54 protein-coding genes and 1 tRNA gene (1 of these 55 running past the window's edge) are annotated in these 57671 nt (G+C 53.4%); 10 read left to right on the forward strand and 45 right to left on the reverse strand.

Annotation, left to right across the window (positions count from 1 at the left end; all coding sequences use genetic code 11):
• Positions 1-490: 490 nt before the first annotated feature.
• The 5 genes from ACTQ1N_RS03010 to ACTQ1N_RS03030 form a co-directional block, all read right to left on the reverse strand.
• Positions 491-2182 (reverse strand): recombinase family protein, encoded by a 1692-nt coding sequence (locus ACTQ1N_RS03010; RefSeq protein WP_441954499.1) that lies wholly within the window; start codon positions 2180-2182, stop codon positions 491-493.
• Between the two features lie 120 nt (positions 2183-2302).
• On the reverse strand, positions 2303-2485 hold the full coding sequence (locus tag ACTQ1N_RS03015) for a hypothetical protein (RefSeq protein WP_441954501.1): 183 nt from the start codon (positions 2483-2485) through the stop codon (positions 2303-2305).
• Positions 2472-3470 carry a MobV family relaxase gene (gene mobV / locus ACTQ1N_RS03020; protein WP_441954503.1) on the reverse strand — a complete coding sequence of 333 codons (999 nt, stop codon included), beginning with the start codon at positions 3468-3470 and terminating at the stop codon, positions 2472-2474. The genes ACTQ1N_RS03015 and mobV overlap by 14 nt, the downstream gene beginning before the upstream one ends.
• A 135-nt stretch (positions 3471-3605) precedes the next feature.
• Positions 3606-4928 (reverse strand): DNA primase family protein, encoded by a 1323-nt coding sequence (locus ACTQ1N_RS03025; RefSeq protein ID WP_441954505.1) that lies wholly within the window; start codon positions 4926-4928, stop codon positions 3606-3608.
• Positions 4900-5532, reverse strand: coding sequence for a CHC2 zinc finger domain-containing protein (locus ACTQ1N_RS03030; protein WP_441954507.1), 633 nt, complete (start codon positions 5530-5532; stop codon positions 4900-4902). Before ACTQ1N_RS03030 ends, ACTQ1N_RS03025 begins: the two co-directional genes overlap by 29 nt.
• A 238-nt stretch (positions 5533-5770) precedes the next feature.
• Here ACTQ1N_RS03030 and ACTQ1N_RS03035 point away from each other — a divergent pair, with 238 nt between their 5' ends.
• The 4 genes from ACTQ1N_RS03035 to ACTQ1N_RS03050 are packed head-to-tail and all read left to right on the forward strand — an operon-like array spanning position 5771 to position 7965.
• Positions 5771-6049 carry a type II toxin-antitoxin system RelB/DinJ family antitoxin gene (locus ACTQ1N_RS03035; RefSeq protein WP_441954509.1) on the forward strand — a complete coding sequence of 93 codons (279 nt, stop codon included), beginning with the start codon at positions 5771-5773 and terminating at the stop codon, positions 6047-6049.
• 6 nt (positions 6050-6055) lie between these two features.
• Positions 6056-6478, forward strand: coding sequence for a putative toxin-antitoxin system toxin component, PIN family (locus tag ACTQ1N_RS03040; RefSeq protein WP_441954511.1), 423 nt, complete (start codon positions 6056-6058; stop codon positions 6476-6478).
• 43 nt (positions 6479-6521) lie between these two features.
• A complete protein-coding gene (locus ACTQ1N_RS03045; protein ID WP_441954513.1) occupies positions 6522-7355 on the forward strand; it encodes a helix-turn-helix domain-containing protein in 834 nt (277 codons plus the stop codon).
• Positions 7345-7965, forward strand: coding sequence for a sigma-70 family RNA polymerase sigma factor (locus ACTQ1N_RS03050; RefSeq protein WP_441954515.1), 621 nt, complete (start codon positions 7345-7347; stop codon positions 7963-7965). Before ACTQ1N_RS03045 ends, ACTQ1N_RS03050 begins: the two co-directional genes overlap by 11 nt.
• Positions 7966-8246: 281 nt before the next feature.
• Here ACTQ1N_RS03050 and ACTQ1N_RS03055 read toward each other — a convergent pair whose 3' ends face one another.
• The 13 genes from ACTQ1N_RS03055 to ACTQ1N_RS03115 form a co-directional block, all read right to left on the reverse strand.
• Entirely contained in the window at positions 8247-8573 is a 327-nt protein-coding gene (locus ACTQ1N_RS03055; protein WP_441954517.1) for a TfoX/Sxy family protein, read from the reverse strand.
• A gap of 9 nt (positions 8574-8582) precedes the next feature.
• The gene (locus tag ACTQ1N_RS03060) at positions 8583-9329 is read right to left on the reverse strand and encodes a GNAT family N-acetyltransferase (protein WP_441954519.1); all 747 of its coding nucleotides are present in this window, start codon (positions 9327-9329) and stop codon (positions 8583-8585) included.
• Between the two features lie 17 nt (positions 9330-9346).
• Complete coding sequence (locus tag ACTQ1N_RS03065; RefSeq protein WP_441954521.1) at positions 9347-10225, reverse strand: SPL family radical SAM protein; 879 nt, start codon at positions 10223-10225, stop codon at positions 9347-9349.
• 78 nt (positions 10226-10303) lie between these two features.
• Positions 10304-10723 (reverse strand): VOC family protein, encoded by a 420-nt coding sequence (locus ACTQ1N_RS03070; protein WP_154525226.1) that lies wholly within the window; start codon positions 10721-10723, stop codon positions 10304-10306.
• The gene (locus ACTQ1N_RS03075; RefSeq protein ID WP_441954523.1) at positions 10723-11637 is read right to left on the reverse strand and encodes a helix-turn-helix transcriptional regulator; all 915 of its coding nucleotides are present in this window, start codon (positions 11635-11637) and stop codon (positions 10723-10725) included. Before ACTQ1N_RS03075 ends, ACTQ1N_RS03070 begins: the two co-directional genes overlap by 1 nt.
• A gap of 154 nt (positions 11638-11791) precedes the next feature.
• Positions 11792-13540 (reverse strand): 23S rRNA (uracil(1939)-C(5))-methyltransferase RlmD, encoded by a 1749-nt coding sequence (gene rlmD / locus ACTQ1N_RS03080; RefSeq protein ID WP_441954525.1) that lies wholly within the window; start codon positions 13538-13540, stop codon positions 11792-11794.
• A 78-nt stretch (positions 13541-13618) separates the two neighbouring features.
• Entirely contained in the window at positions 13619-17203 is a 3585-nt protein-coding gene (locus ACTQ1N_RS03085) for a DNA polymerase III subunit alpha (RefSeq protein ID WP_441954527.1), read from the reverse strand.
• 36 nt (positions 17204-17239) lie between these two features.
• Positions 17240-18175, reverse strand: a complete 936-nt coding sequence (locus ACTQ1N_RS03090) for a CPBP family intramembrane glutamic endopeptidase (RefSeq protein ID WP_441954529.1) — start codon at positions 18173-18175, stop codon at positions 17240-17242.
• Positions 18176-18384: 209 nt separating this feature from the next.
• Complete coding sequence (locus ACTQ1N_RS03095; protein WP_441954531.1) at positions 18385-18624, reverse strand: polya polymerase; 240 nt, start codon at positions 18622-18624, stop codon at positions 18385-18387.
• Positions 18625-18861: 237 nt separating this feature from the next.
• A complete protein-coding gene (locus ACTQ1N_RS03100; protein ID WP_441954533.1) occupies positions 18862-19686 on the reverse strand; it encodes a CvfB family protein in 825 nt (274 codons plus the stop codon).
• A gap of 248 nt (positions 19687-19934) precedes the next feature.
• Positions 19935-20645: an acyl-[acyl-carrier-protein] thioesterase gene (locus ACTQ1N_RS03105; protein ID WP_441954535.1), complete on the reverse strand. Its 711-nt coding sequence runs from the start codon at positions 20643-20645 to the stop codon at positions 19935-19937.
• Positions 20642-22108: a nicotinate phosphoribosyltransferase gene (locus ACTQ1N_RS03110; RefSeq protein WP_441954537.1), complete on the reverse strand. Its 1467-nt coding sequence runs from the start codon at positions 22106-22108 to the stop codon at positions 20642-20644. Before ACTQ1N_RS03110 ends, ACTQ1N_RS03105 begins: the two co-directional genes overlap by 4 nt.
• A gap of 156 nt (positions 22109-22264) precedes the next feature.
• The gene (locus ACTQ1N_RS03115) at positions 22265-23650 is read right to left on the reverse strand and encodes a citrate/2-methylcitrate synthase (protein WP_441954539.1); all 1386 of its coding nucleotides are present in this window, start codon (positions 23648-23650) and stop codon (positions 22265-22267) included.
• Positions 23651-23854: 204 nt separating this feature from the next.
• On the opposite strand from ACTQ1N_RS03115, the gene ACTQ1N_RS03120 reads away from it, so the two are divergent.
• Positions 23855-23926: transfer RNA gene (locus ACTQ1N_RS03120), tRNA-Gln, on the forward strand.
• Between the two features lie 38 nt (positions 23927-23964).
• On the opposite strand, the gene ACTQ1N_RS03125 is transcribed toward ACTQ1N_RS03120, so the two are convergent.
• The gene (locus tag ACTQ1N_RS03125) at positions 23965-25335 is read right to left on the reverse strand and encodes a M28 family peptidase (protein ID WP_441954541.1); all 1371 of its coding nucleotides are present in this window, start codon (positions 25333-25335) and stop codon (positions 23965-23967) included.
• 425 nt (positions 25336-25760) lie between these two features.
• On the opposite strand from ACTQ1N_RS03125, the gene ACTQ1N_RS03130 reads away from it, so the two are divergent.
• From ACTQ1N_RS03130 to ACTQ1N_RS03140, 3 genes are all read left to right on the forward strand, one after another.
• Entirely contained in the window at positions 25761-26798 is a 1038-nt protein-coding gene (locus ACTQ1N_RS03130) for a branched-chain amino acid aminotransferase (protein WP_441954543.1), read from the forward strand.
• A gap of 117 nt (positions 26799-26915) precedes the next feature.
• Positions 26916-27593, forward strand: a complete 678-nt coding sequence (locus ACTQ1N_RS03135) for a transposase (protein ID WP_441954545.1) — start codon at positions 26916-26918, stop codon at positions 27591-27593.
• A gap of 2 nt (positions 27594-27595) precedes the next feature.
• Positions 27596-28492 carry an IS3 family transposase gene (locus ACTQ1N_RS03140; RefSeq protein WP_441954799.1) on the forward strand — a complete coding sequence of 299 codons (897 nt, stop codon included), beginning with the start codon at positions 27596-27598 and terminating at the stop codon, positions 28490-28492.
• Positions 28493-28608: 116 nt separating this feature from the next.
• On the opposite strand, the gene ACTQ1N_RS03145 is transcribed toward ACTQ1N_RS03140, so the two are convergent.
• The 18 genes from ACTQ1N_RS03145 to ACTQ1N_RS03230 all read right to left on the reverse strand — a co-directional run bounded on the left by ACTQ1N_RS03145 (position 28609) and on the right by ACTQ1N_RS03230 (position 47011).
• Complete coding sequence (locus ACTQ1N_RS03145; protein WP_441954547.1) at positions 28609-29946, reverse strand: aspartate kinase; 1338 nt, start codon at positions 29944-29946, stop codon at positions 28609-28611.
• 113 nt (positions 29947-30059) lie between these two features.
• Positions 30060-30827 carry a 4-hydroxy-tetrahydrodipicolinate reductase gene (gene dapB, locus ACTQ1N_RS03150; RefSeq protein WP_441954549.1) on the reverse strand — a complete coding sequence of 256 codons (768 nt, stop codon included), beginning with the start codon at positions 30825-30827 and terminating at the stop codon, positions 30060-30062.
• Between the two features lie 100 nt (positions 30828-30927).
• Positions 30928-31812 carry a 4-hydroxy-tetrahydrodipicolinate synthase gene (gene dapA, locus ACTQ1N_RS03155; RefSeq protein WP_441954551.1) on the reverse strand — a complete coding sequence of 295 codons (885 nt, stop codon included), beginning with the start codon at positions 31810-31812 and terminating at the stop codon, positions 30928-30930.
• A 353-nt stretch (positions 31813-32165) separates the two neighbouring features.
• Positions 32166-32576 carry an ATP synthase F1 subunit epsilon gene (gene atpC, locus ACTQ1N_RS03160; protein WP_441954553.1) on the reverse strand — a complete coding sequence of 137 codons (411 nt, stop codon included), beginning with the start codon at positions 32574-32576 and terminating at the stop codon, positions 32166-32168.
• Between the two features lie 14 nt (positions 32577-32590).
• The gene (gene atpD, locus ACTQ1N_RS03165) at positions 32591-33985 is read right to left on the reverse strand and encodes a F0F1 ATP synthase subunit beta (RefSeq protein ID WP_441954555.1); all 1395 of its coding nucleotides are present in this window, start codon (positions 33983-33985) and stop codon (positions 32591-32593) included.
• 54 nt (positions 33986-34039) lie between these two features.
• On the reverse strand, positions 34040-34885 hold the full coding sequence (gene atpG, locus ACTQ1N_RS03170; protein ID WP_441954557.1) for an ATP synthase F1 subunit gamma: 846 nt from the start codon (positions 34883-34885) through the stop codon (positions 34040-34042).
• A gap of 22 nt (positions 34886-34907) precedes the next feature.
• Positions 34908-36422, reverse strand: a complete 1515-nt coding sequence (atpA, locus tag ACTQ1N_RS03175; protein WP_441954559.1) for a F0F1 ATP synthase subunit alpha — start codon at positions 36420-36422, stop codon at positions 34908-34910.
• A gap of 13 nt (positions 36423-36435) precedes the next feature.
• Complete coding sequence (atpH, locus tag ACTQ1N_RS03180) at positions 36436-36978, reverse strand: ATP synthase F1 subunit delta (protein WP_441954561.1); 543 nt, start codon at positions 36976-36978, stop codon at positions 36436-36438.
• Positions 36975-37487, reverse strand: coding sequence for a F0F1 ATP synthase subunit B (gene atpF / locus ACTQ1N_RS03185; protein ID WP_441954562.1), 513 nt, complete (start codon positions 37485-37487; stop codon positions 36975-36977). The genes atpH and atpF overlap by 4 nt, the downstream gene beginning before the upstream one ends.
• Before the next feature lie 55 nt (positions 37488-37542).
• Complete coding sequence (gene atpE, locus ACTQ1N_RS03190) at positions 37543-37821, reverse strand: ATP synthase F0 subunit C (protein WP_277067026.1); 279 nt, start codon at positions 37819-37821, stop codon at positions 37543-37545.
• Between the two features lie 107 nt (positions 37822-37928).
• Positions 37929-38684, reverse strand: a complete 756-nt coding sequence (locus ACTQ1N_RS03195; RefSeq protein WP_441954564.1) for a F0F1 ATP synthase subunit A — start codon at positions 38682-38684, stop codon at positions 37929-37931.
• A 4-nt stretch (positions 38685-38688) separates the two neighbouring features.
• Positions 38689-39150, reverse strand: coding sequence for a hypothetical protein (locus tag ACTQ1N_RS03200; protein ID WP_441954566.1), 462 nt, complete (start codon positions 39148-39150; stop codon positions 38689-38691).
• 82 nt (positions 39151-39232) lie between these two features.
• On the reverse strand, positions 39233-39505 hold the full coding sequence (locus ACTQ1N_RS03205) for an AtpZ/AtpI family protein (RefSeq protein WP_441954568.1): 273 nt from the start codon (positions 39503-39505) through the stop codon (positions 39233-39235).
• Between the two features lie 69 nt (positions 39506-39574).
• Positions 39575-39778 carry a hypothetical protein gene (locus ACTQ1N_RS03210; RefSeq protein WP_441954570.1) on the reverse strand — a complete coding sequence of 68 codons (204 nt, stop codon included), beginning with the start codon at positions 39776-39778 and terminating at the stop codon, positions 39575-39577.
• Positions 39779-39810: 32 nt separating this feature from the next.
• Positions 39811-41019, reverse strand: coding sequence for an OmpA family protein (locus tag ACTQ1N_RS03215; RefSeq protein ID WP_441954572.1), 1209 nt, complete (start codon positions 41017-41019; stop codon positions 39811-39813).
• The gene (locus tag ACTQ1N_RS03220) at positions 41016-42803 is read right to left on the reverse strand and encodes a MotA/TolQ/ExbB proton channel family protein (protein WP_441954574.1); all 1788 of its coding nucleotides are present in this window, start codon (positions 42801-42803) and stop codon (positions 41016-41018) included. The genes ACTQ1N_RS03215 and ACTQ1N_RS03220 overlap by 4 nt, the downstream gene beginning before the upstream one ends.
• 77 nt (positions 42804-42880) lie before the next feature.
• Entirely contained in the window at positions 42881-45304 is a 2424-nt protein-coding gene (locus ACTQ1N_RS03225) for a transglutaminase domain-containing protein (protein WP_441954576.1), read from the reverse strand.
• Positions 45305-45433: 129 nt separating this feature from the next.
• Positions 45434-47011 carry an NlpC/P60 family protein gene (locus tag ACTQ1N_RS03230; protein ID WP_441954578.1) on the reverse strand — a complete coding sequence of 526 codons (1578 nt, stop codon included), beginning with the start codon at positions 47009-47011 and terminating at the stop codon, positions 45434-45436.
• A 262-nt stretch (positions 47012-47273) separates the two neighbouring features.
• Here ACTQ1N_RS03230 and proC point away from each other — a divergent pair, with 262 nt between their 5' ends.
• A complete protein-coding gene (gene proC / locus ACTQ1N_RS03235; protein WP_441954580.1) occupies positions 47274-48065 on the forward strand; it encodes a pyrroline-5-carboxylate reductase in 792 nt (263 codons plus the stop codon).
• Positions 48066-48090: 25 nt separating this feature from the next.
• On the opposite strand, the gene upp is transcribed toward proC, so the two are convergent.
• From upp to ACTQ1N_RS03250, 3 genes are all read right to left on the reverse strand, one after another.
• Positions 48091-48720 (reverse strand): uracil phosphoribosyltransferase, encoded by a 630-nt coding sequence (gene upp, locus ACTQ1N_RS03240; protein WP_441954582.1) that lies wholly within the window; start codon positions 48718-48720, stop codon positions 48091-48093.
• A 75-nt stretch (positions 48721-48795) separates the two neighbouring features.
• Entirely contained in the window at positions 48796-49254 is a 459-nt protein-coding gene (locus tag ACTQ1N_RS03245; protein WP_441954584.1) for an arsenate reductase/protein-tyrosine-phosphatase family protein, read from the reverse strand.
• 34 nt (positions 49255-49288) lie between these two features.
• Entirely contained in the window at positions 49289-50335 is a 1047-nt protein-coding gene (locus ACTQ1N_RS03250; protein WP_441954586.1) for an L-threonylcarbamoyladenylate synthase, read from the reverse strand.
• A 235-nt stretch (positions 50336-50570) separates the two neighbouring features.
• Between ACTQ1N_RS03250 and ACTQ1N_RS03255 the strand changes: the two genes are divergently transcribed.
• Positions 50571-51659, forward strand: coding sequence for a S1 RNA-binding domain-containing protein (locus ACTQ1N_RS03255; protein WP_441954588.1), 1089 nt, complete (start codon positions 50571-50573; stop codon positions 51657-51659).
• A 64-nt stretch (positions 51660-51723) separates the two neighbouring features.
• Here ACTQ1N_RS03255 and ACTQ1N_RS03260 read toward each other — a convergent pair whose 3' ends face one another.
• From ACTQ1N_RS03260 to ACTQ1N_RS03280, 5 genes are all read right to left on the reverse strand, one after another.
• Positions 51724-53967 (reverse strand): LTA synthase family protein, encoded by a 2244-nt coding sequence (locus tag ACTQ1N_RS03260; protein ID WP_441954590.1) that lies wholly within the window; start codon positions 53965-53967, stop codon positions 51724-51726.
• A 195-nt stretch (positions 53968-54162) separates the two neighbouring features.
• A complete protein-coding gene (locus tag ACTQ1N_RS03265) occupies positions 54163-55077 on the reverse strand; it encodes a glycosyltransferase family 2 protein (protein WP_441954592.1) in 915 nt (304 codons plus the stop codon).
• 76 nt (positions 55078-55153) lie between these two features.
• Positions 55154-55642 (reverse strand): GtrA family protein, encoded by a 489-nt coding sequence (locus ACTQ1N_RS03270; RefSeq protein ID WP_441954594.1) that lies wholly within the window; start codon positions 55640-55642, stop codon positions 55154-55156.
• A 197-nt stretch (positions 55643-55839) separates the two neighbouring features.
• Positions 55840-56610, reverse strand: coding sequence for a YkgJ family cysteine cluster protein (locus tag ACTQ1N_RS03275; RefSeq protein ID WP_441954596.1), 771 nt, complete (start codon positions 56608-56610; stop codon positions 55840-55842).
• Positions 56600-57671 carry the 3' portion of an alpha/beta hydrolase gene (locus ACTQ1N_RS03280; RefSeq protein ID WP_441954598.1) on the reverse strand. The gene runs 83 nt beyond the window's last position, so 1072 of the gene's 1155 nt are visible here — the last part of the coding sequence; its start codon lies off the right edge, out of view — the gene reads right to left on this strand; it ends in the stop codon at positions 56600-56602. Before ACTQ1N_RS03280 ends, ACTQ1N_RS03275 begins: the two co-directional genes overlap by 11 nt.

Here is a 57671-nt window from a genome sequence, read left to right on the forward strand (position 1 = left end):
CCTTCTCGGCTTACGATAACTAACGTACTGTTTAGGCATGGAATAGGTCTTATCGATATCTGTTTCACCTATGCACTTGTATACCTCTGGGAACTCGTTAACTAACGAGTCAAGTTTTCTTATAACGAACTTATCTCTGGTGAATACTAAACTATTCTCATCGTTAAATTGTAATGTCTTCCTTAACGCCTGACGGACAGAATGATTCGTTATTACAAGAGCAAAATTGATGAGCTGCACAAGCAGTTCGCAGCGGAATAACAGCCAGAGAGCGGTTTAGGATTATCTGCACCGCTCTCTTTTCTTACTCCTTCATAATGATTCTCCTAAGAATGATGGGTACTGATCTGCCGCAGGCTCAAATAGTATTCCCACAGTCTCGCCAGAGCGATATTCACATTTTTTTCAAAAGGAAAAGCGGCACCCGCCTCTCTTTTCAGAAAGACGGATGCCGCGGAAATGGCTTAATACGGGCTTTTCCGACCCTTTTCTAGTTCTGTCGAATTAGCAGAGCGACTGTCTCGGCATGCCTATTACTGTCCAAACCTTTCCCAATCGGCATACTCATATCACTGTCGATGATCGGAAGGCGGAACGTGATCGACTTCAGCCACTGTCCGCTGGGCTGCCGCTCTTCGTGAATCTGGATCTCTTCAATGAGGGTTTCCATCAACTTCCGCTGTTCTTCCTCGTTCATCAGCTTATAAAACTTATCGAAGTAGATCAGAATCTTGTAGATGTTATCCCCGGTAACCTTTTCGGACTCGATGGACTGCTTCTTCGCCCTTGCCTCTATGAGTCTCTGCTCCTGATCGTCGATCTTGTCGTACATCCGGTACAAACGGTCATCCAGGTCGGCCTTGCGGCGATTATAGTGACGGTCATCCGAATCTAGCTGTTCGATCTCTTCCAAAGTCTTCCGTTTCATGGCGTAGGACTGCTTCAGCTGCTTCTCCAACGCCTTGATCTCCTGATCGATAGCCGTGGTGTCCACCTTCATATTGATCTTTTCCTGCATGAGCGAGGCAAAGCGCGGATTTGAGACCAGTTTCGTAATGATCTCAACTACGGAAGCATCTAGGATCTCTTCCTGGATCTGCTTCTTATAATCACACTTATGACCGCGGGTCATGGTCCTGTGCTTGCAGCCGTAATAGTAAAAATCCTTATATTTTGAACCGTCCTTCTTGTGCTTGATACTTTTATTGCCGTACATGCCGGAGCCGCATACAGGGCATTTTACAAGGCCTGACAGGAGATGCGTCTTCGTATCCTTCGCCTTGTTCACATGCTCGTATTTCTTTGCCTGGGCGATCATCTTAACCTGAGCCTGGTTCCACAGCTCTTCCGAGACGATGCCTTCATGCAGACCGTCCACCACCAGGTAGTCATCCTGCTCAACCAGTCTATATTCGTTGCGGGTGCCATGCACCTTTTCCGTTTTTCGGCGGCCATAAGCGATCTTTCCGCAGTATACCGGGTTCTTGATGATGCGGCGGATGAGTGCGGAATCAAACAGCGGATTCTTTCCATTATGACGGGCAATCTTGTGGATCCCGTGATTTTCCAGATACTTGGCAAGACCATTGGCGCCGATATCTGTGGAGACCCACTGTTCAAAAATAATGCGAATCGCTGGAGCTTCCTCCTCATTGATCTCCAGTACACCATCCTTCAGGCTGTAGCCATAAGGCGGAAAACCACCATTCCACTTGCCGTCCCTGGCTTTTTGGATACGGCCTTCCATGGTTTGGACACGGATATTCTCGCGCTCAATCTCCGCGACAGCTGACAGGACGGAGATCATCAGCTTTCCGGCATCCTTGGAGGAATCAATCCCATCTTCCACGCAGATCAAATTGACGCCAAAGTCCTGCATGGTCTGCAGCGTGGAAAGGACATCTGCAGCGTTCCTTCCAAAGCGCGACAGTTTGAAGACCAGAACAAAGGAAACTTCATCTTTGCCGGTCTTGATGTCTTCCATCATGCGGTTGAACTCGTCGCGACCCTCTATGGACTTTCCGGATTTACCGGCGTCCTCATACTCCCCGGCAACCTCATAATCGTTGAATTCTGCAAAGGCCCGCATGCGGGTCCGTTGGGCATCCAGAGAATAGCCATCGATCTGCATCGCGGTTGAGACACGGGTATAAATATAAACCTTGGTTTTCTTCTTTTCCATCAAGGACTCCTTTTAAGTTTGGACATTATTTCCACGTGTATCCTATCATATACTCCTCCGTTTTTCAAATAAAAAAGAAGGCCGACTCCATGGAAACGCCCCACAGAATCGACCTGATTGTCACGCAGCCTGTCTCGCCTCTGCACTGAGCCGCATATACCTTCGATACATTTCTTCGATGCATTTCAGTCTGCTTTTCTGTCTGGGATCCGGCAGTGTGTCCAGATCCATCTGCCCGGCATATTTCTCTATCATATTGGCGAGGAAATCCGCCAGGCCACTCCATACATCAGTCTCGTACATCCGCACCCCTCCCTTTCGTTTTGTTCTTTTCATTTCGGTCATCATGAGCGTAAGCCTCCAACACCTCCGGCGGGATCCTCTCCAGAAGAGCTACCGCAGCGTCAAAGTCACGGCGAAGCTGTAGGTCTGCCATTCTCTTTAAAACGCTCTCCTGGCGGCTCTCCTTCAGTTCTGTCGTAAGAGTTTTGTTTGCCAGCTCAAGAGCTGTGTTTTCTGCCTTCATGGAACCGAAAGCCTTGCTGTACTTCCGAACCTGGGTGCTCATCTTTTCGACGTTCGGGATATACTTATCCAGCACCTTACCGATCTCGGCAGCCTTAGCCCTCGCATTGAATGCATTGACCTCTGAGAGCAGCCCTTCCAGCTTCTCGCGCTGTTTGTTTAGCCGAGTCATCTCCTTAAAGACCCTCGGCGGGATATAGTCCCTTCCGGTCTCGCTGGCGCTTAATCCTCGTTCCAGTTCCGGGAATCGTTTGACCATGTGTTCCCAGTAAGCATCCTGCCATTTCGTGAGCTTCTTCTTGTTACCGATAATCTCCTTGGCACAAAGCCTGCCGTCTTCTGTCAGCGGGACAAAAGAAAGGTGCATATGGGACGTTTTCTCGTCCATATGCACCACGGCTGAAATAATCGTATTCGGATTCTGTTTCTGTTCCAGGAACTCAAGTGCCTCCCGGAAAAAGGCTCTGATCTCTTTCAAGCTCTTGTTCTGGAAAAACTCCGGGCTGGCGGTGATCATCGTTTCCACCAGCCGCACACTGTCCGTCCTGGTACGGCATCCAGTTTCTTTAATCTGTCGTTCTGCCTCTGCCCGGTACCGGCCCTTTGGTTCAACCAGATGGAAATTCAGATGTGTCCTGCTCGGATCAATGTCAGGATTGCTGGCATAACTCTCTTTTGTTCTTTCGTCATGAGCCTCGATCCTTCCGATCTCCGGCCCCTTGTATTTCATAAATCGCATGATCGCATACTGCGGTGCTGCCATAATGTCTACTCCTCCTTCAAATGCTATAACTGTAAAAGCTTTAATATTTTTTCGTTCGTACGTACATGCGTACAGCCGATATCCGAAGCAGATATCGTACGCTTGTACGCACGTACGCATGTTTTGATGACCTTATTAAAGAAATGGATTGTCATGATCGATGACCTCGATGCCGAGGTATCCCCGGCAGCGTTTCCCCTTCCCGCGATAGATGTTGTTATCCGGGATCAGGTGATACACTTCGGCATACTGGGCAAGGAAGTTGGCAAAGCTCTTCATGGATAAGGCGTTTTCCGCATTGTCATCGCACCATTCTTTATATGCCGCATACAGATCACAGGTCGCTGCCTTGCTGTCTTCATGAAAGGCGAGATACCCTTCAGAGGTCAGAAAACCCAGGATGTTGTTCGCATCCTTCACAATGGCTGCGATATTGTCCATTGACCGGTCACTGATGGTAAAGCGGTAGTTATTGGCGACAAGCCGCTTAAGTCCCTCCAGGCACCATAGAAAGATGCCTTCCTTTTCTGCAATCATCTTTTCGACAAGATAGGGATCGTCAACGCGGCCATCCGGCTTGTCCTTCGTGGTGATCACGATCTGCCGCCGAAAGAAGCCGTCAGACCGATCGTGAAGTGCAGTAAGGGCGCCATTCCCGAAGCACAGGAAGCGGACATACAGAAGGCTCTGATAACTCTGGATACCTTTCCGCTCAACATCCATCTGGCACTCGGAGGTGACAATCGATTTGATATAATTTGTTTTAGTAAGTGCGCTCATATCTATATCGTCATCCACCATGAGCAACTTATCCTCCAGGTCTGCCCTGGCAAAACGATTTGTCTCGACCTTCTGGATGCTGGTGGTATTCATATTGATCCCAAAGATAGATCTCATCGCCAGCCCGATCCGGGATTTTCCTTCGCCGCCTTTCCCGATCAGCAGAAGCATCTTTTGGGCCTTGGTCGTAGGAAGCAGGCAATACCCAAGGTACTCCTGCAGTGTTGGAATATCTCCCGGAATCAGAAGCTCCGAAAGGAAGTTTAGCCAGACGTTCGGCGTGCCTGCTGCTGGGTTGTATGCGACCTCCAGCCGGTTCCGGCAGTATTCCTTCTCTTCGCTGAAATGACCATCGAAATACCATGTGCCGTTGGCCACATGGATGCGGTCCTGGTGAAGTGGGATCTCATCAGCGAAGGCCATCATTTTGACCGCCTTCATAAGGTCTTCAACTTTTCTCGCTGTTCCGGTCTTGATCCAGTCGCAGATCTCCATAAAAATCTCCCGTTTCAGGGCCGCTTCATCATGGACAAGCCCCTCGACGGTATACAGCTTGCCGTGAACGCATTTCATGGGATGTGCCTCCAAGAATGAACAGCAGAATGTCATCTCATCGATCTTACGATCCTCGGTGACCCACACCGGGGCATCAGGAGGCAGCGTTGATTTCCTCGGCATTCTTCGCCCTCCTTTCTTCCTCATAGGCTCTGATCACGCGATCTTCGAGACCCGTAATCTTGCCGTCCTTTATCAGTTCTGTAACAAGGGTCTTTCGCTGTTCGAGATCGCCGACCGCCAGTAGATCTGCCAGATATTCGATATAAGAGAACATCTGGCAGGCCTCTACAAAGCGGTCATCAGGTTCTTCGCCCATCGAGACTGGGGCGAATCGCACCTTCCAGTCCTCCAGAAGGTGCATATAATCACAAAGCACCCTCTGACAGTAACGTTCGTCATCACGAAACGCACTGATCATCGGGTGCTTAGGTTTTGCAAGCGCCGCTGCGGGTGAAGGCTTGTCCGGATCGATCCCAAAGTCCACAGTCAGCTTCCTCGCCGCTTCATAGGGGCTTAGAACGAAGAGTCTCCCTGTCAGATCGATCACATCCCCGGTGGCCCCGCAGCCGAAACAGTAGAAGTAATCTTCATTCAGCTTCAGGCTGGGATGCCGGTCATCATGGAACGGGCACCTAACCATGTCATGGTGATTTGGCTGTAGCCCGTACATCTTTGCCACATCAGGTACGCTCACACTTGCCTTTACAGTTTCAAATAGATTCATAGTCTGGTTCCTCCTTTGGATTTTATTTGGATACTTGATCCTGATGTCTTATACGGAGGAAAACCGACGGACTTGAAAAATTGGGCGATTTTGGGATTTGGGAGGAGTGAACAACAGAGAAATTGCAAAAACGCAATCTCTGGTGTGATATGTAATCATTTGATTGCATTTGATGTTTATATGTAATATACTGAAGCTGAGAAAAAAGACACATTCGTTGCGATAGGAGGTAAAGAAAATGGCAAGCACACTGGTCCAATTCCGAACAGAAGATACAGAAAAGCTGAAATCCGTTCAGATCCTTGAAAAGCTGGGACTGTCACTTCCGGCATACCTTCGGATGTGCATGTCCAGACTGAATCAGGAAAACGGGATTCCCTTCAGTATGAAGCTGGAAGAAGAACAAAACCCCGGCATTCGTGCCCTGCAGAGAGCAAGTCGGATCGCCGAGGAGTATGGTATTTCCGATATGTCATTGGATGAAATCAACGCGGAAATTGCTGAAGCCAGGAAGTAACCGCCTATGAAATACTACGCAGTAATCGATACCAATGTCCTCGTTTCAGCGATTTTGAAGCATCATTCTGTCCCGGGAAGTATCATCGACCTGGCATTCGACGGCCCGATCATACCGGTCCTGAATGACGCAATTGAGAAAGAATACCGGGAAGTCCTGTCACGCCCGAAGTTTCATCTCCCCTCAGATCTGATTGAAGACATCCTGTCATCGTTTCATCAAAGGGGGCTTTATGTCGATGCAGAAGAACTCGATATGGAACTTCCCGATCCGAAAGACAGGGTCTTTTATGAAGTTGTCATGGAAGAACGAAAAGAAGAGGATGCTTATCTTGTGACCGGCAATATCAAGCATTTCCCGAAGAAGCCATATGTCGTAACACCGAGACAGATGCTGAATATCATATTGGAAGATCGGGAATATTATTAGACAGATCCATCTTCAATCGATGGAATAAAGAGGTGAGAAACAGATGGCACAGACCTGGCTTCCCGGCGATACGCGGCAGCGCATCCAGGACTTAATCAAAGACAACAGCATCACTCAAGCCGAGCTGGCAGGCATCATCGGCCTTTCTGAAAGTGCGCTCAGCCGCTACCTGAAAGGCCAGACCGAGATGCTCGGTGACGGGTATATCATCAAGATCGCCAAGCATTTTAATGTATCTACAGACTTCCTCCTGGGAGAGACGGATATCCCGGATCGGAAAAATTATGATATTGAGGAGCTGGGGCTTTCCGCGGAATCTGCGAAATTACTGTATACCGGAAAGATTGATTCCAACATCTTAAACCTGCTGATCGAGAATCCGAAATTCGCGCACCTTATCCGCCTGCTTGCCCTCTATAAGGATGAGACCATGCTTGACGGCATAAGAGCCGCAAATCAGAATTATACATTTCTGCGGTCCCTCCTGATGGGCCAGGCCAGGTTTCATCCCGAAGATGCTGCGACGGCCATAGACCTGGCGCAAAAGCTTTCGGATCTGAAAGCACCTCCGGTCTCTGCAGATATCGATGCAATAAGGACGGTCTTTATGCAGATCGTCGCGGATATAAAGGCAAGTGCTGCCTCTGAAAGCAAAATGTACCAGACTGCTACTTCAGAAATACTGGAAGATTTCCGCAAAACGCTCACAAGGGGCGAGGAAGGATTTGATTTAAAATCTCTTACCGTGGATGATATGGTACAGGCCATCATGCATTATGCGAGACAAGGGGATTTCCCGCCAGAGACTTTATCAAATCTGGAAGAGACTCTGACAGAATTGTTTGAATCCGCAAAGGTGCCCGGCAATGACGAATGAGCAGCTTTGTTCTCTTGCCCGGGAAGGCAATAAGGCTGCCGAAGAAGCCCTGATTGAAAATGTCATGCCGTCCATCCGGATCACTGCCTCAAATATCCAAAAGCGTTATTCCGGCATCCTGCTTGAAACAGATGACCTGGTGCAGGAAGCCCTGATCGGATTACTCCGGGCCATTAAGACTTATGACCCGGAAACCAGAAATCTGTTCCTGACCTATGTGCAGACAATTGCAGAAAATGCCATGCTTGATTATGTGCGGAAATGCGCATCTGTGATTCCGGCATCCGGCAGCATTCTCAGCCTTGATGCTCCGCCGCCGGGATTTGATTCCGAAGCAAATGTCACTTACGCAGATATCCTCCCGGACGATTACAACAAAAATCCTGAGCATCTATTTATTAGGAAGGAGACAATTACAGAAGTCCGAAATGCTCTTAGTGAAATCTCTGATCGTGAACGGGCCTATCTCCATTACCGATTCGGTTTTCTCGATTGTATGCTTCATGATCAAAGCGAAACCGCCGCGCACTTTCATCTCAGTCTGAGCCGGGCAAGACATACGGAAAAAGCCGCATTAAATAATGTCCGCCGCGCGCTCCCCGGACAATAATCGTTCCTTTTGTGTTTTTGATATACCTCTATTCCGCAGTCCGTGCCGGTACAGGTTCCGTGACAGACGTCACTTCGCCTGTACCTTTTTCTTTACTCAAGCTTCTCCCTCTACGGGGGCAACCTTTCGCACAGAAAAAACGGAAATGGATCGTTCGTCAGACGGGAACTCACCATTTCCGTATTCGGTCTGCTTCATAAAGGTATAACACACTAGACTTTGCAAGCAAAGTCGTGTGCCAAAAGGGACGCTGTCCCCTTTGGAATCCTCTGCCACGAAACCTAAGATTTCTTTGGATTTTTCCTTTTCTTCTCCGGCAGTTCTTCCCACATATTCCGAACCAGCTCACACAAGAACTCCCGATTATCCACATCATCAACCAGAATCATCTCCTTCGCCCCGTCATAAGGCAATTCCAACTCTGCATCCGGAATCAGCTGCACCGCCACCGAAACCGGCTTTACCAAAAGCCGGTTATCGTATATTCCGCCAAACACCTTTCCGCGATAATAGAGAATATATTCCCCCATCATCGCCCGGCTGCTGACTTCATCCAATTCTGATAATTGCTCCAGAACAAAGTCCAGATACTCTTTTGTTGATGCCATCTGAGCCTCCTATGAATTCACAAGCTTCAGGAACTTCTTATCGTTCATCTGCTCATTCGTAATATATTCTCCGTCATAAAACAGCGCGTAGTTTGTGATCGGAGTCGGCGCGTTCTGTGCTTCCTCTCTGCTTTCAATATGAATCGCATGGAAGGGTATGTTATTTTCTTTAGCGGTCTGCTCCAGAACCGGAACATACTTTGCATTGAACGGGCACTGACTGGTGTAATACAGAACATATCCTTTTTCTTCTATGTGAGAATGCTTTGCACATTCCCTGAACTCAGGCTTGTCTGCTTCCTTCCCAAAGGGCAAGTACCACAACTGAATCCCATTATCTGCCTCATCACATACGGTAAACCCTTTATATTTCAGGAACTTAGGATCGGCAAGGAACGGCTTCTTCTTAGCCGCTGCCAGTATACACAGTCCTTTCTTCCCCTTTTCTTTACTGTCTTCGATACAGGCGTTCAGTAAGTCTGTAGAGTATCCATGCCCCTTGAATGAACCGGATACCCACAGACAGTCGATATACATATATCCGTCAGCATTGATCGGAACCCATGCATTCTCTGCCGGAATATACTCAATAAAGCACTTTCCGCGCTCCACGCTCTTCAGGAAAACAAGTCCTTCATCAAACCTGTCAGCCAGCCAAGCCTTCTTAGAAGAAACCTGTACATCCTTATTATTGGAAATAGCACAGCAGATATGCTCTTTTTCCAGATTATCCATTGTAACTCTGATATACTCCATATGTTCAGCCTCCCTCTTTACAGGTCAAATATACTCATCTGCGGGTATTTCTCCGGCAGGTCATTCATAAACCGGAAACAATCCTCCGGACTTGACAGAATCCCGTTTGCCTTACAGATCCTTTGAAATATCTTAGTCAGTTCCCCGGCTTGGGGACTTGGCAGTTCATACGCGTTTCCATATCGTTTGATGTAGCGTTCCTTCATCCCCGGAAAATGCTTGTCCAGCGCAGCATAATAATATTCCCGGTCACCTTCCCTGAGTGTCAGTCCCATTCCAAAATCTATAATCCCTTTGACGCCGACCTGAACACACGCATGCAGGATAGATGTAATATTTTCTTCCGTATCATTGATGAACGGCAGGATCGGAGTCAGCCAAACTACAGTAGGAATTCCCCTTTTCTGCATTTCTTCCAGAACTTCTACCCGCCGCTTTGTATTACAGACATTCGGTTCCAGTACCTGGCACAAGTCATCATCCCATGTCGTGAGCGTCATCTGCACCACACATTTCGCGGAACGGTTTATCTCCTCCAGCAAATCGATATCCTGAAGGATACGATCCGATTTCGTCTGTATCGCGGCACCGAAACCATATTGCAGTATGATTTCAAGACACTTCCTTGTCAGCCGCAACTTTTCTTCACAATGCATATACGGATCTGACATTGCACCGGTTCCGATCATACCCTTTTTTCTTTTTGAGCGAAGAGCCAACTCTAAAAGTTCCGGCGCATTCTGCTTGACTTCTATATCTTCAAAAGGATGCGTAAATTGATAACACCGGCTGCGACTGTCACAATAAATACAGCCGTGGGAACATCCTCTGTATATATTCATTCCATAGTGACCACCGCTCCCGGTAAGCAGTCCTTTCGCATCCACAAAATGCATATTACATTTGATCTCCTTTTATTTTTATCGGATATATAATTCTTTGTATTCCTTCTTATAATCAAACGCCATGCTTTTTTAACTCTCCGTCAAATCCTTCTCTTCATAAGGTTTATTCCAGGAACCGATCTCAATCAGATTTCCTTCCGGGTCAGCGATATAACAGGTTCTCTGTCCCCAGGGCTCAAGCTCCGGCTCCAACACAGATGTCGCACCATTTTCAACGGCTTTCTTGTAAGCCTCATCCACCTCTTCGAATGTATCCACATACAGCGCCATTTCAAAATGACCGTTCAGCCCCTTGATATACTCATATCGCCGGCTTGTCATCTTCTCAAAATCCTTTCTGCCGTAAAGCAGAAAAAGTGTTCCGTCCTTTACAAGATAAACATTAGAAGTATTCTCTTCTTCCTTGATTTCAAATCCGAGAACATCTCTGTAAAAGCGAATCATCTTTGCCATGTCCTCAACAAACAATCCAAAGCCATCTAATCTCATTAAGCTAATCCTCCATAGATTTTTAATGTTTCTTCGGCATTCCTGCGGATAATATTCCGCGCTTCTACAGGCTCTAACACCTCTGCCTTTGCTCCAAATGTCATAAGCCATGTCACAAGGTTTTCCATATCTGTATAATCTGCCGAAAAGAGCAGCCTTCCGTCATCGGCTTCCGTAAAGCAGTGCGGTCCGAATTCTTCAACTAGCCGCCACTTCATATCCGGTGTAAAAAAAGCCTTTACTTTTATACCACCTGGAAAGATCTTTTCATTCGACAGATCCGGCATAGGTACATTTCGGCAAGCAAATTCCTTATCCGTTTCTCCAACACGATCCATGCGATTCAACTTGAACAGCCTGTAATCTTTGCGGTCTAAGCACCATCCCCATACATACCAATTTGACCATTGGAAAACCAGATAATACGGCTCTATCCTTCTGTTACTCTCTCCGGATGGTGCGTAATACTTAAATTCTATAAGGTGCCTGTTTTCTATTGCGCCCTGGATTACTTCAATCTTCGGAGCGAGAGAGCCCTTATACCATGAGGAAAGATCTATTAGCATGGAATCCCTGCCACTGATGAACTTAGATGATCCGGTTTGAATCTTTTCCATCAGCTGACTATAGTACTGGTTTCCGCTCACACTGTCCAGGCTCCGCAGTCCTGCAAGGATCACTTGCATATCCTTGGAAGTCAGAATCGTCCTGTCCATACGGTATCCATCCATAATGCTGATACCGCCGCCGGTTCCCTGAGCAGTTCTTATAGGAATTCCCGCTTTACAAAGATCTTCAATATCCCGGTTTATTGTCCTGCGTGATACCTCAAACCTTTCCGCCAGTTCAGGAGCCGTTGTCTTTTCTTCCTGCAGTAAGATTGACAATATCCCGATCAGCCTGTCTATCTTCATAATCTCTCACACCCCATACATATTGTAGCAAGTTAAACACGACATCTATATGTCATGTTTATTATATCAGTTTTGATATACATGTAAATAAAAAGCAACCGATGAAATGATTTTCTTCCACCGATTGCTATTTCTATGATATTTCGATATTGCTTTATATTATCATCTGGAAATGTTTCAAGGCTTCCTCTATGGCTTGCTCCTTCTCTTCCGGACATCCGGGCTGTCTGCTATCTTCAGACTTAGGTTTGTTATAATTCTCCCGTTCAATAATCCCATGCTTTCGTTTCACCTGCGCGATATTCAGATGTGTCACATGGAACCTGTACTTCTCCTGCACCCATTCCTGGATTTCTTGGTATGTCGCCTTACTCTCCGCCGCCGTCAGATCCATTTCATCCATATCGACCTTCACACTGATGTGATTCTTGGCTTCAGAAAGTTTGGACAATAAACATACCGTCTCGACGTGCACCCCCTGGGGAAACATATCAACTGGCTGAATTTTCCGTGTCATATACCCTTTTTGAGCAAATACCGCCAGGTCTCTGGCGAGCGTCGCGCTGTTGCAGCTGATGTAGACGACGCGCTCCGGCGCCATGGCCGCAATGGTATCGATGACGCTTCCATCCAGTCCCTTGCGGGGCGGGTCCACGACCAGGACATCTGCGTGAATCTGATGTTCCTGGTACTCGCGCGGAAGCACTTCCTCCGCTTTTCCCGTCAGGAACTGCGCGTTATTGATATGATTCAGCTTCGCATTCTCTCTGGCATTGACAATGGCGTCCGGAACGACTTCCACACCGTACACCTGCTTTGCGTATGGCGCCAGATACAGGGATATGGTCCCTGTCCCGCAGTATAAATCCCAGACGGTCTCCTTTCCTGTCAGCCCGGCATATGCCCGTGCCGTCTCATACAGCGTCCGGGTCTGATAAGGATTGACCTGATAGAAGGACAGCGGTGAAATCCGATACCGAATGTTTCCGATGGCATCCTCGATGGCATCGCTTCCCCAGAGCGTCCGATTCTTCCGCCCGAGGATGACATTGGTCCGCTCCTTGTTGGTGTTCAGCACAATCCCGGTAATGGCACGTCTCACTCCGCATGAATCCACCGCCGGATCCGCTTCTCCTATAAGGGACTCTGCCAAAGGCAAGGCACCGCAGATTTCCTTCACGAGTTCCGCTTCATGAGGCAGGCGGTCCGCATTCGCGACGATGACGACCATGATCTGGCCTGTTGCAAACCCGCAGCGGATCATGATGTTGCGAACCAGCCCTTTCCCTGTTGCCTCCTGATATTCCGGGATGTGAAAAGTCTCCATCCAGCCAAGAACAGCATTCAGGATCGGCTGATTCTCCTCTATTCCGATCACGCACTGTGCTCCACTGACAATCGTGTGTGTTCTTCCAGCATAGAATCCGGCGACCAGTTTGCCATTCTTATCCCGCCCGACCGGATATTCAGATTTATTGCGGTAGTGAAAGGGTGCCCTGGAGCCGATGATTGGGTAAAACAGCGCACACTGGTCCTTCCCTGTTCTCCGGACCAGCCCTGCCTTCCGGCATGCGATTCCGCCGATCCGCCGGATATTGCCGAGAACCTTATCCTCCTTGAAATGAAGCTGTGCAGGGTAGGACATTTCCTGAATCTGGCAGCCGCCGCAGGATCGCGCAACGGGGCATCTGGGCATGACCCGGTCTGGGGAAGGAGTCAGAATCTCCACGGCACGGCCAAAAACATACGTTTTTTTGACTTTTGTGATGGATACACGGACACTGTCGCCGATGACTGTGTCCTTGACGAAGACCGCAATGCCGTCATCCGTATGACCGATTCCGAGTCCCTCGTCCGACATGTCCTCGATCCGAAGTGTCACAATTTCATTCTTTCTCAGCATACATATGCTCCTCTTGCCTGCTTCCCCGCCTCGGCCTGTCGGCTGGAACTTTCCGCTGCCTGTCTGCGCAGCGATCTGTCAGTACCCCCTCTGCCGTCCTCTCTCCAGTCTGCCCGGAAGCAGCATGACGTTGCTGCTTCCATACTGTGCCTTCAGCTTTTGCAGCAGACTTCTGGTGATATACATCCGGGCGGTGAAACGCAGATTCCTGACGCGCTTCTGATCCTTTGCATAGACAGCAATTCTGGAAAGCGCCACCGGTGCGTCATGGGACTGTGGGACATTTTCACCGGATCCGGATAAGAATCTTTCCGGACGATCGGAACCGCCGGCATCTGGTTTCTGCCCCTCGATCAGCAGGCTGTTCAGCTCGTCTGCACGCCCTGCGTAGGTCTCCTCGTCTTTGAACTGAAACCACAGCTCATACGGAACATCCTCAAACCGCCAGATTTTTTCGGCAAGAAGCTTGCTGGGCTTGTCATCCTCCACCGAAACCCTGCCCTCGATGAACAGTTTCTCATCCGCGTTCAGGAGCTCGGAATACTGGTCATACAGCTTTGGGAAGACCAGTACTTCGACACTTCCGACCAGATCCTCCAGCGTGATGAAGGCCATGGTCTGGCCTTTTTTTGTATACTTGATGGTTTTCTCCTGCAGGATGCCGCCGATCACCTGATCAGAGGAATCCTGCAGCCGGTCCGCCTGCCCCGTCTCATCGTTGATCGCAAAGTCATGGGATTTCGCGGTGATGTTCTTCTCCCACACGCTGATGTCAGACTCCAGCGGATGGCCGCTGACATAGATGCCCAGGACCTCCTTCTCCATCTTCAGGCGCTGATCCCTGCTGAACTCGCCGACATCCGGCATCGGAATCTGCCCTGCGCCGGCATCCTTCTCCCCGTCCTCAGGCTTCAGGAAATCGAACAGGGACAGCTGACCGCTCACCTGGTTCTTCCGTTCTCTCGCCGCCGCATCAAAGATCTGCGCATAGGTCATCATCATCTGCTTCCGGGTCGCACCAAAGCAGTCGAAAGCCCCGGCCTTGATGAAGTTCTCGGCGGCACGCTTATTCACATCCCCGCCGACGCGCTCCGCAAATGAGCGAAGCGAGGCGTACGGTCCGCCTTTCTGCCGTTCCTTCAGGATGGCATCGATCACCGGACGGCCGATCGACTTGATGGCATCCAGTGCGTAGCGGATCGCCCCGCCGGACACAGAGAAGGATGCTTCCCCCTCATTGATATCAGGCGGCAGAATCTGAATCTTCATCGAGCGGCAGACCATGATGTAGTCCGCCACCTTGCCCGGATTGTCGATGACCGACGTCATCAGCGCCGCCATGAACTCCACCGGATAGTAGTACTTCAGCCAGGCTGTCTGATAAGCCACGTAAGCATAGGCCGCTGCATGGGACTTGTTAAAGGCATACTTTGCAAAATCGGTCATGTCATCGTAGATCTTATTCGCAGTTTTTTCATCGATTCCTTTCGATATGCAGCCAGGAACATGTTCGGCTTCATTCCCGTAGACGAAATTCTGGCGTTCCTGCGCCATGACCGCGGCCTTCTTCTTGCTCATCGCGCGCCGGACCAGGTCCGCGCGCCCCAGCGTGTAACCGCCCAGGCTCCGCACGATCTGCATGACCTGCTCCTGATAGACGATGCAGCCATAGGTTGGCTTCAGGATCGGTTCAAGGAGCGGGGTGTCGTAGGTGATGAGCTCCGGATGCTGCTTGCCCCGGATGTACTGAGGGATGAAGTCCATCGGCCCCGGCCGGTACAGCGATATTCCTGCAATCAGATCCTCAATGCTGCCGGGCCTGAGCTCCTTCATGAAGCTCTTCATTCCGGCCGACTCGAGCTGGAAGATGCCCTCGCACTTTCCGGTTCCGATATAGGCGTAGACCTTCGGATCGGTGTAGTCAATCTTGTCGATGTCAATCGGGCGGCCTTCCTTCTTCGAAGCCATCGCAACCGCGTCCTGAATCACCGTCAGCGTGCGAAGCCCGAGGAAATCCATTTTCAGAAGACCAAGCTCCTCGATTGTCGTCATCGTGAACTGCGTGACGATCCCGCCATCCTGAGAGCGTGCGACCGGAACAAAATCGTCCACCCGCCGCTGGCAGATGACGACACCCGCCGCGTGGACAGAGGTGTGGCGCGGCAGTCCCTCCAGCCGTCTCGACATGTCAATGAGGCGGTGGATGGTCTCGTCCGTCTCATACATCGTCTTCAGCTCCTGGCTCTCCTCCAGCGCCTTGTCGATCGTGATGCCGAGCTCCTGGGGAATCATCTTGGATATCGAATCGCAGAGCGAGTAGGGCAGGTCCATAACCCGCCCTACATCCCGGATGACGCCCCGCGCCGCGAGCGTTCCGAACGTGACAATCTGCGCCACATCGTCACGGCCATACTTCTGCGTGACGTAGTCGATGACCTCCTGCCGGCGCTCGTAGCCGAAGTCGACATCAATATCAGGCATCGAGACGCGCTCCGGGTTCAGGAAGCGCTCAAACAGCAGGTTGAAGCGGATCGGGTCCAGCTTTGTGATGCCGAGGGTGTAGGAAACCAGCGAACCGGCGGCAGAACCGCGGCCTGGTCCGACCGCGATGCCGACCGAGCGGGCATAGCGGCAGTAATCCCAGACGATCAGGAAATAATCGACATAGCCCATCCGCTCAATGACGCCGAGCTCGTATTTCAGCCGCTCCTGAAGCTTCTCCGTGACCGGGTGATAGCGCTCCTCCAGTCCCTTCTGACAGAGCTCCTCAAGGTACTGCTTCGAGGTTTTCCCATCCGGGACATCAAACTTTGGCAGCTTGGTGTGGCCGAACTCGATCTCCACGCTGCAGCGCTGCGCAATCTTCTCTGTATTCTCAATCGCCTCCGGCGCGTAGGGAAACAGGGCGGCCATCTCCTCCGGGGACTTGACGTAGAACTGCCCGCCCGGGTAACGCATACGGTCTTCATCGGACACTTTCTTCCCGGTCTGGATGCAGAGCAGCACATCGTGCGCCTCCGCGTCCTCTGCGCGCGTGTAGTGACAGTCATTTGTCGCAATGAGCCCGATCCCGGTCTCCTTCGACAGGCGCAGAAGGCCGGCATTCACCTGCTTCTGCTCGTCGAGGCCATGGTCCTGCAGCTCCAGGTAGAAATGGTCTTTCCCGAAGATATCCTGGTACTCCAGCGCCGCCGCCTTCGCCTCTTCGTACAAGCCGTTTGACAGATCGCGCGCCACCTCCCCTGCAAGGCAGGCGGAGGACGCGATGATGCCTTCGTGGTATGCTCTCAGGATCTCCTTGTCAACGCGGGGTTTATAGTAATAACCGTCAAGAAAGCCCGCGGATACAATCTTGGTCAGGTTTTCGTACCCCTGGTTGTTCTCCGCGAGCAGAATGAGATGGTAATAGCGGGCGTCCGACTGCCCCGGCTCTCTGTCAAACCTGGAGCCGGGCGCCACATAGACCTCGCATCCAAGAATCGGGCGAATGCCCTGGGCCTTGCATTCCTTATAAAAATCGATCACGCCGTACATGACGCCGTGATCGGTAATGGCAGCCGCATCCATCCCGAGTTCCTTCACCCGGGCGACATAGGCCTTGATTTTATTCGAGCCATCCAGAAGACTGTACTCCGTATGGCAGTGCAGATGTGCGAACTTCAACAGTGTCTCCCTTCGGTCCTTCATCTTTCAGATTGGTTACTGCATGGCGATGTTGATGCCGATAAAGACGATCGGGATCACGAGGCTGATCAAAAGCTCCGGAGAGAATGTTCTTCCGTCCTTTCCTCTCAGACGGTCTCTTCCATGCAGCGCATCGCGGAACTTCTGCTCATTGCCGCGGATCTTTGCCAGATGGCGGATGACCATGACAGCGAGGATCGCGCAGGCTCCGGCAATCACAGCCAGAACAACCAGATAGACGATGGACGAAACGTCTGTCCTGGCCTGGTTGACTTCCCCGACCAGGTTCTCCGGCAGATTGCCCACCGCAATGTACATCAGGATAACATTCAGGCCATTCACAATGCCATGCGAGATCATCGAGGAAAAGATGGAGCCTGTCGCCTCATCAAGCATCGTCCAGAAGATGCCGATCACAAATGCGTACAGAAACTGGTTCAGATTCAGGTGCGCCAGACCGAACATCAGCCCGGTCAGCAGTGCGGTCTTCCAGAGCCCGCAGGGACGGAAATACTGGAACAGTACGCCCCTGAAAATGAATTCCTCCACAACCGGAGGCAGGACGGCGAAATACAGCAGGCTGACCCAGAGCGGAAGCGAAGTGGACGCGCCGAGCATGGCAGCTGCCGCATTGGGCACCAGGAACTGTGTCAGCAGGTTCAAAAGCGCCATCACCGGAAGAAGCAGCAGTGACAGAAGCATCGTCCACAGGATGGTCGGCATCCCGATCACGCGAAGCTTCATGCCCCGCAGCGGTTCAAAACGGTCCATGAACAGGATGACCAGGACCGGTACCAGAAAGATGGCCTCCGAGATTGCGATATCACCTGTCATTCCGAAATCCGGAAGCGGCAGTTTTGTGATCAGACTGCCAAGCAGGGTAATGGCGACAACGACGATCATCATGATCAGATAAAGCTTGCCGCCCTGTTTTGATCTGTTCTGTGTCATATGTTAACCTCCGATCCCTGAGCTTGTCTCATTCTAGCACGAAGCCGCGGGAAAAAGAAGAGCCGGATCGCCATGATCCGACTCCCTCCCAGATCTGTACTTCTTCCTCTGCCCGGCCATATGAAACGCTGAAAGTTCCGCCTGCATACAGGTTCCCTCCCGTTTCCTTCCGCCTGCCAGATCCATGCACACTGTCACGATGCTGCTTTTCAGCCGTTCACCATGAAATTGAAGAGCTTCTGCACATCCTCCGGATCGTATGCGACAATCTCCATCTCCGGGATCTCCGGCACGCCGTCCTTGAAGATACCGGACAGGGATATGTACTGGCTCAGCTTGGACTTCAGGTTCAGTCTGTCGCCCTCACCTGTGACCAGCTCGACCTTTCCCTTGCAGGAATCAACAACCTCAAACAGTTTCTTGACATCCTTGACATTCTGAAGCTTCATAATTGTTTTCTCCTTTCGCCCCACTCTGTACAGGTTTTATGCCGCCGGGGCGCCTTCCTCGATTGTCTCCGTGCCTCAGCGTACTTATCTGTACAGTAATATAATTTTGTTCTGAAATCAAGCCGTTATCTGAAAACTGTCCCGGCAAATGGCCTTTCCGGTATCATCAGACCCTGTTGATCCGCTTTTCCGGTCCGCTCCGGTTCAGGCGCCGCAGAGGCCTTCTTTCCGGTGTTATCAGACCCTGTAGATCCGCTTTCCCCGGATCTCAGCCTTGTCCTCCTTCATCAGATGACCGACCGCGCGCTTGAAAGCATTCTTGGACAGCCCCATTTCCCGCCGGATGATCTCAGGGGATACTTTATCGTCAAACGGAAGCACCCCTTCATATTCATCGATGACTTTCAGAACGGTCTGTGAATCCTCGTCGAGCTGCTGGTAGGCCTTCTTCCGCACGGAAAGGTTCAGCTTGCCGTCCGGCAGCACCCTCGTGACGCGGGCGGTGATGACATCTCCAATCCGGAAATGTCCTGCGGCTTCCTGCGCCGGGATCAGTCCCGAATATGCATCATCCACCGCCACGAAGACACCGAAGTTGTCGCTCGTCTGATAGATACGCCCCGTCACCTCGCTGTCTGCCTGGTACGGCGAATCCGTGCGGAGGTAGGGATAGACGTTCATGGTGGCACAGAGGCGGGAGCTCTTATCAATATACAGCGATACGAGCACCTCCTCGTCTGCCTTCACCTTCTTTGTCTGCTCATGGTACGGAAGCAGCAGGTCCTTCTCAAGCCCCCAGTCCAGGAAAGCACCGATCTTCGTCACTTCCTTCACACGCAGAAGCTTCGTCTCATGCAGGGTGATCTTCGGCTCCCGCGTCGTGGCGACCAGCCGGTCTGACGAGTCCCGGTACAGGAAGACGCTGAGCTCGTCTCCAACCTCCGCATCCTCCGGGACCTCCTTGCCCGGAAGAAGGACGGTCTCGTCTCCCTCCCCCAGATATACCCCGAAGCTCTTTCTGTGGTCAATTTTCAGTGTCTGGCGTTCTCCCAGCTTTAACATCGGTCATTCCGTCCTCTCTCAGAGATACTTGTATTTCTATATCATGATTACAGGGTCAGGAGTCCGTCGCCACGCATGCCTGCATGCGAGCGGCGGCAAGCCCCCAGGCCGTCACAGACAGGTCCGCAACAGGGTTATCACGCATGTCTGCATCCGCGTGGATGCAGGACTGATTGGACACACCCCACGTGAGGCATGAAGCGGCGCACAGGCGGCGCGGGATTGCCGAGTGTGGCAGCGCGCATCTGTCAGTCTGTCCGCAGACGCAGGTTCGCGTAAGGCTCCCCGCTTAAGGCCCGGAGCGATACGGCATATCCGTCTTCCGTCCTCTTGACAGCGGGCGAGATGGTGTCTCCAAGGTACGCCTGCTTCTTGTACTCCACCAGAAGCTCCGCCGGCCTGACTGCGCGCGGCAGGCACTCCAACGCCATCGCAACATACTGGGCATTGTTCACATGGTGGTTCGTGTCCAGATTCTGCCGCCCAACAGTGAAACTTTCCATGACGTCGCCACCCTCCATATCAGGCAGCTTCCGCGGCGCATATTTCATATCCGCTCTCGGGTGGACACCGAAGGTATTCTCGATGCTCTCCGGTACCCGGACCGGCTTCTGTTCCTGCGTATCGTACAAAAACCAGACACTGTTCGCGGTGACCAGGGTCTTTCCGTCTTTGTCAAGGAGCAGGCTGTTTCTCATTCCGAAGATACTCTGAAACTTCCAGCCCCAGGTCTTCACCAGAATCTCCTCGCTCAGCTCCGGCAGCCTTCCAATTTCAATCTGCCAGGAGGAGAGGAGCCACGCCAGATGCTGCTTTGCAAGATATCTCCACCCGATGCCGAGCCGGTCTCCATGGAGCTCGGCGGCATCCTGAAAGTAGTCGACGAGTGCCGGGAGGGACAGTCTCCCGCTCTCATCCGTCTCGCTGTAGCGAACAATGGATGGAAGTGTCTGGATCATTCGGACTGGAGCGCCTTCATGGAGAGCTCTTCAAGAAGATCTGCCTTGATCTTGTAGAGCTTGTCTGACAAGTCGACATACATCTCGTGCGGATTCACGAAACGCTTTGTCTCATCCCAGAGCGAATCCTTCTCCTTCGTGCAGATGTCGCGGATCTCAAGGACGGAGGGCGACTTGTAGACACACTCTCCGTTTTTGAAGATCGGAACAAGCAGCGGACGAAGATCGTAGGTTCCGGCCTTGATCTTTGTCTTCTTCCAGGTTTCCTTCGGATCAAAGATGATCAGATCCTGCTCCGGATCGAAGACTTCATCGTCCATGCTGATCAGGTCTGCCCGAATCTTGTGATACTGCTTGTCGTAAATTCTCCAGACCTGCTTGTTGCCGGGGTTCGTGATCTTGTCGGTGTTCTCGGACAGCTTGATCTTCGGGATCAGGCTTCCGTCCGGCCCCTCGATGGCCGCCAGCTTGTAGACGCCGCCGAAGGCGGGGGTGTTCTTGGAGGTGATCAGATTTGTCCCGACGCCCCAGGAATCAATGCGGGCTCCCTGTGATTTCAGAGACTGGATCACATATTCATCCAGATCGGACGAAGCGGCAATGGAGGCGTCCGCAAAGCCGGCGTCGTCGAGCATCTTCCTGGCCTTCTTGGTCAGGTACGCCAGATCGCCGGAGTCCAGACGGATGCCGTACTTCTTCGGCTTCCAGCCCTTTGCCCTCATCTCGGTGAACACCCGGATGGCGTTCGGCACGCCGGAGCGCAGCGTGTCATAGGTGTCGACCAGCAGCACGCAGTTGTCCGGGTAGTACTCGGCGTACTTTTTGAAGGCTGTGTACTCATCCGGGAAGCTCATGATCCAGCTGTGGGCATGCGTCCCGAGCACCGGCACATCGAAGAGCTGTCCGGTCAGGACATTGGACGTGCCGATGCAGCCGCCGATCACAGCCGCCCTTGCGCCGTACGTGCCGGCGTCTGGCCCCTGCGCACGCCTCAGGCCGAATTCCATGATGCCGTCCCCCTTCGCTGCGTAGCAGACCCGGGCGGCCTTGGTGGCAATCAGGCACTGGTGATTGATGATGTTCAGAATCGCGGTCTCCATGAGCTGCGCTTCCATGATCGGCGCGACGACCTTGACAAGCGGCTCCCGCGGGAAGATCACCGTTCCCTCCGGGATGGCATAGATATCACCTGAAAAATGGAAATCCGACAGGTACTGCAAAAAGTCTTCGTCAAACGTATTCAGGCTTCTGAGATAGTCGATGTCCTCTTTGGAGAAGGTCAGCCGCTTGACGTAGTCAATGACCTGGTCCAGGCCTGCGCAGATGGCGTAGCCTCCATCATCCGGGTTTCTGCGGTAAAATGCATCAAATACGACCTTCTGGTGCATGCCGCATTTGAAGTAACCCTGCATCATCGTCAGCTCATAGAAGTCTGTAAGCAGTGTCAGTTTCATGGTACTCATGTCATCTGTCCTCTTTTTCCCACCACTGGATTATTGCGCATATGCGTCCTCAAGGCGCTGATACCCCCGCCTGTCTCAGTCTGACAGGCCGGCGCCTTGCGCAGTCATGATGTGATTATACCATCTTGGGAGGCATTTGAAACGCAAACTTCCTGTTCAGCCTCTCTGGCCAAGCGGCACATAATCTACATTGTCATGGACCGCGATGTAGGCCGGACGGATGATTTTCCCGCGCCGCGCCAGCTCCTCCAGCCTGTGCGCACTCCAGCCGACGGAACGCGCGATGGCGAAGATCGGTGTGTAAAGCTCCCGCGGAAGATCGAGCATGTCATAGACGAAGCCGGAGAAGAAGTCCACATTTGCGGAAACACCCTTGTACATCCGGGATTTCGATGCAATGATCTGTGGCGCGGTCTCCTCGATCAGATGGTAGAGCGCCATCTCCTCCGTGCGCCCCTTTTCCTCCGAAAGCTGCTTCGCGAACCGCTCCAGAATGACTGCTCTCGGATCGGAGATGGAGTAGACCGCATGTCCGATGCCGTAGATCAGTCCGGAGTGGTCAAAGGCGTCCTTGTTCAGAATCCTTGTCAGATACGCTGTCACCTCATCCTTGTCCGTCCAGTCCTTCACATTCTCCTTGATGTCAGCCATCATCTGCATGACCTTGAGGTTTGCGCCGCCATGGCGGGGTCCCTTCAGGGAGCCGAGCGCCGCCGCGAAGACGGAATAGCTGTCCGTCCCGGAGGAAGTCACGACTCTGTCCGTGAAGGTGGAGTTGTTGCCGCCGCCATGCTCCATGTGCAGAACAAGACAGATATCCAGAAGCCGTGCCTCCAGCTCGGTGTATTTTCCGTCCTTTCTCAGCATCTGCAGAATGTTCTCTGCAAATGAAAGCTCGGGCTTTGGCTGTCTGATGACGAGGCTCTTTCCCAGATAGTAGTGCTGGTAAGTCCGGTAGCCGTAGATGGCAAACATCGGCATCATGGCGATGACCTGAAGACACTGCCGCAGGACGTTCGGCAGCGATATGTCATCCGCCGACGCGTCGTAGGAATAGAGGGTCAGGATGCTTCTTGCGAGGACATTCATCATGTCACTGGACGGAGCGGTCATGATAATGTCACGCACAAAATTCTGAGGAAACAGAGACTGGTTTCTGGCCAGAATGTCGTGGAAGCGGTCAAGCTGTTTCTGATCCGGCAGCTCTCCAAAGAGGAGCAGATACGCCACCTCCTCGTATCCGTACCGGCCTTCGGACGCAAACCCCCGGACAAGGTCCTCAATGTTCCTTCCTCTATAATAGAGATGGCCTGCGTCCGGGACTTCCTTCCCGTCCACAATCTTCTTTGCCTGCACACGGGATACCTCTGTCAGCCCGGCGACGACCCCCTTCCCGTTGAGATCCCGGAGTCCGGGTTTGACATCATACTTTGTGTAAAGATCCGGGTCGATCTGATCCGTGCGCTCGCACAGTCTTGCCAGCTCCATCATCTCCGGCGTGATTTCTGTGTAAGCTTCCTCATATGTCTTGTCATTTCCCATTGGACATACCTCCTCTGTCTCGTTCTGACGTTCTGAAAAAAGCTTATCAGAAAATTCGTTTCTCCACAACTGTGGAGAAACGAATTTTCTGTGAATCCATCTGTCCGACTTGCATCGCCTAAAAAACATATTCTTTGAAAATGATACTTGCATTTTCCTCTGTCTTTGCGTATAATGACATTCGTCGCTGAGACACAGATACATAGGGCTATCGCCAAACGGTAAGGCAACGGACTCTGACTCCGTCATTTCCAGGTTCGAATCCTGGTAGCCCTGCTATTAAAAAGCTTCCGGATGATCATCCGGAAGCTTTTTCAGTTGTTCATGATGCCTGAGAGCATCCTTGCGACGATGTTCGAGATATGCGCGATCTGCTTCGGGTCTGCCGTCATCGCCTGCTGCCCGTCCGCTTCCGTCTCTGCTTCCGTCTCTGTTTCTCCGCTCGTCTGCCCGGCTCCAGTCCGTCCAGGGATGTACTGAGTCAGCGCTGCCGCCGGAAAGCCTGCCTTCCCGAATGAATACGCGGACAGCTTCTGGTCTCTGACACAGTCCCACGGGGCAGGCGCGGCTGTTTCCCCGGCCTGGCTTCCGTCGTCCAAAGCACTTTCCGTCTGAACACCTCCACCTCCGTCTGCTTCTGCTGTCTCATTTTCAGCCTGAATGCCGTCCGGAACTGCAGCCGCAGCCTCCTCCCCGATGTTTAAAACGGCCTGCCGGATCCTCATCGTGACATCATTGTCCTGTCCGTCCGCATTTGCCAGGACATAAAAGGTCTCCGGCACATAGCCGACCCGTTCCACATCGAGCACGCCCTTGATCCTCGCTCTCATCTCATCCGACAGTGTACGCACAAAATATTTCGATCCGTACAGTCCGTCCTCCTCACCTGACAGAAAGACAAAACAGATGTCTGTATCCGTCTTTATATTCTGAAGGACACGGGCCGCCTCCAGAAGCGCACAGGCGCCCGTGCGGTCCGCCGTAAACGGATCTCCCTTCTCTTTCTTCCGCTTTGTGTCATAGTGCGTGACGACCAGAAAGATACCGTCTGTCCGGTTTCTCTCTGAGTCAGCGCCGCGTTCTGCGATGATGTTGAGCCCCTGCTCGTCGTTCCCGGTCTCATCGACAAAGCCCTCATGGAAGGGCTGCGTCTCCACCGTATAGCCATATTCCTTCATCTTGCCTGCGATGTAATCTGCCGCGCGAAGCTCATCGTCCGACCCGGTCATACTGTCATAGGCAGACAGCGCCTGCAGCACCTGCCGGACGCTCTCCGGGTCCGCCATCCCCGGGATCTCCGGCTCCGGCGCAGCGGTCTCGGACTGCGTGCCGTCCCCGCCGGCACTGCTTCCGGTTTCACCCTCCGCAATTCTGCGCAGCGCATCCTGATCCCCGCTGTCCATCGCTTTCTGCAGTTCTTCCATCGATATACCGGAATCGTTCTGAACAGCATGACCGGCGTCCTCGATCAGACCGTTTCCGGAAGAATCAACCCCATCCTGGGCAATCTGCGCATCAGTTGAACCGGTCTGCTCCTGGCTCAGCTGAGATGCCGAAAGCTCGCCCGCCCAGAGAAGATCGCCTGAAAAAAGAGACGCTGCACTGGTCCCGACCAGCACAACTGACAATGCCGCAGCCGCTATGCGGTGTGTTTTCCAGATTCCTCTGTTTCTATATGGATTCATTTTTATACACTTTCTACACGATTTCCGCTGTTCATCAAAGTTGTCAGTCATCATCATTATATTGATTGGACCCCCGAAAATCAAATCTGATCAGCCGGCCCGCCAGTCTTCGGACCTCTTCGGATCAGCACCCTCCCATGCGGTAACTTCTGCAGGAATCTCTGTATGTTGCCGTATTATATTCGGAGAATTCAGGAACTTTCGTAAATAATAGATGTTTTCTCAAAATATGAGGCATGATTGTTTGACTCCTGAAATCGCTGGTGGTACACTCTTCCCTGATACAGGCACGCATAGCATGCCGGTCTCCGTCCAGTTTCCGGCCGCTGCTGCCAGCGTTGCTGATACAGGCACGCAAGGTACGAATATGTGTGCATGGGATGCCGTGTCAGAAGGCTCTGATTCAGGAAAGTGAGGGGTTGCAAATGGTTGCAAAGAAAGACATCGACTGGGGCTCTCTCGGCTTCGGTTACATCAAAACCGACAAGAGGTTCGTTTCCAATTATAAGAACGGCGCGTGGGATGAGGGTGTTCTCACGGATGACGCCAATGTCGTCATGAACGAATGCGCCGGCGTCCTTCAGTATTCACAGTCCTGCTTTGAGGGATTGAAGGCATACACGACGGAGGATGGAAAGATTGTCTGCTTCCGCCCCGATCAGAACGCTCTCCGTATGAAGAGCTCCTGCGAGCGCCTCGAGATGCCAGTCTTCCCGGTTGACAGATGGGTGAAGGCGGTCGTCGATACGGTTCGCGCAGATGAAGCCTGGGTTCCGCCATATGGCAGCGGCGCGACGCTCTACATCCGCCCTTATATGTTCGGCTCAAACCCGGTCATCGGAGTCAAACCGGCCGACGAGTATCAGTTCCGTATCTTCACCACGCCGGTCGGCCCGTACTTCAAGGGAGGCGCGAAGCCGATTGTCATCCGCATATCTGACTTCGACCGCGCAGCGCCTCATGGAACCGGCCATGTCAAGGCAGGCCTGAACTATGCGATGAGCCTTCATGCGATCATGGATGCGCATCGGAATGGTTTCAACGAGAACCTCTACCTTGATCCGGCAACCCGCACGAAGATTGAGGAGACCGGCGGCGCCAATGTCATATTTGTCACGCCTGACAAGACGCTGGTTGTCCCGAAGTCTCCAAGCATTCTTCCGTCCATCACCAGAAGAAGCATCGTCTACATCGCTCAGAACATCCTCGGCATGAAGGTCGACGAGCGTGAGGTGCTGTTTGACGAGGTCAAGAAGGGTGCTTTTGCAGAATGCGGCCTCTGCGGAACCGCTGCCGTCATATCCCCGGTCGGAAGGATCTTCGACCACGGCACCGAGTACGCATTCCCGTCCGGTATGGAGGAGATGGGTCCTGTTCTGAAGAAGCTGTATGACACGCTGACCGGGATCCAGATGGGGCGTCTCGAGGCTCCGGAGGGATGGATTCAGGTCATCGACGGCTGAAATCCAATCCGACTTTGTAAGACGTAAAAACAGCCCCGGAGGCCACGGTGATATGCTCCCTTCCAGGTAGACAAGCGAAAAAATAAAAGCTTGTTTGCCCGGAAAGGAGCATTTTCATTGAGAAGGACTAAATTTGATAATGAAACCATTATCAATGCGATTAAAGATTATTTATCAGGTAACTCCTCTAAAAAGGCAATTGCTAAAAGACTGGGAGTCAGCTGGTGGAGCATTGACCAATGGGTGGGAAATTACCAGTCGATGGGCGAGAGCGCTTTTCTCGGCAATGGAAACCAGCACTATTCCAAAGAGTTGAAAGAGCAGGCCGTAAGGGATTATCTTTCTGGAAGGGGATCTTTGCTGGAAATTTGCAAAAGGCACAAAATTAAGTCAACCAGACAACTCCGTAACTGGATAAAAAAGTATAATGGTCATGAGGAACTGAAAGCTTCCGGAACAGGAGGAACAACCATCATGACCAAAGGAAGAAAAACATCCTTCGACGAGAGGGTGGAGATCGTTCAATACTGCATTGCACATGATCATAATTACGCCGGGACAGCAGCAAGGTATAAGGTATCTTATCAACAGGCACGAAGCTATACTGTCAAATATGAAGCTGGTGGTATTGAAGCTCTCAGGGACAGACGCGGGCGGACAAAGCCATTGGATGAAATGTCAGAGTTAGAAAAGCTTCGAGCGGAGAACAGGATTCTGCGCGCTGAAAAGGAACGGGCTGAAATGGAGGCATCTTTCTTAAAAAAACTCGACGAGATAGAGAGGAGGCGGGGCTGAGCCTGGTCAGGCATGGACAAGTCTATCAGGCGATTAAGGAAGAACACGAAGAGCATGGTTACTCGATCGGAGCTCTTTGCAAACTCGGTCATGTATGTCGGGCTGCATACTATAAATGGCTGCATAGAGACATTCCTGATTATGAATCAAAAAATGAACAGATTGCTGATGAAATCGAAAAAATTCACATGAAATATCCCGATAAAGGTTATCGCAGAATAAGGGATGACTTGGAACGTTACCATGGAATGCAAGTTAACGACAAACGAGTACTTCGGATCTGCCGGAAGAAAGGCATCAAATCTACGATCAAGTACAGTAACAACGGTTGTACCCGGCAGGCTGCAAATCCTCAGTTTATTGCCGAGAATGTCCTGAACAGGGAATTCATAGCGGAGGCACCGAACCAGAAATGGCTGACCGATGTCACGGAATTCAAGTACTATACCGGTATCGAGGTTCACAAGGTTTATCTAAGTGCGATTCTCGATCTGTATGACAGAAGAATCGTATCATTTATCATCAGAGACTCGAACAATAACGCTTTAGTATTTGACACTTTTGATAAAGCAATTAAGGAGAATCCGGGGGCAACACCACTGTGTCATTCAGATCGGGGATTTCAGTACACTAATCGGACTTTCCATGCCAAGCTGGAAGCTGCAGGTATGACACAAAGCATGTCCAGGGTAGCTAAATGTATCGATAACGGTCCAATGGAAGGGTTCTGGGGGATTCTGAAACGCGAAAGATACTATAGCAGACGATTCACGGATAGAAATTCACTGGTGAAAATGATAGAAGATTATATCTCATACTACAACACTCGACGCTTACAACGTAACTTAGGGATCTTGACACCTATGGAGAAACACGAACAATATCTGGCGGCAGCATAAAAAACTGCCACCAGACCAAAATCTGATGGCAGAAAATTTTTTGCTTTTTTAATTGTCTACTTGACGGGTAGCGGTTCACGGCCTCCGGGGCTGTTTTTCAATGTTTCATGTATGCCTTATCTGGAAGCCTGTCTTTTCTCTTTTCCGACAAACTCCTCATAAATTGCCTGAATCGTCGTCTCAAAGTCTTCATCCCGGACGCCGACGATGATATTAAGCTCGCTTGAACCCTGATCAATCATCTTGATGTTCACACCGGCCCCTGCGAGCGCATTGAACAGCCGCCCGGCGGTTCCGGTTGAATTGACCATCCCGCGCCCGACGATCGCCACAAGTGCCAGATCCGACTCCAGATAGATCCGGTCCGGATTCACCGCGCGGTGAAGTCCTGCCAGCACGTCCTGCTCCTTGTCCGCGAACTCACTCTGATGGACGATGACGGAGAAGGTATCGATCCCCGAAGGCGTATGTTCAAATGAAATTCCATTTTCCTCAAAGACCTGCAGGACCTTGCGCCCGAAACCGATCTCGGCATTCATCATCGCCTTGTCGATATTGACGCTGCAGAAGCCTTTCCTGCCGGCTACGCCTGTGATGACATGCGCCGGACTCTTGACCGTCGACTCAACAATCAGCGTGCCCTCGTCCTTCGGCCGGTTTGTATTCCGGATGTTGATCGGGATTCCCTCTGCCCGCACCGGGAAGATCGCATCCTCATGCAGCACGGAGGCGCCCATGTAAGAAAGCTCCCTCAGTTCCCTGTAGGTGATCGTCTGGATGGTCTCCGGATTCTCCACGATGTGAGGGTCCGCAACCAGGCAGCCCGAAACATCTGTCCAGTTCTCATAGACATTCGCATGAACCGCACGGGAGACAATGGAACCCGTGATGTCGGAGCCGCCTCTTGAGAAGGTCTTGATGCTTCCATCCGGCATGGAACCGTAGAAGCCCGGAATGACCGCATACTCGACATTCTTCAGGCGTTCTCTGCAGACCTCATTCGTCCGTTCCTCATCAAAGTTTCCATGTGCGTCGAACAGGATCACTTCAGCCGCATCGATGAAGCGGAAGCCGAGATAGGCGGCAAGCAGCTTGCCGTTCAGATACTCTCCGCGGGAAGCCGCATAGTTACGTCCAGCCTGCCGTTTGAAATAATCTCTGATCAGCGCAAACTCCGCGTCGAGATCCACCTTCTTGACGTGCAGACCGTCAGCAATCTCCTGGTACCTGCCCCTGATCTCGTCCAGTCTCCCATCGATATCCTCTCCGGCAGCCGCTGCGTCATAGCACTTGTAGAGCAGATCTGTGACCTTCGTGTCATCCGAGAAACGTCTGCCCGGTGCGGAAGGAATGATATACCTTCTGAACCTGTCAGCCTTCACGATCTCTCCGACCTTCGCCATCTGCCCGGAACTTGCGAGCGAACTTCCGCCGAACTTTGCAACCTTCAGCATAAACTCTTTCCCCTGTTTTCTGCTACCCCTGTCTATATGTAAACGTTATCCGATCACGTCAGACGCTGCAACCTGGCGGAAAATGGCGCCGCTGCAGCCAGCCTTGCCGACACTTACCCTATTACGTCCGCCATGCTGTAGAAGCCGGCCGGCTTTCCTGCCAGGTACTTCGCTGCCGCCAGGGCGCCCTTCCCGAATATGCTTCTCGAGTAAGCTGTGTGGTTGAATTCGATCACCTCGTCCTGCCCGGCGAAGATCACCTTGTGAATCCCCGGAATGGTACCGCCCCGGACGGAAGAGATGCCGATCTCCTTCGGATCTCTCTTCTCACGCCGGTCCGACCGGTCATAGGTATATGTATAGGCATCATCCAGTCCGTCGTTGATGCTGTCCGCCAAAGCCAGCGCGGTTCCGGACGGCGCATCCTTCTTCTGGTTGTGATGGGCCTCAACAATCTCGATATCGAAGCCCGCCGGCGCCAGCGTCTTTGCGGCTTCCTTCACAATCTTCAGAAGGAGATTGATGCCAACAGACATGTTGGCGGAACGAAGAACGGCTGTCTTTCTGCTGTCCTCCTTCAGTCTTTCGATCTGTTCATCGGAAAGTCCTGTCGTGCATACCACGACCGGCGTCTTTGTCTTTACCGCATAGTCCATCAGCCCGTCAAACGCCTTCGGTGAACTGAAATCGATGATTGCGTCGGCATGCTCCTGCAGGTTATCCTCAAGCTCCGCGAAGCTCTTATAAACCGGAAAACTGCCGCTGCCCTTTCCGGCAATATCAACACCGGCTGCGATCTCCACATCCGCATCCGCCGCTGCAAGGTCTGCGATCACATGTCCCATGCGGCCATCCGCGCCGCTCAGTACTACCCTCACCATTTCTCTGTCACCACTTGTCTTTCTCTGCCTGCCGAGTGTTCTTCGTCTGCATGCCTTTCGGCCATCTCAATCAGCGCGCCCTGTCGTCTGCCTTCGTTTCTTACAGAATCCCGTATGCCTGCATGGACTTCTTCAGGCGCTCCACGTTCTTCTCTTCCATCTCACACATCGGAGAACGAAGCGGTCCGACCTTTTTGCCCATCAGATTCAATGCCGTCTTGACCGGAATCGGATTCACCTCACAGAACAGCGAATCGATCAGATCGACCGCTTCCAGCTGAAGCTGCGCCGCTTTTTTCACGTCTCCGTCAAACCAGCTCTGGCAGATCGCGTGTGCCTTCGCGGGAGCCACATTCGAAAGAACGGAGATGACGCCCAGTCCTCCCAGAGACAGAATCGGAACGATCTGGTCATCGTTCCCGGAATAGATATCCAGATCATCTCCTGCCAGCGACTTTGTCTTCGCGATCTGGCTCAGATTCCCGGATGCCGCCTTCAGAGCGCGGACATTCTTCGTGTGTTTTGCAAGGTAAGCCGCCGTCTCGGGCTGAATGTTGCAGCCTGTCCGGCTTGGCACGTTGTACATGATGATCGGCGTGTGCACTGCCTCTGAGATCGCGGTGTAGTACCCGATCAGTCCCTTCTGAGTCGCCTTGTTATAGTAGGGCGTCACGCAGAGAAGCCCGTCGACCCCATACTCTTCCGCCTTCTTCGACATCGCGATGGCATCACGGGTACAGTTGGACCCGGTACCCGCAATGACCGGCACCCTGTGTCCGACATATTCCACGCATTCTTGAATCGTTGCCAGGTGCTCTTCCACCGTCAGGCAGGCAGACTCCCCGGTCGTTCCACAGATCACGATCGCATCGGTTCCGCCGGCAATCTGCTCATCAAGCAGCTCATTCAGTTTGTCATAGTTGACAGTCTCATCGTCATTCATCGGTGTAACGATTGCAACGCCGGCACCCTTGAATATCGCCATGGTAAACCTCCTTCCAACAAGAAAGAAGAGCAGACGCCACCGCGCTGCTCACAGGCCATTTACAAAATATTAACATTCCACCCTTGCACTGTCAACAGAACGAAAATTTTCGTAGTTGTGCTGTTCCAGATTGGAGACATTCCGGAACAATCATCGGTTCATCTGAAAGGCTGCATAGAGAATGAAATGGAATAGAGGAGCCAGCCTTCCCTGGTTTGCTCCAGTCCGGACTGTCCCCTCTATTTCTAAGATATTTCTTTCATGATTGCAGTGTCAAACGTCCATCACCATGCATGCCTGCATGCGAGTGGTGATTTGATTTGATTGCCGAACGACATCAACAGAACGCACCGTCAGCGGCTTGCGACGTTCGAGCGGACCAGCGCTCTCTTTAGCTTGGCCTCCGCCAGCGCAATCTCCTTGTCGCTGAGCTTATTCTTCTCGGCAAGACGCTTTTCCGCCGCCTCCTTCGCCTTCTGGGCGCGGGCAAGATCGATCTGATCCTTCCACTCCCAGGTGGTCGCGATCACGCGGACCTTACCGTCCATGACGTTCAGCATACCGCCCATGCAGGCGGCAGTTCTGACCGACCCGTCCTCCATGGTGACCTTCGCCTCGCCCATTCCGAGCGCTGTGCAGTAGTTGGTATGCCTTGCCATGACGCAGACATCCCCGGCAATCGTTCTCACAATGACGCGGACCGCCTGTCCGTCAAACTCGGAGCCGTCCGGCGTGACAATCTGCAGATGAAATGGAGTTGCCATGAGCGCCTCCTTCCTTACTGTTTCTTGGCCTTGGCGAACGCATCGTCGATCGTTCCGCAGAACAGGAACGCGGACTCCGGAAGCTCATCGCACTCGCCGTCCAGAATCATCTTGAATCCTCTGATGGTCTCCTTCAGCGGCACATAGGTTCCCGGTATGCCGGTAAACTGCTCTGCCACATGGAAGGACTGGGACAGGAAGCGCTGGATCTTGCGGGCGCGGCTGACCGTCAGCTTGTCCTCGTCGGACAGCTCATCCATACCCATGATCGCGATGATATCCTGCAGCTCTCTGTATCTCTGAAGAACCTCCTGCACCCCGCGCGCAACCTCATAATGATCCTTCCCGACAATCTCCGGGCTCAGGATACGGCTTGTGGAATCCAGCGGATCCACTGCCGGATAGATACCCTGGGAAGCGATCTCACGGGACAGGACGGTTGTAGCGTCCAGATGCGTGAAGGTTGTCGCCGGCGCCGGGTCAGTCAGGTCATCGGCCGGGACATAGACTGCCTGCACCGATGTGATAGAACCATCCTTCGTCGAGGTAATACGCTCCTGAAGCTCGCCCATCTCGGTTGCCAGCGTCGGCTGGTAGCCGACGGCGGAAGGCATACGTCCCAGAAGAGCGGACACCTCGGAGCCTGCCTGCGTGAAACGGAAGATGTTGTCGATGAAGAGCAGGACATCCTGCTTCTTCACATCACGGAAATACTCCGCGACCGTCAGCCCAGAGAGGCCGACTCTCATACGGGCTCCGGGCGGCTGGTCCATCTGTCCGAAGATCAAAGCCGTCTTGTTGATGACGCCTGACGCACTCATCTCTCCGTAGAGATCGTTCCCCTCACGGGTACGCTCACCGACACCTGTGAACACGGAATAACCGCCGTGCTCGGTTGCGATGTTATGGATCAGCTCCTGGATCAGGACGGTCTTTCCGACGCCTGCGCCGCCGAACAGACCGATCTTGCCGCCCTTCAGATACGGGCAGATCAGATCGACGACCTTGATTCCGGTCTCCAGGATCTCGCTGGAGGTCTTCTGATCCTCATAGGACGGCGCCGGACGGTGGATCGGCCAGTAATCGTCGGCCTTGACCGGTTCCTTGTTGTCGATCGGTTCGCCGAGCAGGTTCAGGACTCTTCCCAGATCCCCCTCGCCGACCGGCATGCGGATCGGGGCACCGGTGTCCTTCGCCGGCGTTCCCCTTGTCAGCCCGTCTGTTGATCCCATGGCAATGCAGCGCGCAACATCGTCCCCGATATCCTGCGCGACCTCCACCACGAGTTTTTTGCCATTGTTATCGATCTCAATGGCATTCATCAGATCAGGCAGCTGTCCGTCTTGAAATTTGATGTCAAGTACAGGGCCCATGATCTGAACCACAGTACCGATATTTTCTGCAGCCAATGCGCTTTCTCCTTTTTTGAACTATAAACGGTGACTGAAGCTCCCGTCTCCGGATCAGCTCTCCGAGCCGGCGGCTCCTGACACAATCTCCGTAATCTCCTGCGTGATTGCAGCCTGGCGTGCACGATTGTAGTGCAGACTGAGTGTATCGAGCATGTCGGACGCATTGTTGGTCGCATTTTCCATCGCCATGCGGCGCGCGCCCTGCTCAGAAGCCGAACTCTCGCACATGACACTGTAAATCATGCCCGCGATGTACTCCGGAATGATCGCGTTGAACGTCTCCGCACTGCCCGGCTCATACAGGATCACCTCGCGGTGTCCTTCCACCGGCTTCGGCGTGAAAGGCAGAAGCTGAGTCGTCACAGGAATCTGCGACATCACCGACTTGAAGACGGTTCCGGCCACGTGAATTTCATCATAGTCGCCGTTCACGTAGCCCTTACAGACAATCCTGGCCATCTCAAAGCAGTCGCTGACGGAGATCTCCCCGACCAGCGGAAATGCATCTGTGACCACTTCCCTGCCCCGCTTTGTGAAGTACTCGAGCGCCTTCTTGCCGACCGGGAGAAAACAGCAGCTTTCCCCCTTCGTCTCGGCCTCAATCATCCGGAACATGTTGCTGTTATAGCCGCCGGCTAGCCCCCGGTCTCCCGCGAAGACGATGTAAAGCTTCTTTTTGATCTCCCGCTTCTGCATGTACATCGAGGTAAAATCGGAGTTGGAATTCGCAATGTCGCTGAGCGTGGCGCTGAGCGTCTCATGGTACGGGCGGCTTTCTGTCACGCGCTGCTGTGCCCTGCGGAGTCTGGAGGAAGCAACCAGTTTCATGGCTCTGGTTATCTGCATGGTGCTCTGCACACTCTTGATGCGCAGCTTGATATCCTTCATCGAAGCCATGATTTACACCTCCTTCCTTCCGTCAGCCTCTGAAGCGGCCTGCATATTTTGTCAGCGTATTCTTCAGGCTGTCCTCGACCGTCTGATCCCAGGCGCCCGTCGACGCGATCTTCTCCATCAGCGTCTTCGCCTCTGAATCGGAATCCAGGAACACGAACAGTCCTTCTTCATAAGCCTGAACCTTGTCAACAGCAACATCCTTCAGGTAGTCATTGCTGACCGCGTACAGGATAGCAATCTGCTTTTCGACCGGAACCGGTGTTCCCTTGTTCTGCTTGAGTACCTCGACAATCCGGGCACCCTTATCCAGACGGGCTTTGGTATCCTCATCAAGGTCCGACCCGAACTGCGCAAATGAAGCCAGCTCTCTGTACTGAGAATAGATGAGTTTCAGAGTTCCGGCGACCTTCTTCATCGCCTTGATCTGCGCATTGCCGCCGACACGGCTGACCGAAATACCCGGGTTGACAGCCGGCCGGATGCCTTCGTGGAAGAGCTCTGTCTCAAGGAAGATCTGACCATCCGTGATGGATATGACGTTGGTCGGAATGTACGCGGATACGTCGCCTGCCTGTGTCTCGATGATCGGCAGTGCCGTCAGAGACCCGCCGCCCTTCTCGTCTGAAAGCTTCGCCGCCCTCTCGAGCAGACGGGAGTGCAGGTAGAAGACATCGCCCGGGTACGCCTCACGTCCCGGCGGTCTGCGGATCAGAAGCGACATCTCACGGTATGCGACCGCATGCTTGGACAGATCGTCATAGACGATCAGGGCGTCCTTGCCCTGGTTCATGAAATACTCGCCGATCGTGCAGCCTGCATACGGGGCAATGTACTGAAGCGGTGCCGCCTCCGATGCGGTCGCCGCAACGACGATGGTATACTCCATCGCGCCGGCAGCCTGGAGCTGTGCGACCAGGTTTGCGACGGTTGAATTCTTCTGGCCGATCGCCACGTAGATGCAGATCACGTCCTTGCCCTTCTGGTTGATGATCGTATCTGTCGCGATGACGGTCTTACCGGTCTGTCTGTCTCCGATGATCAGCTCACGCTGGCCTCTCCCGATCGGAATCATCGAGTCGATTGCCTTGATACCGGTCTGAAGCGGCTGCTTGACCGGCTGTCTCTCGATGATACCGGGTGCCGTGTGTTCAATCGGGTCGTAGCGCACAGCCTTGATGTCTCCCTTGCCGTCGATCGGCTGTCCGAGCGCGTTGACCACACGTCCGAGCATTGCCTCCCCGACCGGGACCGACACGACACGGCCGGTGCGCTTGACCGTGTCTCCCTCCTTAATTCCAATATCAGATCCAAGGAGGACAACAGAGATGCTGTTTTCTTCCAGATTCAGCGCCATGCCGTAGGTGCCGTTCGAGAACTCGACAAGCTCCCCGGCCATGCACTTCTCCATCCCGCTGACACGGGCGATGTCATCACCAACCATGATGACCGTTCCGGTCTCGGCCTGCTCGATGGCAGCGGAATAATGCTTGATCTGGCTTTTTATGATCTGACTGATTTCTTCAGGTTTTAATGCCATCTCATTTCCTCTTTTATACGGTAGTGTTTCTGATGATGCTGCGAAGCGTCTTCAGTCTCTCTGCGGCTGTTCCATCATACCGCTTCCCTTCGAAGTCCAGGCGGACTCCGCCGATCAGCGCCGGATTGACCAGGCATATCATCTCGACCTTCCTGCCGCTCATCTTCTCGAGTTTGTCGAGAAGGGCAGCCTTCTGCGCCTCCGTCAGCTCCCGCGCGCTTGTCACGGTCGCTTCCGATATGCCATGATCCTTGTTATACCGTCTGCGGTATTCCTTATAGCAGCCCCTCAGCTCGGAGATATATCCCTCCTCGCAGAGAAGCTTCAGGAAATTCAGCAGATACGGCCAGAGAGAAGAGCCGAACGCCTCATCGATCAGCTGCGTCCGTTCTTTCTTTGTAATGCTGGGCTCTGCAAGAAGACGCTCGTACTGCGGATTTTCCTTCATCAGATCCAGCACTTCGCGAAGCTGTGCGAGAACCTCGTCCGCCATCCCCTCTTCAAGGGCCAGCTCATAGAGACTCCCGCCATATCTTCTGGCAGTCTCGGTCATCATGCTGATTCGTCTCCTACATTCTGAATGAACTCATCGACAAGATCCGCCTGGTCCTGCTCGTTGATCTCACGTCCGATGACTTTGGACGCAATATCCACCGCCATGGAGCCGATCTCATCCTTCGCGTCATTGATCGCCCGCTTCTGCTGGGCGGCAATGTCAAGCTGTGCCTGCGCCTTCAGTGCGGCCGCCTCCTCCTGCGCGTCGGAGACAATCCGCTCGCTCTTCTGAGATGCCGCCGCGGATGCTTCCTTCACAATCCTGTCAGCTTCCTCATTGGCCTTCGAAAGATTCGCCTCGTATTCCTGCTTCATACTCAGCGCCTCCTGCTTTGCGGCCTCCGCCTCCTTGAGCGGCTGGTCCACAAGTCCCTGGCGCTTGCGGAGGATCTTCATGACAGGCTTGTAGAGAAACTTCTTGAAAAGCAGGATCTGAATGCCGAGGTTGATCAGCTGTATGATGATGGTCTGCCAGTCCAGTGAAACCAGTAATTCATAACCTGTTTTCATGGCCATAACCTCTTTCCATTGCTTTCAGTGTCAGACAAATGCTGCGCCTCTCTCATCAAAGCTTCCCGAGGAACAGGCTCGGTGCAACGAAGATCAGAAGCAGACCGGTGACGAAGCCATAGATACCGGTTGTCTCTGCGAGTGCGACACCGAGGATCAGGGTGGAACGGATATCGCTGGCCGCTTCCGGCTGACGCGCGATCGACTCGACAGCGGACGCAGCCGCATTGCCTTCACCAATACCAGGACCGATACCTGCGATCAGCGCAAGTCCTGCGCCGATTCCGCATCCTGCAAGTGCAATACCTTTTGCCAATACTGTGAAATCCATAATGTTTCCTCCTTGGGGAAATGTTTGTGTTTCCTGACTTTCTGCTGCTTTCTTTTGTTTCTGCCTCCGTCAGTTACCCGCAGGCATGTCAAAACCTACTGTAGCCGTCTTCAGCCCTCATCCGCCTGTTTGATGAAGATGCAGGTCAGAATACAGAAGATAAAGGGCTGGATGAGTCCGCTGAACCAGTCAAAGTACAGGGACGTGATGGCCGGGAGACCGATCTCAAAGATCGGGATGTGCTGACCAAGCCAGCCGCCGATACCAGGGATCAGACCCAGGACAGCTCTGCTCGCAAGTCCCAGCGAGCTGTAGATCAGCGTTCCGATGACCATGCCCGACAGGATGTTGCCGAAATGACGGCAGGCCATCGAGACCGGGGTTGCCAGCTCGCTGATGACGTTGATCGGTGCCATCAGGAAGATCGGGGACAGATAGCCCTTCAGGTATCCGCCCAGGCCGTTCGCCTTGATTTTGTGCTTCGTGATCAGCACAAATGCGATTGCTCCCCAGCCGATCTCTGTCGCCAGATCTGCCGTCGGGCTCCAGACACCGCCCACCAGGCTGATCAGGTTGCTGAAGATAGCGGTTCCGAACAGTGCGCCGATAAACGGTGCGTATTGTTCGACCGAGCTCCCCAGGTTGCTGCTGACAAAGTCGTTCAGCGCTTCCACGATCCACTCTGCGACTGCCTGCCTCTTGGAAATTCCGGTAACTTTCAGATTCCGTCCAAGGATCCAGCACAGAAGAGACATGATGATGAGGACGACCCACCCCATGATCATGGTCATCGTGATGTGGATGTCACCGACCGGTGTGTTTTCCAGTATCGTGACATACCACGAACCGTGAAGATTGATATTCATGTTATCAGGTTTCACCTCCTTTTCCGCCGGACTTTGGCTGCGTCAGATTCAGCTTTCCGGTTATTTGAAGTCCATAAATGGCCAGTTTTGGGAAAAGCAGAGGAATGAGTCCGCAGACCGTATTGATATATGGAACAAATACGGCAACTGCCACCCATGCCGCCTGCGCAAGGAGTCGTTTGTTGTAACCAGCCTGAACACCCTTCTTTACCGCCTTCCCGCCGGACGCCGCCTCATCAAGCGACTTCTGCAGGGAAGCTGCCATCCACCAGAACACCCCGACGGCCACTGCCGTGCCGAGGATGGATCCCAGGATGACGCCGATGATGGATACAGGATCTGCCTTCAAATGAAAAAAACCGGCTGCGTATATCACAATGCCAGCCGCCATCTCGACTGCGCACAGAATACTACACCCGATCTCCACGCCTTTCAATAGTCCTTTGATATCGCTGTCGAATCTCACAGACTCTCCCCCTATGATGCCGCATCCGCCCTGGCGGCTGACCCTTTTCACTTTGCACACAAGGCTGTGTGCAACTTCTTTTTCAGACATGCTTCGAAAAGGAAATCCGCTCCGGCTTGTCTGCATCCGGCTTCTTCACACCCTTCATGACAATCCGTTTATAGAACTTCCAGAAAGTCATGCCGCCGGCTGAGAGGCCGAGCGCCAGACCGGCAAAATACACCCAGACACCCCATCCGAGACGTGTATCCAGAAGCCACGCAGCGCCCAGGCACATCAGGGAAGGCATCATCAGGTCAAGGCCAAGCTGTCCCACATAAATCAGATATGTCAGTGCTTTTCCACGATCCTTCATAGTTCCTCCTGTCGGGACGCCATTGGTCTTTATCATAGCACAGGGGCCGGATACGGTGCAATGGCAGAATCAGCGTTTGCGAAAGATCGCCTCCTCGTGATCCTTCCAGATGTTCAGAATGAAAACGGCCGCCCCGGCCGCCGCAGAAAGCCTTTTGATCATTTTCGCTCTCCGCTTCCTGCGCGCCGGCTCCGCCCGGATGATATCCAGCAGTCTCTCCGTCAGCATACCGCCGGCTGCACCCTTCCGCTTTCCTGAATCTCTCTTAGCCATGGTCCATCTCCCTGCCTGGGACTGCAGCCCGCTTACCCTGCGGTACCTGCATCTGACTGTGCCGCTGCATCTGTCTGTGCCGCTGCATCTGTCTGTGCCACTGCATCTGTCTGTGCCGCTGCGTCTGTCTGCGCCGCTGCGTCTGTCTGTGCCGCTGCGTCTGTCTGTCCGGCCGCATCTGTCTGTGCAGTCTGGTTCTTTGTATCGGCGATAATCTTGGAGAGTTCTGCAATCATCTCCTCGTCCTTGAGCCGGAACTTGATCTCGACACGCCGGGATGCCTGTGCGTCCTCATTTCCATTCTGATCGAGCACCAGATTGGACTGGGAGCGGCCATTCGCCGTCAGCTTCTGCGCTAGTTCCTTGTTCTGCGAGTCGGTCAGAAAGCTTCCGCTGTTGGACAGCAGATAGGACGCGACCGCGTAGGCGCGGTTCTGCGACAGCGCCAGGTTGGTCAGATAATCTCCGCTGGAGTCCGTGTATCCGTCGATGATGACCTCCGCCACGTAGTCAGCGTACTGGTCTGACAACAGGACGCTGCAGTATACCGGAAGCACCTGTGAGAGCACCTTCTCGCCGTCTCCCGTCAGCGTTGCCTCTCCCCAGTCGAACATGACGTTCGCGTCCAGAACAATCGCACCGGTCTGGCTGTCGATGTTGACAGCGATCTGCTGCTTCTTGAACTCATCATTCAAAGCGGCGATCAGATCCGCCTTCACACCGACGATCTGGTCGATCTTCTCCTGTTGAGACTTCATCAGAGCATTCGCTTCATCCAGCTGCTTCTGGCTCTGGGCCAGTGCATCATCCCGACTCTGGAGCTCAGACTCCTGCGCGGCAAGCTGCTGCTGGCTCTTTTCCAGCTCCGATTCCTGCTGGGAAACCTGCTGCTGGCTCTTTTTAAGCTGAACCGCCTGATCGTCAAGCGTCGTCTGCAGGCTGTTCAGAGATGTCGTCTTCTCTTCCAGCTCGGACTCTCTCTGATTCAGCTGCTCCTGCGCACTCTGCAGCTCTTTCTCCCGCTGCGTCAGCTCATCCTGCGTCTGGGCGAGCTCCGTCTGGGTCTGCGCCCTGGATGCCTGCTCCTTCAGCTTGTCATCGTAGTTCTTCTGCGCTTCCATAAGGCCGACTGCCATGATGAGAACAAACAGCAGAAGCAGACCGGACATCATGTCTGAATAGGACCGCCAGACATTAAAGCCGGCCTCGTCATTCATTCTTTTCCGGTTCACTTTTTTCATCTTCCAAACAGTCCTCTTCTTCTGGGCTTTGCTTCCTCAGTCTTCTCTTTCCGGGTCTCCCCGGCTTCTCTCGTTTCCCTCGCCTTCAGAAGCGCGATGAGCTCCCCAAGCTGGGGATCTGTCTCCGGTTTCGCGCCATTCTCCGGCGTCTGCGCCTGCTCGGCCAGATACTGATTCATCTTCCGGACAGCTTCTGCGGTAGACTCGGTGAGCACCTTCATGGATGCGAGCACCTGAGTCATATAATCGGTAAACTGACGCAGATTCTCCTGCTGTGTCTTCGTCTCCTTCACCAGCGTACCCTGTGCTTCCTGAATCGACTTCAGGTACCCGTCCGCCGCGCTGATGTACGCGGACTGCGCCTTCTGAACACCCTGAAGCGAGGAAACTGTCAGATCGTTCAATTTCGATATCTTATCTGTCATGCGGATATTGGCGTCATTCATGACGGAGAGTCCCTCGGACAGATCGGAATTGTCCGCCTGCACCTGTGCAAGGCTCCGTGTATATTTCTCAGACAGTTCCGTCAACTCTGCAAGTCTGCCGGATACCGCCCCGTTCATCTCGCTGAGATGCTCCATCTGCCGGGTCATCTCGAGGTTGGTGTCATTGACCTTCGCCATATCTGCCATTGACTTCTGCATGTCCGCGACAAACTTCGAAAGCTGCTCCTCCTGGGCGTGCATCGCGTCGAAGACCTCGCTCACAAGGTGCGCGGAACCGTTCATGACGTCAACCATGTGCTGCTGCCCCTGATCGATGATCTGCTGATACTGCTTCTCGGACTTTTCCATGAATTCCGCATGATCCCGCTGCACCTTGTTCGTCTCGCCCATGACCTTGCGCATTTCCGTAAACTCGGAGAAAAACTCCTGTTTCATGGTCCGGGCGATTCGCTGGGAGATATTCTCCAGAAGCTGCCCCTGCTGAAGAGTGACCGTCTCTGAGAAGCTGTCCATCGTATTGTCCAGATGCTCGACCATCGGCCGGATATTGTTCGCGAGCGTCTGGGACACCTGCTCGGCGAGATCCTTCTGCATCTGACCGAGCACCTTCGTCTGCGCATTCTGATTGGCAATGATATGATTCATGGCCGTCGCGTCGGTCGGCGTGACAGCTGTCGTATAGTACGCGTCCAGGAAACGGTCCAGGCTCTCCGAGACACCGGTCAAGGCTCCTCTGAGCCAGTAAGAAAAAGCCAGCGACAATGAAATACCGTAGATGGAAGTGACAAACGCCACTTTGATTCCGTCAATCAGAGATTCCACAGACCCCGACATCGCCTCGTAGCTGGTCGGATTGAAATGACGCAGCCCGAGCACCAGTCCGACGAAGGTTCCCAGAATCCCGAGACTCGTCAGAATGTCCGGAATCATTTCCAGAAGACGGCGATGGGTATAGTTGTTGATCTCATACTCGCCGATGTAGTCCCCGATATCTGTCGGGCTGTTTGTCTTCCGGAGATAATGCAGGTATTCCTGATATTTTGCGTCAAAGTAAGGGACACCGAAGATCGCTGCGCCCGGCTTTGTGATGGCGGATATATTACCGTCACCGTCGGACATGCTTTTCAGCTTCTCCGTTGCCTGGTCAAGCCCCTGCTGCGTCTGGCGCATGCGTCCGAACCCAATCCCGCAGCCAACAATCAGAATGACAATCATCGCCGCAAGGAAACAGCTGTTGTAGATGATGTTGCTCAGACTGGAGTCGAGCGTAATGTAGGTGATCGCCACGACCACGGCGGCAGCCATAAGACCGACGATCCAGTTTGTGATTTTCCGCATATCCCTCTGCCTCCTCCGTGCAGCTTCCGTTTTCTTTCTTCACCATGATACACGATTCCGTCAGTCGTGTGAACAATTCATTTTGTCCGCACCTTCAGCACCCGGCTCCATGCCCCGACTCTCTTTCCGCTGACTGCACGGATCCTCACATAGTAGGTCTTCCCTCTGCCGGCGCGAATCGTGACCGATGCGGTTTTCTTTTTATTCGTGACTGTACGGTTTTTTGCTCCCGTGAAGTTCTTTTTCCCCGCATACTGAATCTGATATCTGGTATATTTTCCATTTTTCCTGAATGTGACGCGGAACTTCCCTTTTGAGGCTGCTGAAACCTTCCGCAGATTCGTCTTTTTCAGCAGCTTCGCTGTGTACTGATCCTGCCAGGTGTCTCCGCAGCGAATGCAGGTGTGCAGCGTATAACCGCCCCTTGATGTTGTCGGTTCTACGATCCGTACCGTATACACATGCCCCAAAGCCGGCAGCTCTGTGGACTTTGTCTCTCCGCAGCGGCTGCAGGTTTCCGTGACGCTTCCCTTCTGCGTGCACGTCGCCGGCTTACGCGATGTCTCCTTGAAGCTGTGTCCCAATGCTGGAAACTCCTGCTCCGACTTCACTTCCCCGCAACGGCTGCAGACGACCGACCGTCTGCCCTTTGCCGTGCACGTCGCCGCGACTGTCTTCTCCTGAAAGTCATGACCCAGCGCCGGTAACGCTGTTGTCTTTGTCTCCCCACAGCGGCTGCAGGTTTCCGTGACGCTTCCCTTCTGTGTGCAGGTTGCCGGCTTACGCGATGTCTCCTTGAAGTCAATCGTCGTTCCCTGGTGGGCAGTCTCGTAGCACGTATCCGACGCTGCCGGATAGCTGAACGTTGTTGTGATTGTGCTTCCGCTGAAGTTTCCACTCGCCTGACGGCTCGTCAGCAGTGTATTATTCGTATAATTGGAAACCAGCAGATATCGCCTGCTGCTGGCCTGAGCGCCTGCCTTATCCGAATCATCCCAGGTAACATCTACCAGGTACCACACGCCACCAATCTGAGCAAGATTCCACATATGCCCGCTGCCCGTCCGGTTCCTGTCCGACAGACCGCTGACACAGACAGCCGGAACGCCCAGCTGATCGCACAGAACCTTGAAGGCCTTCGCATAGCCCTCACAGACAGCTCCCATCGTCAGGTGATCTGTCCCGTCCAGAAATGCAGCCGCGGACGTATAAATCCGGTATGCATCGTTGCAGGCAACGCTCCGACCGCCGCTGTTCTCCGCAGCACTGACCGAGACGGCGGTATTAAGCGCAGCGTGGTCATAGAACAGGCGGCCGCACAGATATTCATCCACTGCCCGGACAAGAAGGGCCTGATAAGCGGCACTCCCGTTCTCCGCGCCCTCCGTATTCCATGAGTCTGCCATCTCCCGCACCTTGGCGGCGGCAGCCTGCACTCCAGCCTGGTAGCTGCTGATCAGGCTTCCCGCCCCGGCAAATGTCTCTACCGGATTGTATGTCGCTGAGACGAGCTCAAAAACACCCCGCGTCTTCCCATCTACCCCCGTCTGCTCGGTGCCCGGTACAAGCGAGACGGAAAAAGAATATGTCTTGGGAGACCGGATCCAGAACACCTCCGGATGATCATGCTTGAAGGCATCCGCCGCTGCCTGCATATCAGCCATCATCTGCTCTTTACAATCCTCATAGGCGCTTTTCGTCTCTGCGTCCGTTTTATCATAATATTTCTTCAGAGTATTGCCACCAGAATTACCTTCAGAAGTAACGACCCCCCGAAACTGATAGACACCCTCCCCAAACTTACAGCTCCACTCTCCGGTATGATGTTCTGTCGCGTACCACTCGACCTTCGAGTCATAGATCGCCTTTGCATTCGCTCCGAGCTGGGAGGAAAATGCATATGAGCCGCCATTCTGGCCACTCAATAAAGCCCGGCGGACTCTCCGAGGAGCAGTGCCGGTCTGCGTCTGGGCAATCCGGCCCGGGGCACTCAGCGGATCCTGAATCTGCGCTGTCTCCGTCATCGTGACGGGCTGCCCCTCGGAGGATGCCTCTGTCTCCTCGGTCTCCCCTGTAAACAGTCCGTCATCCGGCGTTTCCTCACTTACAATGTCAGACACGCCATCCGCGCCGTCCTCAATCACAAGGCCGTTTTGATCATCCTCACCGGCAGCACTTTCATCCACCCCGCCGGACATCTCACCATCCGCTGCCTCCGGTGAATCATCCCCCGTCTCCTGCGGAGCTTCCGTCCTGTCTTCCGCTGGCCCCTGCGAACCATCCCCCGCCTCCGGAGCGGTTTCCAGGCTTCCATCTGCTTTCCCCTGGGTTCCATCCCCTGTCCCCGGCGCAGTTTCCTGATTGCCAACTGCCTCTGTCGACACGATGGCTTCACCTGATGCATAAGCCGGCAACGCGTTCGGCAAAGCTGCCGTGCCCATTGCCAGTGCCAGCAGGACTGCGGATGCTCTCTTCAGATTTCTGCTCCATCTGTCGCTCATCAATCTTCCTCGTTCCCGATGCTTTCTGTTCACTTTCTCCCGATACAGGAAAGGCGCTTCCCCGGTTTTTCCGGAGCAGCGCCCGCTTTTTATCACTGAATCATTCGTTTCGTTTTCTATCGCTGCTGTTTAACCAGCCCAGTACCTTCGGTTCTGATTATGCAGCCTTCCACCGACATAGTCAACCGACGAAATGATGATGCCCAGCCTGGAATTGGCAGCATGGACAACCTGGTTGTTCCCGATATAGATGGCAACATGGCTCGCGTAAGAACCCGATCCGTAGAAAACAAGATCTCCAGGCTGAAGGTTTGCATCGGAAACCTTCATACCTGCAGCATAGCCGATCGTTGAATAGTACCCGCTCGCTCCGTTCATCTGATCGACAGCCACTCTCATGATCCGCACCCCGAAGTGTGCCATCACAGCCTGTGTAAACCCGGAGCAGTCCGTTCCATTTGTCAGGCTTGTCCCGCCATAGACATACCTGTTTCCGATAAACTGCTGTGCAAACCGGACAATCGCGTTTCCGCTCACTGCCGATTCTGACACGATGTGTCCGTCGGACGGATCCGTGTAGTAGCAGCTTCCCGCGGCAAACACAACGGAATCTGTCTGAAGCACGCCCTGCGCATCGAAATAAAATTTATATCCGCCGATGATCTGAAGACCTGTCAGAGCCCCGCCATCGCCTCCCGCATAATAACGCTTTCCGTCAGATGTCGACAGCCACTGATTGGTAAGCGGGCTCCCGCCTGCGCCGAAAAGATAGGTTCGGCCGTTCTGTACCACAACACCGGAAGACGGCTTTTGTGCCTTGGTTCTGATCCCGTCCGCACCGACATAGTAGTCTCCGATAAAGCGGTTCGTCGCGATTCTGCCGTCTGCGTCACACCAGTAATAGTGCTTCTTGTACTTTACCCAGCGGTTTACCGCAACCCGGCCGGTCCTATAAACATAATAACGGCTCCCCAGGTAAGAAAACAGCCTCGCGGAGGTGTACATCTGCCCGTTCGGACGGAAATAATAGGTGGAAGCACCGATTCCGACGAGCCCTTTCGCAAAGCTCCCGTCTGCCTGAGCGTAATACTTCTTCCCCTTCAGCTTTACAAAACAGTTTTTCAGAAGATAACCCTTTTTTCCTGCATAGTACTGTGCACCATTCAGGCTGATCAGTCTGCTCTTCTGAAGCACACCCCTGCTGTTGAAATAGTACAGTCTTGAGCCGATCTCCTGCAATCCTGTCAGCTTTTGATGCTGTTCATTGTTGTAATAGGTCTTGCGTCCGATATGATACCAGCCAACGGCTGCCGCTGCTGCGCCGCCCTTGATCAGAGCACCGTCCGGCCCGAAATAGTACTTGCCCTTCTTTTTATTGATATATAACGCACCGGTCTTCTTGTGCGCATAATACTTTGCACCGGCGTAGCTGATCCAGCCATAGCGGCGTGCTCCTGTGTTCAGGTCGAAGAAGTATACCTTCGTTCCCACCCTCTGAATGCCCCGGAGCATGAGGCCATTTTGATCGAACAGGTAAACCCTCCGGCCGATTTTCTTCAGGCCTGTCACCGTTGTCCCTGCTTTTGTCACATACTTTACACCATCGGGAGTATTCACGAAGCCTGCCTGCACGGCTATCGGTGCTGATGTCATCAGCATCATCAAAAGCAGCAGAAATGCCGCAATGCGTTTGCCCAATCTCTTCATTCCGCTCCCTCAGTTCTCGCAGTAACTGCTCTTTTTCCGTAACACTTGTAACAAACCATTCGAAAAGCTTCCCTTTATTCATTACAATTTTGTTACATTTATTTGAATATTACACATTTTCGATCTGTATGTCAATAGACGGGCTTGTGTGGTATGATGTCGGGAAACAGCGTGAGCGGTGCTTTTGCCGTTTCATCTGCCGGCAGCACCAAAGCAGTGGATGATGAGATGTCAATCTGAGTAATACCGGGAGGGCTTTGTGATGAAAATTGGTTTTATCGGCTGCGGAAACATGGCAACAGCAATGATTCGCGGGATTCTGAAAAGCGGTCTCGCATCCGAGGCAGATCTGATGGCCTCCGCAAAGACAGCGAGGACACAGAAAAAAATAACAGACGAGCTGCACCTTGCATGTGGGACCAATGAGGAGACAGCATCGTTCTCCGATGTCCTCTTTCTCGCTGTCAAGCCTCAGTTCTATGAGGATGTCATCCTTTCGATCCGTGACCATGTCAAAAAAGAAGCGCTGATCGTGACGCTGGCGCCTGGCAAGACACTCGAATGGCTCGGATCCCTCTTTGGAAAAGACCGGAAGATTATCCGGACCATGCCCAACACCCCCGCGATGGTCGGCGAAGGCATGACGGCTGTCTGCCCGAACCATTCAGTCACAGATGAGGAGCTTGACTCCGTCCTGGCACTGCTCACCAGCTTTGGTCAGGCAGAAGTGATTCCGGAAAACCTGATCGATGTCGCAACCGCCGTCTCCGGATCCAGCCCGGCCTACATCTTTCTGGCAATTGAAGCAATGGCGGATGGTGCCGTTGCAGATGGAATGCCGCGGAACAAGGCATACAAGTTTGCCGCGCAGGCCGTCCTGGGTTCCGCGAAAATGGTTCTGGAGACAGGAAAGCATCCCGGCGAGCTGAAGGATATGGTCTGCTCCCCGGGCGGAACAACGATGGAGGCTGTCCGCGTCCTGGAAGAAAAAGGCCTTCGGTCCGCCCTGATTGAGGCAGAGAAGGCCTGCGTGCGAAAAGCCCGGGCGATGTAAAACCGCCCGGGTGATCCTTCATTCTTTACTTTGTTCCAAAGATCCGGTCTCCTGCGTCGCCGAGTCCCGGAATGATATAGCCGTGGTCGTTCAGTTTCTCATCAATCGCGCAGACGTAGATATCCACATCCGGATGTTCCCTCTGGACTCTTGCGATTCCCTCCGGAGCCGCAATGATATCCAGAAGGCGGATGTGCTTGCAGCCGTGCTTCTTCAGCATCGAAAGCGCCGCGCACGCACTTCCGCCCGTTGCCAGCATCGGATCAACGACGAATACCTCCCTCTTTCCGCAGTCCGCCGGGAGTTTGCAGTAATATTCGACCGGTTCCAGTGTCTTCGGGTCACGGTACAGCCCGATATGGCCAACCTTCGCAGCCGGAATCATCGTCAGCATTCCCTCGACCATACCCAGCCCGGCTCTGAGAATCGGCACCACTGCCATCTTGCGGCCGGAAAGCTGCTTTGCGGTCATCTTCGTGATCGGAGTCTCAATCTCCACATCTTCCAGTTTCAGATCTCTTGTCGCTTCATAGCACATCAGTCCGGCGATCTCAGATACGATTGTCCGGAAATCCTTTGTCCCGCAGTTCTTGTTGCGAATCACACCAAGCTTATGCTGGATCAGTGGATGATCACATACCGTAACTTTCGACATTCTGTCCTCCTTTATGGGCAGCTTTCGCCGCCATTCTCATGCCGCATCGCTGCAGCTTCCTACCTGCCTCTCTTCTCAGTTCAGCTCCTCCTGCTGAAGAATACCGGCCAGCCGCTCAATCTGCGCATTCAGCTCCCGGAAGCACTGCCCATAATCGCCAAGCGTCCCTCCGTACGGATCATGCACCTCTCCCTCTCCTCGGATGTACTCACTCAGGGAGAACACGTTGATCGGGTTGGCAAAGTCCCTCAGCAGCCGCTCCTTCTCAGCACCCGTGATCGTCAGGATCAGTGTCCTGTCGTCAAAATCTGCCTCATCGAGCGGATCACTCATATGATCTTTCATCGTCAGCCCCTGGGCGACCAGGACAGCCTCCGCTTTCGGATTAATCGGCTCCGGAAAGAGCACCACGAGTCCTTTTGAAAGAATCAGAATATCCTCCAGCAGAAAATGTCTGGAAAGGATCGCCTCCGCCATCGGACTTGTGATCGTATCACTCTCACTCACGAAGATCAGTTTATCATAGTGTTTCACATCCCTACCTCCGGCAGAGAGGTCTCTCTGCCCGTCAGACCTTGATGACCTGGTGGCCTGCCGCCTTGATCAGACGATTCATGATCGCCTGCCCCATTCTCGGCGTATCGAAGGCTTCCGAATAGATCACATCCACACCCAGGTCATCGAAATCCCGAAGGATTCCGTACAGATGCATGGATATGGTGATCTCTTCCGTCCTTGTCCCGATGGACTTGACGATTCCTCTGTCATAGGCCGCCGCAGACTCATCCGTCGCGATGATGCCAACCTTTCCTCCTGCGGCTTCCTTCCGGGCAGTCAGAGACCGGATCTCCTCCACAACTCTGTCCTGCGGCCCCTCCACAATTGTGAGCGGCGCCTTCGGCGCGTAGTGGCGATATTTCATGCCAGGTGCCTTCGGATGAAAATTCGGGTCATTGAAATGAAGGCCCGGATCCATCCGGACTTCTCCCAGCACGTCCCGGAGCATCTCCATGTTGATGTATCCGGGTCTGAGGATCATCGGAATTTTTTCTGTCAGATCAATAATCGTCGACTCAACTCCGATTCCCACCGGTCCGCCATCGATGATCATATCAATCTTGCCGTCCAGATCATCCTTCACATGCTGTGCCGTCGTCGGACTCGGCCTTCCGGACGTATTGGCGGACGGCGCTGCAATATAGCCGCCGCCTGCCCGGATCATCGCCGCCGCGATCTCATTATCCGGCATCCGGATTGCCACGGTTCCAAGACCGCCCGTTGTTGAAGCCGGAACACGATCATTCTTGTTGAGAATCATCGTCATCGGTCCCGGCCAGAACGCGTCCGCCAGATCTTTCGCCTCCTGAGGAACGTCCGTGACAATCCGCTCAAGTGCATCAAACTCCGCAATATGAACGATCAGCGGATTGTCTGAAGGTCTTCCCTTCGCCGCATATATCTTCCTGGAGGCCTCCGCATCAAGCGCATTCCCTCCAAGGCCATAGACTGTCTCGGTTGGAAATGCAACCAGACCGCCCGATAATAGGATATCGCCAGCCTTCTGCATCAGTTTCCGGTCGATTCCCGCTGTCATGTCTGCATATATGGTTTTCATATCTGTCCCTTCTGTCAGCTGCACCCGCCAGCCGGGTTTCATTATAGCACCGCTTTAAGACCGTGTGAACCGTCTGAACGGTTCTGCCTTCGCCGCTCTAAGTTCTTGCGAAATATGCAGAGCGGCTGTGCAAATTGCTCAAATCATCCATATGTTTTGTACATGTATTGTGTTATACTGTTGGAAAACCGCGCGCAGCTTTCCCCTGCGCACAATGCTTTGGGAGGGTACGACTATGGCAGATGAAATCAAATCGGAGGCACTGTCAGAAAATGAGGCAGGCCAGACAGCTGCGGCATCGCCGCAGGCCGTCAGTGTGAATGCTGACGCACCGCAGGCTTCAGAGCCGCAGACAGATGAGCATCAGGCGGTGAGCAAAGAATCCGGCACGCAGACACCCGGGGCGCAGGCGGACGAGCCGCAGACAATGGCAGACGTAGAAGCAGAACTGAATGCTTCCTTCCGTCCGATCCGCGAAGGCGATACGCTGGACTGTGAGGTTGTCGGTGTGGACGACGACAAGGTCACGGTTGACATTGCTTCCTATACGGACGGCATCATCCGGAAAGAAGACGTCAGCGACGATCCTTCATATTCCATCCGTGAACATATCAGCGTCGGTCAGAAATTGCAGGCGACGGTCATCCGCCGGGATGATCATGGTCATGTCGGCCTTTCTCTGAAAAAGGCAGCCAGTCTCGCGGCCTGGGACCGCGCCAGAAACCTGCTGGCTTCAAAGGAGAATGTCCGTGTGAAGATCTCCGGCGTGACAAAAGCCGGTGCGATCGCCTACCTGGACGGCATCCGCGCATTTATCCCGGCATCCAAGCTCAGCCTGGGCTATGTGTCCGATGACGAGCTCCCGGGGTGGATCGGAAAGGAGATCGAAGTCCGTGTCATCACAGCGGATGAGGGCGGCAATCATCTTGTCCTCTCCGCAAAGGACATTCTCCATGAGAAGCGCGAGGAAGAGCGGCGGGCACACATTGCCCTCGTAAAGCCGGGCACCATCACAGAAGGAACCGTCGAATCCCTGAAGGACTTTGGTGCTTTTGTCGATATCGGAGAAGGCGTGACAGGGCTGCTGCATGTCTCCCAGATCAGCCAGAAACGGATCAAATCGCCGGCAGATGTTCTGAAGGTCGGGCAAAAGGTCCGTGTCAAGATCACAAAAGTTGCGGATGGCCGTGTTTCCCTGAGTATGAAGGCGCTCGAGGATGAGGGAGATCCGCAGGCAGACACAAAGGAAGAGCACTATGACCTTCCGAAGAGCGAGGAGATCGGAACCGGACTCGGTGCTCTGCTGAAAAATATCCGTCTCTGAAGCCGGCAGCTTTCACAAAAAAAACACGGGATCCTCTCATCGGAATCCCGTGTTTTTTCTTTGCTTAATTTTTGCTGAACAGGCCCTTCACCCAGTCAAAGGCCCTCTTGTACCAGGCATCCGGCTTCAGCTCCGCGCCGTACTTGTCACACTGATACGATTCTGCATTTCCTCCTCCTGCATCGTACTTCAGGTGGTAGTAATGCGTGTCGATGTGGATGCCCCGCACACCGTCGATCATACAGTGCGGCTGGATCTTAATCCGCCCGTCAAAGGCCTGTTCGGTCGGAATCTTGATCACAATCTGGAAGACACCCGGCTTGATCTCCGTTGAATCCGTCCAGGAAACATAATCGGAACCGTTCACCGTGTACCCGTACATATGAAGCGACGCCCTGAAGCCCTCCACCTTGTCGGAGGTGACATTATCGATCGTGTAGGTGATCGTCGAGGTCTTCGGATCATACTCACCATAGTGAATATCCGCCGTGACCTTCTTCAGGTTCGACTGCTCATCCATCCAGTCAGAGCTCTTCATGAGCTCGGTGTTCACATAGTCCAGCCCGTCCTTCTCAATCAGCGTATCCTTGTCGGAGAACAGATTGGTTCCCATTCCAAGGCGGTCTCCGTCGATCTTGACTCCGAGCGCTGCCAGCGTTGTCGGGAAGTTGTCGATCGTTGCAAACTCCCTGTAGTCATCACGCACCGGCTTGACAGCAGAGTTGAGATAGCAGGTATAAACCTTTCTCCTGTAATCGTAGGATGCTCCAGCGCAGATCTCCTTGTTCATCGTCGGATGATCGCCGGAGATGATAACCGTCGTGTTGTCATACCAGTCCTGCTGCTGGATCCACTTCACAAATTCCACAACCTGCTTGTCCGAGAGGTGGATCACATTCTTGTACTGATCCGGGAAGACTTCCTCATACCCGGTATCCTTGTATCCGTCCGGATAATGCGTATCGACGGTCAGCATCGTGAAGTCAAACGGCTTTCCGGAACTTCCGAGCTCCGTCAGCTTGTTCTTCGCATACTCAAAGAGCTTCGTATCCTCAAACCCCCACCAGACCTTGTAGTCGGAAGGCAGGGTGCCGTTTGTCGTGTACAGTTTCCAGTCATCAAAGTTGAAATTGCCATGTTCCGAGAAGCAGAGACGCCGCCCGCCGAATGTCGCATCGGAGCCGAACATCATCTCCATGGTGTACCCCTCTTTCGAGAGAATATCGCCCAGGCAGGTCAGGTTCGGGAAGAACGAATCCTGCGTGTTCATGAAGTTTGTTCCGACACCGTTGATCTCAATCGGGATCTTCAGCGGAAGTCCGCTTGTCGCGGCCCACATGCCTGCCATCGTCCATGTGCTGTACTTGAGCGCATTGCCGCCGTCCAGCTTTGTCGACTGATCCTTCCCGGCGAAATCAACATTATCGGTATCCTTCGCAAGCTCTGTCAGCTCCGGAATCAGGCTTTCATCGAAGAGACCTCCGCTGTCCTTGTCAGAGTAGGACATCTCCATCGATTCCAGAAAGATGTAGATCAGATTTCTTTTCTTCTCCGGGAACGTCAGGGTTGTCGTCGCCGGATCGACATAATTGTCCTCGATGTAAGTGGATTTTTCTCCCATGGAGGCAATCCGCTGTCCGATTCCCAGCTTGCTCCAGATTCTGCTGATCTGGATACTCCCGAAGACGACTGCGGCGACCGTGACTGCCGGAAGGAGGAACCTTCTGATCAGCCGTCTGGCCTTCGTATTTTTTTTCGCATAATCCTTCCGGATTGCCTCTTCCTTCTCCGGTGAAAGCTCCGCTGCCGCGCGGATTGTCTTTCCGTTTTTATCCTTCTGCTTTTTCGCCTTCGGCGGCTGCTTGGGCATCAGGAAGAGATGATAGACCGCAATCAGTACAGCCAGAAGAATGACCGGCCCCACAACACAGTATCCGATGTATCCCCAGATGATCCCGGAGTCTGTTCCCTTCAGCGGCTGGGTGATCGTAAACATCACCTCATCCAGCGACAGATCTCCCCACTCATCGGTGACCCACTTTGCCGACAGCCCGGCAATCATCATAAACATCATCAGGAAATACAGCAGGAAACGGATGACTCTCCATCTCGCTTTCTCCCGGATCAGCGGTCCGCCCGTCGATGCCGCAGGTTCATTCTCCACGCCTGCCTGTTTCGAGTCGGCTGATCGCCTGGCTGCCTGCTCACTCTTACCGGCTGTCCCGGGCATCCCCTGTCCTTTTGATTCAAACCCGGCATTCGTTTCCCGGTTCTCCTCTTGTCCCTTCAAATCCTTCTCCTCACTCATCCGCATCTGCCTTTTCTATGCTGCCTGGCCATTCTGCCTGCTGAAGTCAGGATGATCGGTTCATGTAACGATCGTGACTTCTGACGGCTATCTGCCCCCGGCTCCCTGACTGATAAAGTCCTGCCGCATGCGCCGAGTATTATAACAGCTAAAAAGCGGGATAACAATGAACTTTCTATGAAAATTATCATAAAATCAAATCGTCCGGGATACGATATAGCGCGGTCTCCGCTTTGCCTCCTCGTAGATTCTGGCAACATAATACCCGATCACCCCGAGCGAAATCATGATGATGCTTCCCGTCAGAAGCACCAGGAGGATCACTGTCGTGAAGCCTTCCACTGCGTGTCCGGTGAAATAACGGATAAGTGTCTGGATCCCCAGGATGACTGCAAAGGCCAGAAATGCCACACCCGTCCAGGTCACACACTGCATCGGGGCCGTTGAATAGCCGGCGATGTTGCTGATCGCGTAGTGGATCAGCTTCCGGGTCGACCATTTTGAAACACCGGCTTCCCGCTCCTGGACATCGAACTCCACCTGTGTCTGCCGGAATCCGATCCAGGCACTCATCGCCCGGAAGAAGGCATTCTGCTCCGGCATGTCAAGCAGCGTGTTCACCGCTCTTCTGTCGAGCAGCTTGAAGTCAGAGGCGCGTGACATATCGATCTTTGTCGCTCTTGACATCAGGCTGTAAAACATTCCTGCCGCTGCCCTGTGCGCGCCGCTCTCCTTCCCGCGGCTCTTCTTGACCCCCTCGATGACCTCGTAGCCCTGTTCCCAGAGCCTGTACATCTGAATCAGGGTCTGCGGCGGATGCTGCAGGTCACAGTCCATCACAGCCGCACAGTCTCCCTTTGCGGCTGCAAGTCCCGCGAAGATTGCCGCTTCCTTGCCGAAGTTCCTCGAGAAGTGGACACCGTGTACCCGTTCATTTGCCTGATGGGCGGTCAGAATCTCACTCCAGGTCAAGTCCCCCGAGCCATCGTCCACAAAGACAAGCTCATAGTCAATGTTTTCACTCTCCAATACCTGCGCCAGAACCTTTGCTGTCTTCGGAAGCATCGCTTCCTCATTGTAGGCCGGCAGAATCACCGATAACGATGGCATGGCCGCTCCTCCTGCTGATCCGTTCTCTGTTTTGTCTCCCAGTGTTGTTTTCATATCATGTACCAGCCCCCGCCTGTCAGGCACTTCGTTCTGCCTGCTTTTCCTTCTTCCGGAAAATAATCAGCTTCGAGAACACATAGTTCAGGATCACGACCAGAACACTGACGGCCACCTTGGCGAGCATCCCCTTGACCCCGAACAGCTTCTGATTCAGTCCGGCTTTCACCAGAAGCGGGACACCGGCCATCTCAATGACGCCGGTCGCAAGCCTTGCCGAAAAAAAGAGGGCAACTTCCCGAAGGACGAACCCGATTTTCCAGCTGCAGGAATGAAAAACCCAGACTTTATTGGTCAGGTAGGCGAAAATGACCGCGCAGACCCACGACAGTATGTTTGAAACCGTGATGCCCATCCCAAGGTTTCTGGCGAACAGAGCATAGGTCCCCCAGCTCACAACCGTCGTGAGTCCGCCCATCACAAGGTAACGGATGATCTCTCCGAGATCCATCCTGCCTGAGCCTTTGCTGCACCCGTTATCAGGCGCTGTCTTCTTCTCTTCCTCCATCTCTCCTGCCCTCTTATCGTCTTCCGCGTCTTTCGCTTTTCTCCATCTGCATCTGCCCTGTGCGGCTCTCTTTCTCTTACCGGTTTTCCTGGGTTTTTCATCTCACACATACCGGCCAGTTGATGGTTCCCCCCATATCCCAGTCTGACTGCAGCTTCAGAGACTATACCACAGGATCACCCCTGCCGGCGGCCTGATTACAGTCCCTGAACGCTGCCGATCCCAAGGGAACGGCAAGCCGCCTGAAGCTGCTCCTCAAACTGCGGGTAGAAATCCTTCTCTGTGTCAAAACCGGCCAGATAGCACTTTTCCAGTATCTGCATGCAGACAATTTTCCGCAGACGATCCTGCACAGCATCCGTGTACCCTGAAGCAGTCCCTTGCGTCTGCGCGGCGCATGTGCTTCTGGCAGCTGTCCCCTGCATCTGTGCTGTTCCCATGCTTCCTTCCCCGGTTCCGCAGCACGCCTGCGCGGCCTTCAGGAAGGCGTGCCAGGTTCTGCAGTATGCCTCGTATCGCGAAAGATCGGGAATGCCCAGCCATTTTTTCACCTTCACCTTGCTGCCGGTACAGTGTGTACACTCTCCGGTCTGCAGGATGTAGGAAAAATCTCCGTCCTCCCAGCAGCGCCCGAGCGGATAAAGCCTGCAGATTCCCGGGCGGTACGTGTGGATCTCACATCTCCCATCCGCCCCCAGATAGGGACATACGCCTCCTGCCATGGCCAGCACCGGCTGAATCAGCCCGTCGATCACCTCAAGCCTGACTGTCACGTTCAGCAGCTTCTCCAGGCCGCAGCCTGCAGCCTTCTTCAGCTGATAGATGTCCCATGGATCCAGCACGATCAGCGCGTCCATCCGGCAGCAGTCACAACAGCCCAGACAGCCATTTGTCCCGATCTTCACCAGATCATCCGCCCTGTACCGCCTTCCATCCGAAATCTCCTCGATCGACTGTTCACGTCTCATCCGGCACCTCCATCAACTTTGAGAAAATCGGAAGCGCATTGTACAGGTACCGGGTTGTCCCGTGACTTCCGTGGTGCACCTCTCCTTCCCCGATTTCAAAAACAACGTTGGCGGCCGTCCCGCCATCCCCGAAAGAAAAGAATTCCGGATGATTCTTCTCATCCCGCACCTGCGCCTCCACGACGCCCAGTGCGAAATCCTTCGACCCGACGCAGGAATACAAGAAGAAATCATCCTTCGTGTATCCCTGGGCAGCGACCGCGTCCATGATGTACCTGGCGCCGAAATCGGCCATCGTTCCGCTCTCCTGCGCGTCCGGTCCCCAGTACAGGGAACCGCTCATTCCCAGAAATGAGTGAAAATAGTCCAAGCAGTCGCAGAGACGGTAGTACGTGGTGACGCTTCCCATCAAAAAACCGCCGAAGGCTCTCTGCCACCTGGATGCCCTCAGACCGGCCTCATCGGCCGTCTCCGCACAGGTGCTGTAGTGGCTTTCCACCTGAGGAAGCACGTCCCGGCGCAGCTCGTCCACAAACCCTTTGGTATATTCCGCGTCCCAGTCAGCCTCCCGTTTCTGTCCCTGCTTCGGATAGTAGGTCAGTCCTACAAAGATCATCGGCTTGATCTCTCCGAGGGCAATCATGTTGTCGACAACATATTTGAGCTCCTTCGGCTGGAGCGGGGAACCGAAAAACCGCTCAGCACTTCCGCCCGCCCCATGCATGAGGTAAAAAATCGGGTATCTTTCCGAGGGGTCATATCCATACGGGAGATAGACCTCCGCGTACTTTCGGATCTCCTTCTCTTCCCTTCCGTAAAGGCCATACGTGTTTGTCGTGTACCAGAATTTTTCGATTGTACCGCTTTCCGCAGGCTCATAGGTATAAGCCGCCGGCACCTCGTCCATCGACAGCCCCACCTTCGTAAGGCCGCCATCTTCCTGATCAGACTGTGTTCTGACCATCAAAGTGGATCTGACACTGCGGCGGGCTGCCGCCTTCGGCGCCTGAGCATGGAGGAAGCTCTTCCTTCTTAGAAACAGCAGCAGGACCGCCACGCCA

The organism is Porcincola sp. LCP21S3_C12 (assembly GCF_052118625.1).
Classification (GTDB): domain Bacteria; phylum Bacillota; class Clostridia; order Lachnospirales; family Lachnospiraceae; genus Porcincola.

Coding starts and splice junctions, on each gene's coding strand:
- ACTQ1N_RS03130 (WP_441954543.1), top strand. CDS start 25,761: ATGGTTGCAAAGAAAGACATCGACTGGGGCTCTCTCGGCTTCGGTTAC.
- ACTQ1N_RS03110 (WP_441954537.1), bottom strand. CDS start 22,108: ATGAGTACCATGAAACTGACACTGCTTACAGACTTCTATGAGCTGACG.
- ACTQ1N_RS03230 (WP_441954578.1), bottom strand. CDS start 47,011: ATGAAGAGATTGGGCAAACGCATTGCGGCATTTCTGCTGCTTTTGATG.
- ACTQ1N_RS03250 (WP_441954586.1), bottom strand. CDS start 50,335: ATGAAAACCATATATGCAGACATGACAGCGGGAATCGACCGGAAACTG.
- ACTQ1N_RS03145 (WP_441954547.1), bottom strand. CDS start 29,946: ATGCTGAAGGTTGCAAAGTTCGGCGGAAGTTCGCTCGCAAGTTCCGGG.
- ACTQ1N_RS03195 (WP_441954564.1), bottom strand. CDS start 38,684: ATGAATATCAATCTTCACGGTTCGTGGTATGTCACGATACTGGAAAAC.
- atpF (WP_441954562.1), bottom strand. CDS start 37,487: ATGAAAACAGGTTATGAATTACTGGTTTCACTGGACTGGCAGACCATC.
- ACTQ1N_RS03095 (WP_441954531.1), bottom strand. CDS start 18,624: ATGAAGCTTCAGAATGTCAAGGATGTCAAGAAACTGTTTGAGGTTGTT.
- ACTQ1N_RS03055 (WP_441954517.1), bottom strand. CDS start 8,573: ATGGCATCAACAAAAGAGTATCTGGACTTTGTTCTGGAGCAATTATCA.
- ACTQ1N_RS03205 (WP_441954568.1), bottom strand. CDS start 39,505: ATGAAGGATCGTGGAAAAGCACTGACATATCTGATTTATGTGGGACAG.
- ACTQ1N_RS03215 (WP_441954572.1), bottom strand. CDS start 41,019: ATGAAAAAAGTGAACCGGAAAAGAATGAATGACGAGGCCGGCTTTAAT.
- upp (WP_441954582.1), bottom strand. CDS start 48,720: ATGTCGAAAGTTACGGTATGTGATCATCCACTGATCCAGCATAAGCTT.
- ACTQ1N_RS03035 (WP_441954509.1), top strand. CDS start 5,771: ATGGCAAGCACACTGGTCCAATTCCGAACAGAAGATACAGAAAAGCTG.
- ACTQ1N_RS03220 (WP_441954574.1), bottom strand. CDS start 42,803: ATGCGGAAAATCACAAACTGGATCGTCGGTCTTATGGCTGCCGCCGTG.
- ACTQ1N_RS03040 (WP_441954511.1), top strand. CDS start 6,056: ATGAAATACTACGCAGTAATCGATACCAATGTCCTCGTTTCAGCGATT.
- ACTQ1N_RS03045 (WP_441954513.1), top strand. CDS start 6,522: ATGGCACAGACCTGGCTTCCCGGCGATACGCGGCAGCGCATCCAGGAC.
- ACTQ1N_RS03100 (WP_441954533.1), bottom strand. CDS start 19,686: ATGTTAAAGCTGGGAGAACGCCAGACACTGAAAATTGACCACAGAAAG.
- dapA (WP_441954551.1), bottom strand. CDS start 31,812: ATGGCGATATTCAAGGGTGCCGGCGTTGCAATCGTTACACCGATGAAT.
- atpG (WP_441954557.1), bottom strand. CDS start 34,885: ATGGCTTCGATGAAGGATATCAAGCTGCGCATCAAGAGTGTGCAGAGC.
- atpH (WP_441954561.1), bottom strand. CDS start 36,978: ATGATGACCGAGACTGCCAGAAGATATGGCGGGAGTCTCTATGAGCTG.
- ACTQ1N_RS03105 (WP_441954535.1), bottom strand. CDS start 20,645: ATGATCCAGACACTTCCATCCATTGTTCGCTACAGCGAGACGGATGAG.
- ACTQ1N_RS03225 (WP_441954576.1), bottom strand. CDS start 45,304: ATGAGCGACAGATGGAGCAGAAATCTGAAGAGAGCATCCGCAGTCCTG.
- ACTQ1N_RS03265 (WP_441954592.1), bottom strand. CDS start 55,077: ATGCCATCGTTATCGGTGATTCTGCCGGCCTACAATGAGGAAGCGATG.
- ACTQ1N_RS03025 (WP_441954505.1), bottom strand. CDS start 4,928: ATGCCGAGGAAATCAACGCTGCCTCCTGATGCCCCGGTGTGGGTCACC.
- ACTQ1N_RS03275 (WP_441954596.1), bottom strand. CDS start 56,610: ATGAGACGTGAACAGTCGATCGAGGAGATTTCGGATGGAAGGCGGTAC.
- atpA (WP_441954559.1), bottom strand. CDS start 36,422: ATGGCATTAAAACCTGAAGAAATCAGTCAGATCATAAAAAGCCAGATC.
- ACTQ1N_RS03115 (WP_441954539.1), bottom strand. CDS start 23,650: ATGGGAAATGACAAGACATATGAGGAAGCTTACACAGAAATCACGCCG.
- proC (WP_441954580.1), top strand. CDS start 47,274: ATGAAAATTGGTTTTATCGGCTGCGGAAACATGGCAACAGCAATGATT.
- ACTQ1N_RS03010 (WP_441954499.1), bottom strand. CDS start 2,182: ATGGAAAAGAAGAAAACCAAGGTTTATATTTATACCCGTGTCTCAACC.
- ACTQ1N_RS03030 (WP_441954507.1), bottom strand. CDS start 5,532: ATGAATCTATTTGAAACTGTAAAGGCAAGTGTGAGCGTACCTGATGTG.
- ACTQ1N_RS03070 (WP_154525226.1), bottom strand. CDS start 10,723: ATGAGATTAGATGGCTTTGGATTGTTTGTTGAGGACATGGCAAAGATG.
- mobV (WP_441954503.1), bottom strand. CDS start 3,470: ATGGCAGCACCGCAGTATGCGATCATGCGATTTATGAAATACAAGGGG.
- atpC (WP_441954553.1), bottom strand. CDS start 32,576: ATGGCAACTCCATTTCATCTGCAGATTGTCACGCCGGACGGCTCCGAG.
- ACTQ1N_RS03090 (WP_441954529.1), bottom strand. CDS start 18,175: ATGACACAGAACAGATCAAAACAGGGCGGCAAGCTTTATCTGATCATG.
- ACTQ1N_RS03270 (WP_441954594.1), bottom strand. CDS start 55,642: ATGGAGGAAGAGAAGAAGACAGCGCCTGATAACGGGTGCAGCAAAGGC.
- ACTQ1N_RS03015 (WP_441954501.1), bottom strand. CDS start 2,485: ATGTACGAGACTGATGTATGGAGTGGCCTGGCGGATTTCCTCGCCAAT.
- ACTQ1N_RS03075 (WP_441954523.1), bottom strand. CDS start 11,637: ATGAAGATAGACAGGCTGATCGGGATATTGTCAATCTTACTGCAGGAA.
- ACTQ1N_RS03050 (WP_441954515.1), top strand. CDS start 7,345: ATGACGAATGAGCAGCTTTGTTCTCTTGCCCGGGAAGGCAATAAGGCT.
- ACTQ1N_RS03255 (WP_441954588.1), top strand. CDS start 50,571: ATGGCAGATGAAATCAAATCGGAGGCACTGTCAGAAAATGAGGCAGGC.
- ACTQ1N_RS03060 (WP_441954519.1), bottom strand. CDS start 9,329: ATGGAGTATATCAGAGTTACAATGGATAATCTGGAAAAAGAGCATATC.
- ACTQ1N_RS03260 (WP_441954590.1), bottom strand. CDS start 53,967: ATGAGTGAGGAGAAGGATTTGAAGGGACAAGAGGAGAACCGGGAAACG.
- dapB (WP_441954549.1), bottom strand. CDS start 30,827: ATGGTGAGGGTAGTACTGAGCGGCGCGGATGGCCGCATGGGACATGTG.
- rlmD (WP_441954525.1), bottom strand. CDS start 13,540: ATGCTGAGAAAGAATGAAATTGTGACACTTCGGATCGAGGACATGTCG.
- ACTQ1N_RS03125 (WP_441954541.1), bottom strand. CDS start 25,335: ATGAATCCATATAGAAACAGAGGAATCTGGAAAACACACCGCATAGCG.
- ACTQ1N_RS03065 (WP_441954521.1), bottom strand. CDS start 10,225: ATGCATTTTGTGGATGCGAAAGGACTGCTTACCGGGAGCGGTGGTCAC.
- ACTQ1N_RS03210 (WP_441954570.1), bottom strand. CDS start 39,778: ATGGCTAAGAGAGATTCAGGAAAGCGGAAGGGTGCAGCCGGCGGTATG.